The organism is Komagataeibacter xylinus (assembly GCF_004302915.1).
GTDB classification, from domain to species: domain Bacteria; phylum Pseudomonadota; class Alphaproteobacteria; order Acetobacterales; family Acetobacteraceae; genus Komagataeibacter; species Komagataeibacter xylinus_C.
In genome coordinates this window covers 56674-113052 of the sequence record NZ_QQBI01000004.1, presented here as the reverse complement: position 1 = coordinate 113052, position 56379 = coordinate 56674, and the positions used below count along the sequence as shown (strand labels likewise).

The following is a 56379-nucleotide window of genomic DNA, read 5'->3' as shown; positions in this document are numbered from 1 at the left end:
ATGTGGGCAGGGTGGGGGCCAGCTTGCCGCCATAGGCGAACTCGGCCAGCACGATCTTGCCGCGCTCGACAGTCAGCGGGCAGGCGCCATAGCCGTCATAATCGGCCACGGCGGGCTTGTGGTCCAGCGTTGCCAGCACGTTCACGGCCACGACCGGGGCCTGCACGCGCACGGCGGCGGCGGTCTTGGCGTTGGAGGTGCCCGCCACGTCGCCGAGTGCGAACACATTGGCAAATTTTGTGTGGCGCAGGGTCGCGGGGTCAACCGACACCCAGCCTGCATCACCCGCAAGCGCGCTGTTGCGGATCACGTCGGGCGCGCGCTGGGGCGGCACGACATGCAGCATGTCGAATTCCACTTCCGAGGTCGTCTTGCTGCCATCCTGCGCCACGTTCTCGAAGGTGGCGATGCGGCCCTTGCCGTCCACCTTCGTCAGGTTGGACTTGAGGCACAGGTCGATATGGTAGCGGTTGATGTAGTCCATCAGCGGCGGCACGAATTCCTTCACGCCAAACAGCCCCGGCGTTGCGGTGTGGAAGGACACGTTGATGTTGTCGGCCAGGCCCCGCCTGCGCCACGCGTCACACGCCAGGTACATCGCCTTCTGCGGCGCGCCCGCGCACTTGATGGGCATGGGCGGCTGGGTAAAGACGGCATTGCCGCGCCCCAGCGTCTGCACCATCTGCCAGGTATAGGGGGCAAGGTCGTAGCGGTAGTTTGAGGTGACACCATTGCGGCCAAGGGTCTCGCTCAGCCCCTCGATCGCATCCCAGTCCAGCGTCAGGCCGGTGGCCACCACCAGCACCTCGTAGCGGATGGATGACCCGTTGGACAGGTGCACGAGATTGGCTTCCGGCTCGAAGCCCGTGGCTGCGGCCTGCACCCAGTCGGCGCCGGCCGGGATCAGCTTCTTTTCCGACCGGCGGGTCTGTGACTGCTTGAACACGCCGCCGCCCACCAGCGTCCAGCCCGGTTGGTAGAAATGCGAGCCCGACGGCTCGATGATGGCCAGCGTGATGCCGCCACGCCGCTTGAGAATGCTCGCAGCGGTGGACAGGCCGGCCGCACCCCCGCCAACCACGACGACATCATAGGTCAGGCCCCGCGCCGTGCTGGCGAGGTTCGGGGTGGATGGGGGGGTATCGGTCATGAAGGGTCTCCGTATGACTCTTTGTAGATAAGGCTGCGCTGGATGGGCGTCAGGAACGGCTGAGTGGTATCTTGATGTAGCTTACACCATTATCTTCGGGCTCGGGCAAATGGCCGCCACGCATGTTGACCTGCACCGAGGGCATGATCAGGTTGGGCAGCGACAGGGTGGCGTCGCGCGCGGTGCGCATCTGCACGAAGGCATCCTCGTTCACGCCATCATGAACGTGAACATTGTTCTCGCGTTCCGCGCCGATGGTGGTTTCCCATGCAAAGGTGTCGCGGCCGGGGGCCTTGTAGTCGTGGCACAGGAAAACCCGCGTCTCGGCGGGCAGGGCGAGCAGGCGGCGGATGGAATGGTAGAGCATGCGGGCATCCCCGCCGGGAAAATCGGCCCGCGCGGTGCCGTAATCGGGCATGAACAGCGTATCGCCGATAAAGGCGGCCTCACCGATCACATAGGCCATGTCGGCAGGGGTGTGGCCGGGCACGTGCAGCGCGGTCACGGGCAGGGTACCGAGCGTGAACCGTGCCCCGTCCTCGAACAGCGCGTCGAACTGCGAGCCATCGCGCGCGAATTGCGTGCCCGCGTTGAACAGCTTGCCGAAGATGTCCTGCACTTTCAGGATGGCATGGCCAATGCCGAGCCTGCCGCCAAGGCGCTCCTGCAGCCACGGCGCTGCCGAGAGGTGATCGGCATGGACATGGGTTTCAAGCAGCCATTCCACCTCCAGCTTTTCCGCCGTGACGTAGTCCACGATGTCCTGCGCCATGGCGTGGTCGGTCCTGCCTGATGCAGGGTCGTAATCCATCACGCTGTCTATGATGGCGCAGGCGCGGGTGGCGGGGTCGTGCACCACATGGGTGGCGGTGAAGGTGGGCAGGTCGAAAAAGGTCCGGACAACCGGCGCCTGGCCGGTGGCGCGGCATGTCACTACCTGGCTTGCAGCGGCTTCAAGGGCGGGGTCGGACATGAAATGTCATCCATAGTTTATGAATTACATAATAAATGTATGTTATGAGATGGCTTGCGTCAAGGCGCGGCAGATGCAAAAGGGCAGGGCATGAGCACAGAGGCGAGCATATCCGCAAACCATGGCGCGATCGGAACGCGCCCGTTGCGGATCGGGGACGTGGCACCAGACTTTCAGGCCCGGACCACGAAGGGGGAAATGCGCCTGTCGGACTTCCGCGGGCGCTGGCTGCTGTTTTTCTCGCACCCGGCGGATTTCACGCCCGTGTGCACCAGCGAGTTCATGGGGCTGGCCCGCGCGGTCGATCGCTTCGAGCAGCTTGACTGCGCGCTGCTGGGCCTGTCGGTCGACAGCCTGTACGCGCATCTGGCCTGGCTCGAGACGATACAGGAGCGCTTTGGCGTCGAGATTCCGTTCCCGCTGGTGGAAGACCCCTCCATGGCGGTATGCCGCGCCTACGGCATGCTGGACCTGACCGCGCAGAACAGCGCCACCGTGCGCGCCACCTACGTGATCGACCCCGATGGCGTGATCCGCGCGCTGGTGTGGTACCCCATGTCGGTCGGGCGCTCGGTCGAGGAACTGCTGCGCCTGGTCGAGGCCCTGCGCCGCAGCGAGGGCAACGCGGTCATGACGCCGGAGGGCTGGACGCCGGGCTGCGACGTGGTGCGCCCCGTGCCCACCACGCAGGCCGCCCTGCGCAAGGTCGGGGGCAATGGCTGCTGGTTCTACAACCCCGTGCCCGATACGGGCCGCAAGCGCGGGCAGTAACGCCATGTCTGATCCTGCCCAGGGGCTGCGCCTGTCCTATGTGCTCACGCTGTCCTGCCCCAACCGGCCCGGCATCGTGGCGGCCATCAGCCAGGCCCTGTTCGAGCTTGGTGGCGACATTGCGGGCGCCCAGCAGTTCGATGAGCGTGAAAGCCGCATCTTCTTCATGCGCGTGGTGTTCAGCGTGCCCGCAGGCGGGGTGGAGCGCGGCATGCTCGAGCAGGCGCTGGCCGCGCTGGCCGCGCGGTTCGACATGCACTGGTCGCTGCGCGAGAGCCTGCGGCCCACGCGCACCGTCATCATGGTCTCGCGCTTCGATCACTGCCTGGTCGACCTGCTGTACCGCTGGCGCATTGGCGAGCTGGCCATTGCGCCGGTGGCCATCATCGCCAACCACCCACGCGAGACCTATGCCCATATCGACCTTGACGGCATCCCCTTCCATTACCTGCCCGTAACCGCCGCCACCAAGGCTGCGCAGGAGGCCAGGATGGCCGAGATCGTGCGCGGGACAGGGGCCGAGCTGGTGGTGCTGGCGCGGTACATGCAGATCCTGTCCGATTCCATGAGCGCGTGGCTGGCGGGGCGGTGCATCAACATCCACCACTCCTTCCTGCCCGGCTTCAAGGGGGCGAAGCCCTATCACCAGGCGTTTGCGCGCGGCGTGAAGCTGATCGGTGCGACCGCCCATTTCGTGACCCCCGACCTTGATGAAGGTCCGATCATCGAGCAGGATGTCGAGCGCATTACCCATGCCGATACCCCTGATGACCTGATCCGCAAGGGGCGCGATATCGAGCGCCGGGTGCTGGCGCGCGCCGTGCGTTACTTTACCGAGTGCCGCGTCATTCCCAACGGGCGCAAGACCATCGTGTTCAATCCCTGATGCCCGGCCCCGAGCACAGGCCGGCAGCAGCCCCCATGCCCGATGCCGACACGCAGTGCGCGGGCTTCCGCCAGGCGCGGCTGGCGCGCAAGACGGCCCTGATCGAGGATTATGTCGAACTGATCGATGACCTGCTCAATGACGGGCAGGAGGCGCGGCAGGTCGATATCGCTGCCCGGCTTGGCGTATCGCAGCCCACCGTGGCCAAGATGCTGGTCCGCCTCGAGGCGGACGGGCTGGTCACGCGCAGGCCCTATCGCGGCATTTTCCTGACCGGGGCAGGCCAGGAGATGGCGCGGGCCAGCCGGGCGCGCCACCACACGGTCGAGCAGTTCCTGCGCGCCCTTGGGGTGAGCGAAGCGAGTGCCCGCATTGATGCCGAGGGCATGGAACACTATGTGGGGGCGGAAACGCTGCGCGCCTTCCGCCACGCGCTCGAGGCGGGGCTGGCCACCTTCATGGCCAAGGCAGGCAAAAGACACGACGACTGACCCACAAAGGGAAGGGAACGCCCCATGACCCGACGCGCGGGCTCCGCCGACCTGCCGCTGCATACCGGGCGCGTGCCCGCGTGGCTGGGCCAGCGCATGGCGCGGCTGGGGGCGGTCATCACGCAGGCGGTCGTGCATCATTACGGGCGGGACGAATTCCTGCGCAGGCTGGCCCACCCGTTCTGGTTCCAGTCCTTTGGCGCGGTCATGGGCATGGACTGGCATTCCTCCGGCATCACCACCAGCGTGATCGGGGCGCTCAAGCGCGGGCTTGCGCCCCTGCAGGATGATCTGGGCCTGTATGTGTGCGGGGGCCGTGGCCGCCATTCGCGCCGTACGCCTGATGAGCTGCTGGCGGTGGGCGAGGCCACCGGGCTTGACGCCACGCCGCTCGTGGCCACGAGCCGCATGGTGGCCAAGGTAGATAGCGCTGCCGTGCAGGATGGATTCGACCTGTACCTGCATGGTTTCATCGTGGCGGCGGATGGCAAATGGGCCGTGGTGCAGCAGGGCATGCATGCGGGCCAGCGCCTTGCGCGGCGCTATCACTGGCTGTCCGATGACGTGAGCAGTTTTGTCGAGGCGCCGCATGCCGCCATTGATGGCCGCACGACAGGCCGCCCCATCATGAACCTGACCGATCGCCGGGCCGGTGCCTCACGCGCGGGGCAGGTCGAACTGCTCCACGCCATGGGGCCGGACCGGCTGACGCGCGAGCTCATGCGCATCGAGGGCCATGGGCCCCCGCAGCCCCCCGCGCAGGGCGAACTGCCCTATCTGTGCATGCCCGCCCACCATGACGTGCAGCCGCAGGATGTAAACATGCGCCGCCTGCACGGCGCGCTGGCGGCGGCACAGGAGGCGGGACCGCGTGACTTCCCCGACCTGCTGCGCGTGGCCGGCGTGGGGGCGCGCACGGTGCGCGCGCTCGCGCTGGTGGCGGAGGTGGTGCATGGCGCGCCGTGCCGGTTTGATGACCCGGCTCGCTTCTCGCTGGCGCATGGCGGCAAGGACCGCCACCCCTATCCCGTGCCGGTGGCGGTGTATGACCGCACGCTCTCGGTCATGAAGGCGGCAGTGGCTGCTGCGAAACTGGGGCGCGAGGAACGGCTCGATGCCATCCGCCGGCTTGATTCCGCTACCCGCAGGCTGGAGCGCGATGCGCGCGGCCCGTCTTTTTCCGCGATTATGGGCGAGGAACGCGCCCGATCGCATGATTATGGCGGGCGCTCGGTATTTGGTTATGAACCGCCACCGCCCGGCCGGGTTTCAGAAGGGCAGCGGAACGGGATCATGCGCCATGATGGCCAGCCACACGACCAGCAGGGACACGAAGGCGAGGCGTCCCGCAACGCGGGATAGGGGTGCATCTGTCATGCAGGCATGATACCGGGCCAAATGCGGCATAAGTGCGGAGCCTTTCCCCCGCCATGTCCTCAAGGCAGCATCCTCGCATGAACGTGAAAGACTCCGCTCTTCCCCCCGATACGCGCCCCACGCCCGCCCTGGCGCGGTACCGCATGCGCCCGCTGGGGTTCATTTTCCATTACGTGCGGCTGCATGGCCGGTGGCACGCCATCATTGTCGGCGCGATTGCGATTGCGGTGGCGTGCAACGTGGGCATGTCGGCCATCATCCGCCACCTGGTCAATGGCATGACGGAGGGCGGGCGGGGCATGGGGGCTGTCTGGGTGTCCATCTTCCTGTTCTGCGCCACCATCATCTGCGACAACGCGGCCTGGCGGGTGGCGGGGTGGATGGCCTCGGGCGTGTTCGTGCGCGTGGGGGGCGATGTGCGCGGCGACCTGTTCCGCTACCTCAGCGGGCATGACGCGACCTATTTTGCCGACCGGCTTTCCGGCGCGCTCGCGGCCCGCGTTTCGGCGGCGGCAGGGGCGGTGGTGGCGTTGGAGAACATGGCGGCGTGGAACCTGCTGCCTTCGGTGCTGAACCTGTTCCTCGCCATCATCACGCTGGGCACGGTCAGCCCGCTGATGGCACTGGTGCTGGTGGGCATGACGCTGCTGCTGGGGCTGTGCATCTACCTGCTGGCAGGCCACGGGCAGGAGATGCACCTCGCCTACGCGGCGGAAGCGGCGGAGGTGGATGGCGAGATGCTGGACGTGATGCAGAACCTGCCCCTGGTGCGTGCTTACGGTATGATGGGGGTGGAGCATGGCCGCATGGGCCAGCGCATCCGTGGCGAGATCGGGCTGCATACGCGCTCGCTGCGCTACATGGAAAAGCTGCGGATGATCCATTCCGTCGTCACCGCCTTCATGACCACGGGGCTGCTGCTGTGGGCCGTGCTGCTGTGGCGCATGCACCGCGCCACCACGGGCGATGTGGTGATGGTGACCACGCTGGGCTTCCTGATCCTGAACTGCACGCGCGACCTGGCCTTTTCCATGGTGGAGGCGATGAAGCACGTCACCCGCCTGGCCGAGACGCTGGGCCACCTGCTGGTGCCGCATGAAGGCAGCGGTGTAGCCGAGACGGTGGTGCTGCCGCCCGCAATGCTGCGCGGGCATGTGCAGTTGCGTGATGTGAGTTTTGCCTACCCCGGTGGCGCGCCGGTGCTGTCGCATTTCAACCTCGACATTCCCGCGGGCACGCGCGTGGGGCTGGTGGGGGTTTCGGGCTCGGGCAAGAGCACGGTGCTGGCCCTGCTGCAGCGCCAGCGCTTCGTGCAGGCGGGGGCGGTGGAGCTTGATGGCGTCAACATCCTTGAACTCGACGAGGCCAGCCTGCGCGCCGCCATGGCCGTGGTGCCGCAGGAGGTGTACCTGCTGCGCCGCTCGGTAGGCGAGAATATCCGCTATGGCCGCCCTGACGCCACCGATGAGGAGGTAAAGGCTGCGGCTGAAGCGGCGGGCTGCACCCGTTTCATCAACGCCATGCCGCAGGGGTTCGCCACCGTGGTGGGCGAGCGGGGGGTCATGCTCTCGGGCGGGCAGCGCCAGCGCCTGGCCATTGCGCGCGCCTTCCTGCGCAATGCACCCATCCTGATTCTGGATGAAGCGACCAGCGCGCTGGATGGGGAAAGCGAGCGCCATGTCCATGCTGCCCTCGAGCGGCTGATGGTGGGGCGCACGGTCATTGCCGTAGCCCACCGGCTCTCCACCCTGCGCGGGTTTGACCGGATCGTGGTGATGGAGCGCGGCCATATTGCCCAGGCGGGCACCATGGCCGAGCTTGAGGCCGTGCCCGGCCCGTATCGTGACCGGCTGCTGGCAACAGGCGACCTGCTGGCTCCCGTGCCGGGTCTTTCGCCCCTGTCGTGAACAGTGCTCGGAGCAACGCATTGATAAAAATTTTCGGGTGCTGCCTTTTTGAAAAAAGGCGGCGTTCTTCCAGTCTCTCATCAAGCCACAAGGAAAACCCATGCAGGCCCCAACCCACCGCATAGGCCCCGAAGACCTCGTGCCCATGGTGGCCGCCACCCTTGCGGGCGAGACGGATCTGATCGCCAACATGGCGAATATCGCAGCCCTGGTGTTCGAGGCGTTGCCAGACCTCAACTGGGCCGGATTCTATCTGTGGAAGGACGGCATGCTCGTGCTGGGGCCTTTTCAGGGGCGGGTGGCCTGCACGCGTATTGCGCCGGGGCGTGGTGTGTGCGGCACCGTCGCGCGCGAGCGCAGGACGCGCATCGTGCCTGACGTGCATGCCTTTCCCGGCCATATCGCCTGTGACGCGGCCTCTGCCGCCGAGATCGTGGTGCCGGTCCTGCACGGGGAGCGGCTCGTGGGCGTGCTGGACGTTGACAGCCCCCGCCCCAACCGTTTCACCCCATCGGACCAGCACAGGCTCGAACAGGTCGTGGGCCTGCTGGTGGCCCGGATCACGCCCTGATCAGGCAGGCATGCCCTGCGTGCCCACCAGAACATTAAATCTAAGGAAGTTTTTGGTGAAGCTTTTTTCAAAAAGCTTCGAAGAATGCCGCCCTTTTGAAAAAAGGCGGCACCCGAAAATTTTTATCAATGCGTTGTTTCCAGGCGTTCTTTTCAGGTCGCCGGTCACGTTCATTGTTTTCCGTCAGTCCGCAGGGCGGGATGGAGTGCGGGAGCGGGTGGGGCCTGCGTCGGCTCGCCTGGCGTGGAGGGTGCGGGAGGCGTGTCCGTCAATCGGGCAATGGCCGTGCGGGTGGTGAGCATGCCGTGGGCCGCCTGGCCGTGGTCATTGGGCATGTCGGCCTGGGGGGTCATGTACATCATGCCCTGTGGAAAGGCCATGAGCACGCGCCTGCGCTGCAGGAAGTTCATGCCCAGCACGCTGTAGCTGGTTTTTTCCACGTTCACGTCCAGCGGCAGGTCGTGCCACGCGCCAAGGGCAATGCTGTCAAAATGGTGCCTGCGTCCGTTCAGGATCTTTCCGGCATTGGTCCGTACATGAATATCCTCATGCAGGATGGCCGGGGTCAGGCCAAGCGCCCTGGCATCCTTGCGCGAGAGGGAGGACATGTCCGCCCCCGGCTCGATTTCCATGCGCGTGCCCTGCGCGCCCACCTGCATGCGGATGCCGGTCATGCGCCCCCGGCGGTCGGGCTGCAGGGGCAGGGCCGCGCTGTCCGGCCCGAGCCAGTCCTGCAATGGCGGACAGCCGGGGGCCGCGCTGGCGACGAACAGCACCATGACGCGGGCGGGGAAATCAAACAGCACGTCGTAATTGCCCAGGATGTCGTAGCCGATCACGCCGAGCACGGGCTGCTCATTGAGGCGGGGCTGGCGCGTGCCCTCGAGCAGGGCGGGCACGTCATCGGCGTGGCCGTTGCTGATGCGCAGGTCATGCAGCACCGTGGTGTAGGTGGTGTCGACACCTGCGATGGTCTGGATGCTGATGGCTGACAGAACGGGAAAAGCGGTGGGATTGGGCGCGTAAACGCCCACCTGGTCCTGGGTCACGCTGACATAGGCCAGCCCGGTCATGTCATTGAACGTGGCGGGAATGATGGGGCTGCCGCTATTGGTCAGCAGCGGGGCCGCGATGACATGGGTCAGGCAGGCGGCGGGCAGGCCATAGCGCAGCGCGGGCGCGGGAGGCGGGGCGTGCCGGGCGGCATGGGCGGGTGGGCTGCCTGCAAGGGCAAGCAGCGCGGCGCCCGCGCGGGCCAGCCGTGCCGCGCGCGGGTCAGTCCGGCTGGTCCGCGAGGTATTCCGCCACCTCGGCATTTTCATCGAGGGGGGATTCGGTCTGGTCAAAGCGGGTGTAGTCAACGGTGATCCGCCCATCCGGCCCGGCGTTGATGATATCGACGAAGCGGTGATTATACAGCATGCGGTCAAATCCGTAAGCGGAACGCGCGAAAACGGTCTGCCCCGAGGCCTCGTCCGTGCCGGTCAGGCTGACGATGATTTCCGCCTCCTGCGCCGCAAGGTCGTGTTCCGTCAGGCCATAAAGGGGGCTGCGTTCATCAATCACATGGGTGGGCGTGCAGGCAAAGCGCAGCACCGGCACATGCGACTGCTGGAGCGTGAGCGGGTCGAACTGCCGCACCACCCGGCCTGATGGCGTGTGGATGAGGCGGGCAAGCGCAAACTCCACATCCACCGACAGGATGGGGCTGCGGCGGCAGTTGGCAAGGCGGATATCAAGGTGAAGGTGGCCACCTTCCGACAGGATCAGCGCCTTGTCGCTGAACATCACCCGTGCGCGCGGGCGCGAAAACCGCGCGAAGATGAGGCCCGTGGCCAGGGCGTTGATCATCATGCCGCCCAGCACTTCCACGGTGGCGATCATGTTGGCGGTGCGGCTCACGGGCACCATGCCACCATAGCCCACGGTCGAGAGGGTCTGCACGCTGAAGAAGAAGAAATCAGCGAAGCTGTGCGGGTCGGCTCCCTTAACGCCCTGACTATCGGCCATGTACAGCAGCGCGAAAAGGAGATTGACCCCCACGTAAACCAGCAGCGAACTGTAAAAGAACGTGCGCCATGGCGCGGTGAGGGCATGGTGGTAGAAATCGGACCAGATGCGGTCCACCTGCCCCACGCGCACGATTGTATCATGCCCCTGGTCTTCGATCCTGTGAAAGGATTGCGGCCTGTTGCCTGCCGGGGGGCTGGGGCGTGGGGGTGTTTGCGGCCCGGCGTCCTGTGCCATGGCGTGTCCTGCCTGCGCGTGTGGTGTGGGGCCAGGACGGATTGGCCTGACAAACTTTGTAATATGTCAAGCGCCCCGGCGGGGCAACGGCCCACGTGGTAGAGAGGGGCGTGCACCCTTCGCATATCCATGCGCCCCGCCCGGCAGGAGACCCCATGACAGAGCTGACCCCCGACCAGATGGAACACATGGCCACCACGCTGGAAGGAACGGGCCGCTACCGCGTGCTGCGCCCGCTTGCCCCGCGCGTGCTGGCTGAGTACCCGCCCGAGGCGGGCACGCGGCTGGGCATGTTCCTTGACCTCGAGACCACGGGGCTGAGTGCAGTGAAGGACGAGATCATTGAATTCGGCATCGTGCCCTTTGTTTACACGCTGGATGGGCGGATTCTGGGCAGTCTGGAACCGTTCAGCCGCCTGCGCGAGCCCTCACGCCCCATTCCGCCCCAGATCACCGCGCTGACCGGCATTACCCCGGCCATGGTGGCGGGCCAGTCGGTGACGCCTGAGGAAGTGGCCAGTTTTGTGGCACCGGCCTCATTGATTATCGCACATAATGCAGATTTTGACCGCAAGTTTGCCGAGCGTTTTACCCCAGCCTTCACGACCAAGCCCTGGGCCTGCTCCATGAAGGACGTGGACTGGGCGGCGGAAGGTTTTGAAGGGCGCAAGCTGTCCTATCTGGGCATGCAGGCGGGGTTCTGGTTTGACGGGCACCGCGCGGTGGATGACTGCCTGGCGGGCATTGCCATTCTCGACCGGGTGCTGCCGGTGTCAGGCCAGCCTGCCCTTGCGGCGTTGCTGGAAAATGCCCGGCAGGTGCGCTGCCGCATCTGGGCGGAAAATGCGCCCTATGAGTTCAAGGACCAGTTGCGCCAGCGCGGCTACAGGTGGAATGACGGCACGGATGGCAATCCGCGCGCGTGGTCCATCTCGCTGCCCGAGGCGGAGGTGGAGGCGGAACTGGCTTATCTGAAGGCGGAGGTCTTTGCCCGCCCGGTGGACCTGCCGGTGACCCGGATCACGCCGTGGGACCGGTTTTCAACACGCTGCTGATGGGGAATGCAACGGCTTTACCCGTCATGCCTGACATGGCTTTCAATATGGGAGCGGGGCCTTTTCTTGGCTTCGATGTAGATCTTGCCGACATATTCCCCGATAATGCCCAGCGAGAGCATCTGGACGCCGCCCATGAAGAAGATGGAAAGCATGACCGAGGACCACCCCGCGATTGTATGGCCGGTCAGTTTCAGAACGAGAATATAAGCTGTTGCGCCAAGCGACAGGATGGAAATACAGAAGCCGAGATAGGCGATCATGCGCAGGGGGGAAATGGTCATGGAGGTAATACCTTCCACGGCCAGGGCGAGCATCTTGCGTAACGGGTATTTGGATTCCCCCGCCGTGCGGAGGCCGCGCGCGTAATAGACTTCCGTCGAAGGAAAGCCGACCAGCGGGACAAGACCACGGATATAGGCATTGCGTTCGGAATATTCCAGCAATCCACTCAGGGCGCGCTGGCTGAGAAGGCGGAAGTCGGCATGGTTGAAGACCTGCTTCACGCCCATGACACTCATCAGGCGGTAAAATCCTTCGGCGGTCGAGCGCTTGAACCACGTATCCGACTCACGGGAAGCGCGCACGCCGTACACAACGTCATATCCCTCCCGATAGGCCTGCACCATTTTCGGGATGGCGGTTATGTCGTCCTGCAGGTCGGCATCAATGCTGACGATGGCGTCCGCATCAGGCCGGGCGGCCTCAAGTCCTGCCAGAAGGGCTGACTGGTGCCCGACATTACGGGAAAGTTTCAGTCCCTGAACGCAGGGTATCCGTGAACTGGCCGCCGCGATCTGCTCCCATGTGGTGTCCTTGCTGCCATCATCTACAAACAGGAGATAACTGTCAGCCTGGATCAACAGATCTTTTTTCATCTCATCCAGCAGCTTTCCCAGTTCCTGCTGGCAGTATGTAAATACTTCTGCCTCATTGTAGCATGGCACAACAATCGCAAGCCGGGGCGGAGGGTAACGTAATACAGTCATCAGAAAGACACTTTCAGGAAGGCAGGAAGAATTTTATCGCCGATTTTATCATAAAACGCCCGATATTCTAACTGCCAGGGCAGGCACCGTCATGCGGGATATCTTCGGCATCGCGCGGAAGGCGGATGCATCAGGTCTGCCTGCGTTGTTTTCAGTCTAATGCGGTTTTCTCGGGTTTGATTGAGGCATGGTTGGAATGATTGATGCCTGCCGGTATTTTTTTTGAAGGGGATTTTCAAGGATACAAAATTTATTTTATAAAGTATTATACTTTTTTGCTGAGGGCATTGAGATTACATTATGATTTTTCCATTCGAGGCCTCGAAAGGCAATGCCGCATCTTCATGCCTTTTGAATAAAGAATTCACTATACGTTCGTTGTTATTCTTTTTTGTCTTTCTTGTATTTTCCTATCCGATCATTCATGCCAGCGTATATTACGCCGATGATACGCCACATACGTTGTATGGAATACATTGGGAACGCGATGGGCGCCCATTGGGTCAGTTGCTGATCCTGTTGATGGGAAGATTCTCGATTGTTGATTATGCACCTCTTCCCCAACTGTTCGGGTTGCCATTTATTGCCATGGCACTTGCGGCGTTCAGTATCAGATGGGGATATAGTAGAGTATCTTCCATAATATGCCTGTCTTTGATTGTATGTAATCCATTTTTCATGGAGAATATTTCATACCGGTTTGACAGCATCATAATGGAGATGGCAGTTTTTTGTAGTATCATGCCGTTTTCCATAGAATTATTCATGAAAAGATTTGACCGTAAATCAATATATTTATGGAAATTTGCTTCAATTATCGCATGCCTTAATCTGTATCAGTCCGCCATAAATATATACTTGTCTTTAATTTTACTTACGATCGTGTTGTCCTTAATGAAAAAAGAAGATGCAAGTAAGGTTCTTAGAGAAGCTTTTTATAATGTTATTATATTAGGATTTGGATTGTTTGCTTATAAACTGGAGACATGTGTACTGCCAGGCGGTGACCACTATGCAGATGCCCATAAAGAGGTTGTTCATTCTGTTGCCGAGATTTTCAAGAATATACCAGATTTCAGTCTTGTGATTGCCCCGGCCTTGATAAAAGGCGTGCAGAGTATAATTTTCTCGGTCATTCTTGTGCTGGGCTCCATAAGCCTTGTGCTGCGTGTCATAAGAATGCTTCGTAAGGGTGATCTGACGCCAGCTTCTGGCGCCCTTGTCATTTTTTGCCTTGCCGTCCTGCCCTTGTGCATACCCGGCATCCTGCTGCTGCTTGCCCATCCCGTCTATGCTGCGCGGGTCATGACCGGCTTTGGAGCGGTTTGCGCCTGTTTCTTCACGTTTCTCCTGGGGCCTGCGCCTTCTTTCAGGCGGCATGTATCCTACATCCCATGTGTGCTTGTGGGGTTCGGCCTGTGGTCAGAAATGACAATGTCGGCTGCCTATGCCAATGCCCTTGCGGCCCAGTCCCGTTTTCGGGATCAGATGGCACAGGCCATGGTTGATGATGCCGTTCAGTTGGCACGTGAAGCCAATCTACCGGATGGGGAATCCTTTTGGTGGAGTACCCGCGGCAATGAGCCAATCGCTCCACTGGCTCTGCGTACCCTGTTTAAATATCAGGTATTGACGGACATGGTGCTTCCTACCGAGAAGCCTCTTTTGCCATCTCCATGGATGATGCATTCGATCATGTTGGCCCAGGGCTTGCCAAAAAATTTCCCTTCTACGGCCCGTGAGCACGATGAAGGGAAATGGATGTGGGAAGCGCTGGAGACCGACCTCCAGAACTGCGCCATTGATGGAAGCCGCGAGCATGGCCCGTTTATCACTTATCGGATCGGGGCTTTCCTTATCGCCGATTACGACAAGAGCTGTGTCTTACACGGCAATAAATATGAGCATGCTCCCTCTACCCGGACGACCGTTTTCCGGGGCAGGGCAATCGAGTAACTACGCTATCGGGGAAGAAATGCCCCATGTCCGGCTTCCGGGCATGGTGGGGTCTGGTGCGGTGGGTAGGGTGCCATGTCAAAATTGCCCCCTATTGCGGCCTTACCCTTTTTCTGCCGTGTGTCGGTGTGATCAGCACTGGGGCAGGCCAACAGATGCAAAAAAGTTTCAGAGGGTGTCCATTTTTCAATGGACACCCTCTGAAATTTTCAAACTATTTATTGTGTTCTTTGTCATTCTGGATGGAGATCTTTAAATATGTATCCCGGCTCATCGAATGATCAATAAAGTAATGTCGGTACTCCGGAGTGACATGAGGGTGTATACCCACCCAGAAGGAAATTACGTCAAAAACCAAGAGTATGATCGATATATAGGTATATTTTTTCATTTAAACGAACCATATCTTCCCATGGAACCATATTTTTATTGCAACGATATGTAGAACCAACAGAAGTGCTAATATTTTTTTCTGTCGGGCTGGTGGCTGAGAAAGAGTTGATAGCGCAAGAAATTCCATCACCAGAGGGTTCGACAGTGCATATCTTTCAATAGACTGCAACCCGGTCGATGCTGCGATGAACGCGATAAAAGTCATAAAGGAAGCTTCAAAATACCACTTCTTTTTGTACATTTTATAAAGAACGTACATAACAAAAATAGAAAAAACAACAAATGACCTTTGGTTCTTCTCTTTCAGAGCGTGCACAAACTGTACGGGAAGCCAATCAAATTTTCTGAACCAGGCAACCTCTACATGAGAGAATGCAAACCCATCTCCCGTAAGATGAAAAAGATACAGGACATAGAGTGAAAGACCGGCACCCGCCGCTGAAACCAGCAGGGTACTTTCCTGTAGACGGATGAATACGTTTTTCCAGGATAGGGATTGGTTTTTTACGTAAGTTTTAATGAAAAACAGCCATGCTGCTATAAAGGCAACCGATATAAATCCTGTCGGCCTGGATAGGCCAATAAGGAAACAGAAAAAAGCAGCCCATTTAAGATAATTTTTTTGCAGGAGTATCAGTATCAATATCAGCAGCGTGCCATATACGCCTTCTGAATATTCGGACGTGTACCACAAATTAAAGGGGAAAATAACAAAAAATATGGCAAATTTTATTCTATCTAGCGTGATGGATCGATCACGCAGGTGCATATGGCACAGATATATCAGTATTGGCCATAGTATTACATTGACCAGCAGTTCTGCTGCCAGAGGGGGGATGCTTAAAGCACTATGAAAGGCATAGGCAATGGCAGGATAAAGCGGGAAAAAGGCCCAGTTGCCCTCGGCAAGTCGACTTTGATCGTACCAAAATGGCTGCGTGGCATAGCCATTTTTAACGATATCCGTATACCAGAAGCAGTCCCATTGACAGGTTGCATCTGTTATCGAACGGTGATGTGCCAGTAAAACCAGTAGCCCAAAGTTAAGGCAGCATAAAGCACAAATAAAAACAAAGAAGTATAAATTATTGCTCTCTATGTTGCTTTTTAATTTATTATAATCCATAATTCCCTCATCTTTTTACTTCTTATTATACAGAAATCATGAATCTCATAGCGTTACATCAACAAATGTAAGTGTGACGTAACCTCTTACGAGAGAGCAAAAGAACGGCTGTGGGGATTATGAAAAGGGAATGAATCATAACCATTGGGATGCTTCTCGAACCAGTCAAATGCAGTTTCAACAATGGTATCGAGATCGTGGAATTCGCTTTTCCATCCCGTTTTTTTGCGAAGAAGATCCGAACTGGCGACCAGAATAGCAGGGTCACCTTCCCGACGGGGGGCCCAGCGCCAGTCTAACCGCCGCCCGGAAACGCGTTCGACGCTCTGGACGACCTCGAGATTGGAATATCCTTTCCCATTCCCGATATTATAGACCATACTTTCCTGGCCAATCGTGCCCAGGGCGGCAAGATGGGCTTGTGCAAGGTCGGTTACGTGCACATAATCACGAATACAGCTCCCGTCAGGTGTATCGTAATCATTGCCAAAAAGTTCCAGATAGGGCCGTTTGCCCAGCGCGACTTCTATGGCCAGGGGAATGAGATGCGTTTCCGGGCGATGATCTTCTCCCGCGCGGCCTTTTGGGTCGGCTCCCGCAGCATTAAAATAACGCAGGCAGGCGCTACGCAGCCCATGCACGCGCTCTGCCCAGTAAAGGGCGCGCTCGGTCATGAATTTGCTTTCCCCGTAGGGAGAGCAGGGCATGATAGGATAATCTTCGGTAATAATTGAACCGTCTTTGTTATCGAAGAGTGCCGCTGTTGAAGAGAAAATGAAAGCGGGCACTTTATGGCGGACTGCCAGATCGATAAGAGAGAGACTGTCCGAGAAATTCTGTTGCAGGTAGGAAAAAGGTTCAATCATGCTTTCCGCAACGATAGACTTTGCGGCAAAATGCATAATGGCATCCCAGGGGCCATCACTCAGCACGTCATCGATCAGGCTTACGTCGGAAACATCGCCCAAAATAAACGTTGCGGCCGCAGGCACGGCCTGCCTGTGTCCGTTACTGAGATTGTCGAGTACTACAACGTCATGTCCCAAGTCCAGCAGTAGCAGGACAATATGACTCCCGATATAGCCAGCTCCCCCTGTTACAAAAAACCGCATATAAACCTTAGGAAAAATGTATCGTTATGTTACTTTATGTCCAATATCATTGCAGTGATATGCTGTAAAGGCAAAAAAATATTGAGGAACTGATTTCCCGTCTGGGGCTCTCCCCTGAATTCCTCGCCTTATGTCAGCCTTGGATTTTTAAGAAAGTTTTGAAGAGTACTGCTTTTTTAAAAAAAGGCGGAAGCTGGAAGCCTTTATTATGTTTAAGGGCCACCAAAGAATGCATCTCCCATGTAGTCAGGCGGTCCCCCGTCCAGCCCTTCAGCCTCGAAGCCATTATTATACGGGCCGGAATAATATCCCATGCCGTAATCATGTTCATTCCAGTCATTATTCGCAATCATCGGGCCATCCGGGCCGGAAAGCTGGGGGCCCTGAGGCCCCGCGCAGGCGCCCAGGGCCCCCAGCAGCGACAGGAGCAGGCTCAGGCGCAGGGCGGTCTTGCGTGCGGGCATGAAGCGGGGTCCTGTCATTTGGGGGGAAGGGGCTGGCCGGGCAGTGGGCCTGTAACTGGCTGGCCACGATGCCAGACCTGCCGGATCCGGTCCAGCGCGGCAGGCTCCACCGTGGGGTTGCCCTGCACCACCAGCAGGTCGGCCCACTGGCCGGGGGCTATGGTGCCCCGGTCGCTCAGGTGCATGAGGTGTGCGGCATCGCCCGTGGCCAGCGTAATGGCCTGGAGCGGTGTCAGCCCCGCCATGATGGACAGGCGCACTTCCCGATGTTCCGCAAAGCCGGGAATGCGTACCGGCGTGGCCCCTGAATCCGTGCCGAAGCCTGTGGCAATGCCCGCGCGGTACACCGCCATCAGGTTTTGCATGTTCATGGCCAGCGCCCGGTGGGCGGCGGCACTCAGCGGGGCGGTCAGCGTTCTGGCCCGCCAGGCGGGGTCGGCAAATTGCTGGCGCAGCGCGGGCGAGAGGCCGAAGGACAGGAAGGGGTCATCCAGCCATTCCGGGTGCTCGGCAAAGATGTAACCGGCCTCGTCAAGCGAGAGCGTGGCGATATAGCCCGTGCCCTGCGCGTGCATAGCATTGATCAGTGCCGGGTCTAGGGGCCGGTCGCGCACGCCATGGGCCAGAATGTCCACGCCCGCCGCCACCAGCGCGCGGGCATCGGCCAGGTCATGAATATGGGCCGCAACCCGCTTGCCCCGCGCATGGGCCTGCGCAATGGCGGCGCGGTAGATCGCGGGCCGCATCTTGGGCAGGGGGCGCGCGCCGGGCACGCCGTTGCGGAAATCATCCACCCAAAGCTTGATCAGGTCCGTGCCTTCATCAACCATGCGGTTGACGGCGGCGCGCGTCTCGGCAGGCGTGGTGGGGCGAAAGACCTGGTCGGGGCCGATATGGAACATGTTTTCAGGCGGCACGCCATCAGGGGCGCCAATGCCCTGATCCACGCCAAACAGGTCGGCACCGGGGTTGAGGCCTGCATGCTGTTCGCGGCGCAGGTCATCGAACAGCGGCGAGCGGTTCAGCCCGAGTGCGACCACCGTCGTCACGCCGTACCGTTCATACTGCGCAAGTTCGGAGAGGATATTGGCGCGGTTGTAGTTTTCCGCCCCGTTATGGGTGCCGCTGACCTGACCCACATGGCTGTGGTCCGAAATCAGCCCCGGCAGCACGCTTGCGCCCGACAGGTCAAGCACGTGGGTCCGGGCGGGCGGCTTTAGCCCATGCCCCGTGGCGGCGATATGCCCGTTTTCGATCAGGATATCCGTATCGGGCTGCGCAGGCTGGCCCGTGCCGTCAATGACGGTGGCATGGCGCAGCAGCACGGGTTTTGCCGCCTGGGCATGGGCGGTGCCGCACAGGGTGGGCAGGCTGGCCAGGGCGGCCATCAGGGCAGGGCGGATTCGGGGCATGCAGAACCTCCATCAGGCACGGGCAATGATGCAGTGTTGACCATCGGGCGGGGCTGCGTCCATTCACGTCCGTGCCGGTCAGGCGGTTCAGCCGGGCAGGCGCGTAGCACCCCCTTCGATCAGGTCGGCAAAGGCATCCTGCACGTCGCCACTTTCAGGAAAGCAGACAAGAACGTCATCGCTTTCCGCTTTCGCCTCGCGCGCGGGTTTGACCACGCTCTCCCACTGGCGCGAAAGGGATGTGACCGTGCCGATTTCGGGTTCGACAAACTGCCACGACCCACCCTTGGCCGTTGACCCCATGACGGTGGTGAGCAGAAACACGCCCGCCTGGTCCGGCAGGGGCGAGGGCACGCGATGAAACTGGTAGAGCGTGCCGGATTTTCCAAACAGCGTGAATGAATTCCACGGTTCCATAAGCCTGTTACCTCCCTCGGTAGCAGGACGGAGTATGCCATACTTCACCATGATGGTGGAAAGGTGATGCAGGGCCTGCCAGCCATGCGGGCGGGGTGTGAAACGCGATGGAAAACAGAAGTTTCCGAATGCCGCTTGTCGGCCGCAAACCAGCCATCCGCCAATCATCATGCACGCAATACGAGGCTGTTCATGTCTGGAACGGGAAGAGTTCATGAAAGCGGGAGGGCATGAACGCGGCCAGTCTTCACTTCAGGTCAAAAACCGCATTCAGCCACGTTACTGATGGCCGATCTCCCGCCTGGTCTGTCGTGATGGAACAGAGCCGTAGCCTCAATGGGGTGTTCCTGATCGTATTTTGCAGTTTCTCTTCGGTCATATCAAAAAAATAACGACCGTTTTCAACCCTTCCACCTGTTCCTGCCTTGAACGAGGCATAACCCGTCCCTGAGGGTTTCAATGCCTGTGCCAGTCTTGTCAGAGCCGTTTCGATTTCTGTCGGGGGCAGATGCAGGAGAGCGGCACAGGCCCAGAAACCATCGAACCGGTTGGTCCAGTCCAGTTCCGCAAACGTCATGTGATGCACCGAAACCGGATGTCCCGCTGTTCTTTTACGTGCCAGCCTGACCATGGCGGCGCTGCCATCCATGGCGGTAACGCGATGCCCGGCACGGGCAAAGGCCAAGGCATCGCGCCCCACTCCGCAACCGGCGTCCAGAATATGTCCGCCGGGGGAAATATTGAGCAGGAAAAGCCCATGAATCGCCTTCATGTCCACGCTGGCGGTACGCGCCTCAAAACGGCTGGCGTTTTGATCATACCATGCCAGCGTATCGGGAACCTCAGTCATGATGTTTCTCGGCTGGTTCCCATGTATGGATCAGGGCGTCACGGGCGATCTGTTGCCGGGAGCGCAGGAAGCTGCGCCGGGCCTCCTCGCTCTGGCCTGTCTGCAGCATGATGGTTTCACGCAGCGGGTGATGGCTTTCGACCAGCCATGAATTGCGGGCGTGCAGCCGCGCGACAAGCCTGTCGGATGGCACGCTGGCAAACTTGCCGCCTTCGCCCCGGTTGCAGCCCCGGCAGGCCAGGACAAGATTCCATATCCCGTCAGCATCCGGCATCAGGCCGCGTTCCCGCAGCATCCACGGAAAGAAATGGTCCACGTCCGCTGTCGCCAGTGGCATGTCGCACCCGCAATAGAAACAGTGGCCTTTCTGGTAGCCATTCAGCGATGGGCGGACGCGGCTGAGCGAGACCCGCCGCACTTTCTGTACAAACAGTTCCTGCGTTTCGCTGTCCAGTTGCACGGCCACATTGGCGCGCGGCAGGTCGTACTGCCATGCGCCTTCCACCAGTCGCCACCGGGCTTCCGTCTCTTCCGCCAGATCATTGGCCCGGAACCGTTCGCGCAATTCATAGAGTTCATCCGTCAGGCGGATGGCAGGCGGGCCGCCGAGTGTGCGTTCATCCATGAAAAAGCGGTGCGGCACCGGACCCTTGCCGACCATGTGGAAGGCATCGATCACGTTGACAAACCCCAGCTTGGTCGTGGCATCGCGCAGTTGCGTTGCGGTAATTTCGTCGCGGTTGAATGCGCGGCAGGTATCGAGAAACCGACTGGATCGCGATGTGCCCTGCCGGTCCACACGGGCCAGGTGCTGGCACAGATGCCGCGAAAACGGTTCCGCCAGATCACTCAGCAGGACTCTGGTCGTAGGCCGCTCCGCCATTTCCAGCAGGCTTTGCGCGAGCGCGAATTTATAGGACGCGACATTGCGCCCGAACAGCACGACCGCACGCCATGATGTATCCGGTTTCGGGCGATCTGATAGAAAAGGGGTCATGCTGCGCAACCAGACAGGGAAGAGGGCCGGACAGTGCAGGGTTGATGATGGGGCCAGCGCATTGGGCCAGTTTTGCCCGGCCAGTAACCGCCACGCAAGGTGACGGTCATCATCCTGATTGTTCTGATGCGGTCCTGAGTGTGTCTGGTTACGCCATCAGGCATCATGGCGATGGGCCACGATGCCACACACCCTTGGGCAGCGGCCTGCCCGTGGCGGTATCAATATTTGTTTTCTGTGATTCGCGCATGCGAAACCCTGATATCACCGCGCCATTCCTGCCTGACGGAAACCCGTCCGGTTCAGAATTGGCTCAGGGCCCAACAAACTGGAAATCAGGAAAGTGCCTGTAATCAGCCAAGACCCGCAGTAAATTGCGGTAAAGTAGCTGGCGTCCCGTACGGGATTCGAACCCGTGTTGCCGCCGTGAAAGGGCGGTGTCCTAGGCCTCTAGACGAACGGGACTAAAGGCGTGAGCGGTAACTATCCCGCCACGGGGTGCGGGTCAACCCCCCTGATGCAAAAAAGACTGAAATTATTAAGCGATCGCCACGTCGCGGATGAAGAACGTGGCCGATGTCCGCCCGTTCCAGCTCTCGGCCCGCAGCCAGCCCGCAAGGTGTAGCGGGGGTGCGTCACGATCTTCCAGCACCGGGGCGATCGGGCTTTCATTGGCGCGGAATACCAGCGCCTTGAGCCGTGGGCCCCGGCCTTCACCCTGGAGTGTCAGGCGCAGGGTGTTGCCCTCGCGCCCGATCCGCTCGGCATAGGCCACGCGCACGCGGGGCAGGGCGATGAGCGGCTCGTCATTGCCCGCGCCAAAGGGGGCGAGGCGGTCCATGTCGGTTGCAAGCGCCACGTCGGCTGCGGCTACGTTCACCACGGCATCGATGGTCAGGTCGACCGCATCGGGCAGGTCGGCGGCGGAGGCCAGGTACCGGTCGAGAAAGTCGTGCAGTGCGGGAACCCCTTCGGCGGGCAGGCCAAAGCCCGCCGCCATGGCGTGGCCGCCGCCCGATGTCAGCAGCCCTGCCTGGCGCGCGGCAATGATGGCGCCGCCCAGATCCTGCCCCGGCACGGAGCGGGCCGAGCCTTTCACGCTGCCATCATCAAGTTCCGCGCCCACCAGCACGGGGCGGTTGAATTTTTCCTTTATGCGCCCGGCCACGATGCCCACCACGCCGGGATGCCAGTCGCGCCCGCTCAGCACCAGCACGGCATGGCCCTGTTCGCGCTGGGCGGCGGCGAGTTCCATGGCGCGGTCCAGAATGCCCGCCTCCACGCTCTGGCGGTTGTGGTTGACGGAATTGAGCTTGTCGGCCAGCGCCTGTGCCTCGGCCGCATCATCTGACAGCAGCAGGCGCAGCCCCAGCCCGGAATCGGCAATGCGCCCCCCGGCATTGATGCGTGGCCCCAGCGCAAACCCGCAGGTAAAGGCGGAGAGCGGGTCACGCGCGCCCGCGGCCTCCAGCAGGGCGGCAAGCCCCGTGCGCCCGCGCTGCGCCATGATGTTCAGCCCATGAATCACGAAGGCGCGGTTCAGCCCGGTCAGCGGCATCACGTCGCACACGGTGGCCAGCGCCACCAGGTCGAGGCTGTGCTTGAGCTGCGGGTCGGGATGGGTGCCAAACCACCCTTCGCTGCGGAGCAGGCGCGTGGTGGCCCCTGCGGCCAGGAAGGTCACCGCTGCGGCGCAGATGTTGCGCAGGCCGGAGGGGCAGTCAGGCCGGTTGGGGTTGACCGTGGCCAGCACGCGGGGCAGCGCGCCCTGCACCTGGTGGTGGTCGAGCACGATCACATCGCAGCGCTGGCTGACATGCTCGAGCACATCGACCGCCGCCGTGCCGCAGTCGAGGCAGATGATCAGGCTTGCACCCTGCTCCTGCATGGCTTCGATGGCGGGGATGTTGGGGCCGTACCCCTCCGTCATGCGGTCGGGGATGTGGGTGAGCACCGTGCAGCCCTGCGTGCGCAGGAATGTGGTCAGGAGTGCGGTCGAGCACGCGCCATCCACGTCGTAATCGCCAAACAGCCCGACGGTCTCGCCATTGCGGATGGCGCACGCCATCCGCCCGGCGGCCACGTCCATGTCCACCAGCGTCGAGGGGTCGGGCAGCATCTGGCCCATGGCGGGCCTGAGGTAGTCCGCCACCTGTTCGGGGCTGATATGGCGCAGCGCCAGCATGCGGCCCACGATCTCGGGCAGGCCGGTCTGCTGGGCAATGGCCATGCCCATGCGGTCGGCATGGCTGGCCTGGCTGCCCGCGCGCCATGTCCATCGCCGCCCTGTCACGCTGCGGGTGACCCCCAGCACGGCGGGCGTTGCCCCGTTTTTTGCCAGTTGTGTGGCAGGGGCGGGCGATGTCAGGTCGGTAACGGGCACGGGCAGGTCCTTGTGCGGGGGCCGGGGCAGCGACGGGGCGCGGATGGACGGGCGCCCACCCGCGCCGTTCCTAGCCCGCGTCGATGCGGATCAGGGCAGGCTCGTCCAGCACGGCGGTCAGTTCGGCAATGTGATGCAGGGCGTGCTGCATGGCTGCCTCGTCGGTCTTGTGGGTCAGCAGCACCAGCGGCACGGCATGGGTGCCGTCGGGGCGGGTTTCATGCGCATCGGCATGCTGGAGCATGCTGCGCAGCGAAACGCCATTGTCACGCAGCACGGCGGTAATGTCCGCAATCACGCCGGGGCGGTCTTCCACGTTCAGGCGCAGGTAGTATTCGCCCACGAACGATTTGGCGGGCAGGGCCACGGCCTGCGTCAGGCTGTCGGCATCGCAGCCCCATACGGGAATGGCGGCCCCGCGCGCGATGTCGATCAGGTCGGCGCATACGGCGGTGGCCGTTGGCCCTTCGCCTGCGCCCCGGCCCTCAAGCATGAGGCGGCCGACAAACGCGCCTTCCGCCACCACGGCGTTGAATACGCCATTGACCTGCGCGATCGGGGCATCCTGCGGCACGAGGCACGGATGCACGCGGGCCTCGATGCCGTTTTCATGCTGGCGGGCAAGGCCCAGCAGCTTGATGCGGTAGCCCATCTTGCGCGCGAACTGCAGGTCAAGCGCGCCAATGCGGCGGATGCCCTCGATGAAGACGGAGGCGAACACCACCGGCCGCCCGAAGGCCAGCCCCGCCAGGATGGCCAGCTTGTGGGCGGTGTCGATGCCATCGACATCGGTAGAGGGATCGGCCTCGGCGTAGCCCAGCTTCTGGGCATCGGCCAGGATCTCGGCAAAGTCGCGGCCGGTCTCGTGCATCACGCTCAGGATGTAGTTGCACGTGCCGTTGAGGATGCCGCCGATTTTAAGAATGCGGTCCGCCGCCAGCCCCTCGCGCACGGTCTTGATGGCGGGAATGCCACCGGCCACCGCCGCCTCGAACATCAGCGGCACGCCCGCCGCCTGTGCCGTGCAGGCCAGTTCCGCGCCGTGGATGGCGATCAGCGCCTTGTTGGCGGTCACCACCGGCCTGCGGTTTTCCAGTGCGCGGGTCACGGTCAGGCGGGCAGCGCCCTCGGCGCCGCCAATCAGCTCGGCCACCACGTCCACGTCCGGGTGGGCGGCCAGTTCCTCGGGCGTGTCGCACCATGCAATACCCGACAGGTCGACCCCGCGGTCACGCGTGCGGTCGCGCGCGCTCACGGCGGTCACCACCAGTTCGCGCCCCGCGCGGGCGCGGATCAGGGCCGCATTCTCGCGCAGCAGCTTGACAACGCCGGCGCCAACCGTGCCCAGCCCCGCAATGCCGATGCGCAGGGGCGGTTTGGGGGCGGGCGTGCAACAAGGGGTAGAAGTCATCTGTTTTCCGTCAAGCGAAGGGTCAGTCATGAATGGGCGGGCTGTTCATCTGGCAGGGGGGCGGCCTGCTGGCTGGTGGGGGCAAGGCCGCCATGTTCCGTCATGAAATGGCGGATGGAGCGGCAGGCCTGCCGCAGGCGCTGGGTGTTTTCCACCAGGCCGATGCGCACGAAGCCTTCGCCATGCTCGCCAAAGCCAAGGCCCGGCGCCACGGCAACGCCTGCCTCCCTGAGCAGCAGCTTGGAGAAGCCGACGCTGCCGAGTTCGCGGAACCGCTCGGGAATCGGCGCCCAGGCGAACATCGAGCCCTCGGGCGAGGGTACGTCCCACCCTGCCGCGTGCAGGCCCTGGATCAGCACGTCGCGGCGCTTGCGGTAGATGTCGCGGATTTCGGCAACACAGTCCTGCGGGCCGCTCAGGGCCGCCACCGCCGCCACCTGGATGGGGGTGAACGCGCCGTAGTCAAGGTAGGACTTGATGCGCGTCAGCGCCGAGATCAGCTTGGGGTTGCCCGCGGCAAAGCCCATGCGCCAGCCCGCCATGGAATAGGTCTTGGACAGCGAGGTGAACTCGACCGCGATATCCTTCGCTCCCGGCACTTCAAGGATCGAGGGGGGCACGTTGTCGCCAAAATAGATCTCGGCATAGGCCAGGTCGGAAAGGATCCAGATCTCGTGCTTGCGGGCGAATGCCACGAGCTTGCGGTAGAAATCGAGATCAGCCAGGTACGCGGTCGGATTTGACGGAAAATTGACGATCAGCGCCGTGGGCTTGGGCACCGAATGGCGCACCGCGCGGTCGAGGGCCTCGAGCATTTCATCATCCGGCGTGGCCGGAATCGAGCGCACGGAGGCGCCCGCGATGATGAAGCCGAACTGGTGGATGGGGTAGGACGGGTTGGGCACCAGGATGGTGTCGCCCGGGCTGGTAATGGCGGAGGCGAGGTTGGCCAGCCCTTCCTTTGAGCCAAGGGTTGCGATCACCTCGGTCTCGGGGTCGAGCTTCACGTTGAAGCGGCGCTCGTAATACCCCGCCAGCGCCCGGCGCAGGCCGGGAATGCCCCGGCTGACCGAATAGCGGTGCGCGCGCGGGTCCGACACGGTTTCGACCAGCTTCTGCACGATATGCGGCGGCGTGGGCGTGTCGGGATTGCCCATGCCGAGATCGATAATATCCTCCCCCCGCGCTCGGGCGGCGGCCTTGGCCTTGTTGACTTCAGCGAAGACATAGGGCGGCAGGCGGCGGATACGATGGAATTCTTCGGTCATGGGACGCTCTGTTACGGGCACGCGCGAAGGCGCGCCGGGTTGCGAATCAGCTCATGCAGGCCCGCGTGCCGGGCCTGCGGATGGTACTCTAGCGCAGCACGGCAATTCTTGCACCATTGCCAAAGGCATGGGCGCGCACCACGATGTGGCTGGCAGGCACGCCACGCGCCACGAGCATGGTGGTGATGGTGCGGGTGCGCAGGATGGCCAGGTTGAGGGCGGCGGTCTGCCCTTCCGCCGTGGCGCTGGTGGCGTTGCCGTAGCCGTTCACGATTACGAAATTGCCGCCGCGTTCCTTCACGGCGTTGTCCACCACCTCATCCTCGCCATCGGCAATGTGATCCGATCCGGGGAGGAAGTGCACCGTTGGCCCGTCATCGGCGCTGGCAAGGTGGTAGCTTGGCAGGTCCAGCCCGTCACGCGCCGCGTTGTCAGGCAGGCTGATGCCGCCAACCTGGGGCAGGGCGGGCGCTTCCTGGGCTATGGGGGGCAGGTTGGCGGGAATGGCCTCGGGGTGTTCGCTCACCATTGTCGAGACCTCGGGCATGAGCAGCTGGCCGTTGCTGCCATAAAGCGGGCGGCCGTCCGGGCCGGTCTGGGGGGTGGTGCTGTCCGGTGCCTCGGTGGCCGTAGGCGTGGTGCCAGTACCAGTGCCGCTGGCGGCAGGCGTGTCGGGGCTGTCCGCCGCCTTGAGCGAGGCGGACTGCGTGCCGAACTGCGTGCGCGAGGGAATGGGCGGAATATCCGCTATGCTGGGCATGGTGCCCATGATCGCGTCCTGGCGCTCGTTGAGCTCGTGCTGGGCCTCGAGGTCGGCGGTAATGTCCTCGCGCAGGTCGGGTGAGGGGAGTTCAGGCGCCTTGCGCGGGCCAAGCCCGATTTTGGGGTAGGGCTGGTGGGTGCCCGGCGGCGGGGGGCGCTGGTGGCTGATCACGCCACCCTGGTACTGGTGGTACCACTGCGCCACGGTATCGACCGTGTCCTGGTGGTGCACGCAGCCCGCGAGCGCCGCCGCGCACAGGGCCACGATGGCGGGCCGTGCGGCACGCGCGCTGCATGATGGCGGAAAAAAAAATCTTCCGGGACTTGGCGATGGTACCCGCTTTCCCAATCTCTAGCTCCCATGGCCCTTGTGGCCTGCACACGACATGACCGGGGCAAACTAGCCTGCTATGCCGCTCTTAGCGAGAGGGGTTGCGTCACTTGCGTCATGATGCAGGCGCCCTCTCCACCCGATTGCAAGGTCGGGACTTGGCACCGGGCGCAAGGCAGCGCAGGATAAGGGCATGACCAGGACAGTCCCGGAGAAGAGGGAGAACCCGATGAACGGCATGCAGCCGAACTACCGCATCCGCATGGATGATGAAGACCCGAGAGATCCCGATATCCCCGAACCCCAGGGCCCGGAAACCGAGGAGCCCGACAAGAACCGCACGCTGTCCTCGCCCATTGGCGAGCTTGAAAGCCGCCTGTTCGACCAGCGCAAGGTGCTGGTGTTCGGCCCGATCAACGACAAGATCGCCCGTGACGTGACCGGCCGCCTGCTCGCCCTTGCCGGTGCATCCGACAAGCCGATCGATGTGTACGTCAACTCGCCCGGCGGCCATGTGGAGAGCGGCGACACCATTCACGACATGATCCGCTTTGTCGATTCGATGGCGCCGGTGAACATGATCGGCACCGGCTGGGTCGCCTCCGCTGGCGCGCTCATCTTTGCCGCCGGCAACAAGGAACGGCGCTACTGCCTGCCCAACACGCGCTTCCTGCTGCACCAGCCCATGGGCGGCGTGCGCGGGCCTGCAACCGATATCGACATCGAGGCCCGCGAGATCGTCAAGATGCGCGCGCGGCTCAACCACCTGTTCGCCCGCGAGACCGGCCAGCCTTACGAGAAGGTGTGCAAGGACACCGATCGCAACTACTGGATGTCCGCTGACGAAGCGATTGCCTATGGCCTGGTGACGCGCGTGATCGACAAGATCTCGGACCTGCATTGATCTAGGGCAAGGCAAGGTTTCGGGCTCGCCCATAATGCTGGCGTTCCGTTCCGCAGGAGAGGGTAAAAACCTCTTCTGCGGATTTCAGATAACAGTTCTGCACTTTGCATGGACTTATGATATGGGAACCGGCAACGAGGGTGTCAGGCAGTTTGAATGAACGCCTCATCGGCCGGCGTATTCACGCGACACCGTTCCGAACAGCGAGCCGACATGACGAAATCACTTTCCGACATTTATACATCCCTGCCTGAAGCCCGCGACCCGGGTGCCGCCACGCCGGATGCCGTGGCGAAGGCCGATTTCAACGCCCGGCACTGGTCCAGCCCGGTTGCCGGCCCGCTCAAGCCGGGCTCGGCCGCGCACAAGAAGGCCGTGGCGGACATGTTCCGCGAGACCTTCAATCCCTACAAGCCATCCGTCATCGAGTGGCCCGAACTCGATGCCGAGACGCTGCAGCGCGTCACCTCCCTGCCGATCTGGGACATCGCGGTCCAGACCGAAGGCAAGGCCCGCCTGCGCATGGCAGCCTACGCCCGCCTGATCGATGACCCGGACATGAAGGACGCCCTGTCACGCAATGCGTGGGAGGAGAACCGGCACAAGGAAGTGCTGTCCAAGATGGTGGCGGCCTACAACATTCCGCTCGCATCCGAGCCGCCCTACATCGAGCCGCGCGATGTGGAATGGGCCTATATGGTCACCGGGTTTTCGGAATGCGTGGACAGCTTCTTCGCGTTTGGCCTGTTTGCCATTGCCCAGAAATCCGCCTTTTTCCCACCTGCACTGATCGATACGTTCGAGCCGGTGATGCAGGAGGAATGCCGCCACATCCTTTTGTTCGCCAACTGGCTGGCCTGGCACCGCGCCACCATGCCGTGGTGGAAGCGCCCGTGGTTCGAGGCGCGCGTGATCGGCGTATGGTTCTTCCTGCTCTATGAACGGCTGGGCATGGTCACCACCTTTGATGCCGATGGCAACAAGCACGAGCAGGACAACAACTTTACCGTCAACGGCACCAAGGAAGTGGCCGATGTCGATGTGAAGCTGCGCGACATGATCGACATCTGCCTGATCGAGAACGAGCGCCGCTTCTCGGGCTATGACCCGCGCCTTGTGCGGCCGAAGCTTGCGCCCAATCTTGCGCGCATGATTCGCTTCTTCCTGCCGCGCACGCCCAATTCGGCCAGCCTTGAAAGCCAGCCCGGCGCGGCATGACCCGCGCTTGTGGTTTTCCCCGCCCGCAGCAGGCGGGCGGGGAAGGGGGTCAGCCCAACGTGGGCGCGACGGGGCCTGCCCCGAAATCAAGCTGCCCCAGATAGGCCACGCGCTCGCCGGGCACGATATCGCCAATCCGGCCGCCTTCGATGCGCGCATAGGCGAAGACCTTGCTTTCCTCCTCATCCGACGAGCCAATGGCGAGGCCGGTGAAAGGCTTGCCCTGCGCATCCTTGAGCTGCCACACATCGCCGCGCACCACGGCATCGTATTTGTAGCGGAAGCCGGGCACGATTTTCGTCAGGAGCAGCGGCATGGCGGCAGTGACGTCAATGGCCGTCCGCACGAAGGCGGTGCAGGCATCATCTGGCGCAAAGTAGCCGCGGGCATCCGCCGTCATCAGGATCAGGCCCGGCGTTGCGCCATCGGGGCCGACAAGGCGGCTGCGAATGACGATCTTCTGGTCATCGCGCGAAACTTCCGAGGCGAGCATGACGGTGCCAGGCGGCGCGGCCAGCAGGTCAGGCACCACGATGAGGTCTGACAGGGGAAGGGTGGCGAGTCTGGTCATTTTCATTCTCCATCGCGGCAGTTGCCAGGGGATGACGGGGAAGGACTGTGCGCCCCGTTACGTTTCATGACAACCATGCAGCCCTGCGGTTGTTACATGCTACATGGTACGCGCATGCCCCATGCGTGGCACGAATGTTCCGCCGTTCATGCATGCGTGATAAACATTGGTAATATGGGGTCATTGCCCCAATTTGAAAGAGGGCCATGGAAACAGCTCCATGCTCCATAAAGGGAGGGTAACCACATGGCAGGTCATATCACGAAGGGGCTGGCGGTTGCGGCGTTTGGCATGTTGCTGGCCTGCGCACCGGCAGGTGCGGCCCATGCGCGTAGCCACCCGGCAGGTGCCGCTTCAGGCGGGGGCGACTATGCGGCAGGCCAGGATGATGGTGCGGGGGCGGACATGCCGCCTGCCTATAGCGCGCCCGAGACCGGCACCGGCGGTGGCGTGCCGCAGTTCCGCAACGATAATGCGGAATCCGACCAGATGAGCGGCGCGATGATGATGCCCGGCTCCGCATCCGGCAGTGCCGCGCCCGGCATGACCGATGGCAGCTACACCAACATGAACATTGGTGGCGAGGACAGCGCGATTCTGCCAGGCGTCAACTGACGGCGGGCCGGGGTGTAAACCACGGCCTTACTTATAGGTAATTTTGATTAGAGACCGCCGGATGACAGCATCTTCTCTTCCCTCGTCGCCTGCGCATTACAGCTGGGAGACACGGTGGCTGCACTGGCTGACCGCCGTGCTGGTGCTCGAGCAGTTCATTGTGGGGCAGGTCGGCTGGCATCTCATGGCCCGCACGGCGGCATGGCGGCCTTTTCTGGTCGCGACTCATACCTCGCTTGGCGTGGTGCTGGCCACGGTGTTCATCATCCGCGTGGTATGGGCCCTGACCGGCGGCCGGGCCATTCGTTTCCCCATCGTGACAATGCAGGATCGCGTGGCGCGCAGCGTGCATCGCCTGCTCTATATGCTGCTCGGTGGCGAGATCGTGTTTGGCTACATGGCGCGCTGGTCAACCGGGCGGCCCGTCATGGCGTTTGGCGTGCCGATCAACTCCCCCCTGCCCATGCTTATGCGTGGAACGCATTCCTTTTTTTCAGGATTACATCACTGGAATGCATGGTTACTGTTTTGCGTGGCGCTCTTTCATGGCTTTGCAGGGTTTTACCACCTGTTCGTTTATCGTGACCGAATTTTTCAGCGGATGTTACCCTGACGGACATGGGCAAGGATGTTTGTCCTGATGATGTCCGGTAATGGTAGAGATTGTCTCTCTGCAAATAAAAAAATAGGAATATAAGCCTACATTTTCTTATTCTGGAATTCGTCTGTTACGATTTTAAAATATGAAATATCTTTAACTGTCAGGGCTGTGGATGCTCCAAGGTATTCATTAAATTTCCTTAGGATAATTTTTTGTTGCATTATCAATGAATGTTTACTAATATCTGATTAATCTCAGCAAATATAAAAACAAATGGCTGATTTCCCGTTGGATGCCCTTATTGCAAGCGGTTGATGCCAGAAGGTTTCCACAATGCTCCGTGTGGAGCCAGGTGTTTGTTGGAACCTGTTTTCGTAAACGCATGGTATCGGCGCTCAAAAATGGAAGTCATGAGCAATCATATCTATGAACTGAGGGTGTATGATCCCTTCCTGCTCGCTGGTGCGCTGATCGTTTGCGTAACAGGCGCGTGGATTACAATGCGGCTGGTAACGCGGGTGGCGCAGACCCACGGCCGCCAGCGGCTGGGCTGGTACTGCCTTTCCAGCATGGCCGGGGCGAGTTTCGTGTGGTGCACGCATTTTGCCGCCATGCTGGCCTATCACTGCAATGCCCAGGTGCATCTGGACCCGCTGCGCACGGGGCTTTCGCTGCTGGTCGTGCTGGGCGCCATGCCGCTTGCCATGATGCTGGCCGTGCGCCTGTATGGGCGCGGTGGCTGCATGCTGGGTGGTGTCGTGCTCGGGCTGGGCATCGCTGGCATGCACTATATCGGCATGGCCGCCTACCGGCTCGAAGCACCCGTGGCGTGGAGCGGCCTGCTTGTGGCGGTGTCGATCGCAATCGGCATTGCCCTGTCCGCCACCGCCCTGCTGCTGGCGTTGCGGCCGGTCAATCCGCGCCGCGAGGTCGAGACGACGCTGGCTCTGGTGGGCGCGGTTGCCGGGCTGCATTTTACCGGCATGGAGGCCATGCATGTGGTGGCCATGCCGCAGCACATGCTGGCCGCGCATGATAACGGGCAGTTCCTGGTGCTGGGGCTCTCGGTTATCGGGGGCACGATGCTCATGCTCATTGCCGGTATCGCCTCGTTCGTCATTGATGGCAGCGTGCGGCAGGAATCCTATGAGGAACTGCATCGCATGGCCATGTCGGACGGGCTGACCGGCCTGCCCAACCGCATCAGCTTCAACGAGCGGCTGCAAAACGAGGTCAGCCGGGCCAACCGCGATGGCGAGCAGTTTGCCGTCATTGGCATCGACCTGAACAAGTTCAAGGAAATCAACGATACCCGTGGCCATGCCGCAGGCGATATCGTGCTGACCACGCTGGCCGAGCGCTTCAGTGCCCTGCTTGCGGATGGCGAGTTCGTGGCCCGCCTTGGCGGTGACGAGTTCATTGCCATCCACCGCACGTCCGACAGCGCCGAGTTGCACGGTTTTGTCGAGCGGATCCAGCAGGCGCTCAACCAGCCGATCCCCATCGAGGATTACGTGGTGACCAGTGGCGGCAGCATTGGCGTTGCGGTCTACCCCGTGGATGCGAGCGACAGCGAGACCCTGATCTCGCGCGCGGACATGGCCATGTATCGCGCCAAGACCGACCCGCACCACACCATCTGGTATTATGAAAGCACGCTCGACCAGAACATGCGCGAACGCCGTGCGCTGGGCGAGGACCTGAAGACCGCCATGGCCAACGGGGCGCTTTCGCTGTTCTACCAGGTGCAGACCGTGGTGGCCACGGGCGAGATCTCGGGTTACGAGGCGCTGCTGCGCTGGGAGCACCCCGAGCGTGGCGCCATAGCCCCCCGCGAGATCCTGCAGCTTGCCGATGAGAGCGGCCTGATCATCAAGCTCGGCGAATGGGTGTTGCAGACAGCCTGCAAGGCCGCGGCAGGGTGGGATGAAAACATCCGCATCGCGGTCAACATGTCCGCCGCCCAGTTCCTCCAGCCGCGCTTTGTCGTGGCCGTGCAGGAAAACCTTGCCCGTAGCGGGCTGGCGCCTGACCGCCTTGTCATCGAGATCACGGAAGAAACCGTGCAGCGCAATCCCGACCGTGCGCTGGCCATGGCCAACAGCCTGCAGGCCCTTGGGGTGCGCCTCGCCCTTGATGAGTTTGGGGGCGCCCAGTCGGTGCTGCACATGCTGCGTGTGTTCCCCTTCACCAAGCTCAAGATCGATCGTTCGCTCATGCAGCAGGTCGATACCGACCCGGTCGCGGCGCAGCTTGTGCGCTCCATCCTGCTCATGGGCCACGCGCTGCGCATATCGGTTCTGGCACAGGGAATCGAAACCACAGGCCAGTTCAGCATCGCCTCCGCCGAAGGGTGTGACGAAGGCCAGGGCTACCTGATCGGCCACCCCGCGCAGTCGGCCCAGGCAGCAGCCATGACAGGGGCGGGGGCTCCCGCCCGTTCCATACGCGCCGTCTCTTCTCCCGTAGCCAGTCCCTGTATCTGAGAGGCGCGAATTTTCTCATGAAACAGCAAGAGCATGTAATGAACCCTCACGATGCCCCCGCAATGACGTCTGCCCAGACCCCGAAGCACGAACTTGACATGAATGCTGATGTCAGCCTCCAGCTGCTCGAGCAGGCGACCGATGGCGTGGTCATCATCAACGAACGCAACGAGGTGGTCTTTTTCAATCCGGCGGCCGAGAAACTCTGGGGCTATTCCGAGGACGAGGTGCTGGGCCGCAACGTGAGCTGCCTCGTACCTTCGGTCTATCGTGGCGATCATGACAGCTACATTTACAAGAACCGCAAGACGGGCGTGAACCGCATTGTCGGCACCTCGCGCGAGGTGACGTTCGAGAACAAGGCGGGTGACTACATCTCGGGCGAGATGTCGATCTCGACCGCGCTGCTCGGGCCGGAAAAGAAGCGCTATTACATGGCCTTCATGAAAGGCGTGACCGAGGAGAGCCACCGCCGCAAGCTGCTTGACCTGCAGAATACGGTGTTCCAGGCCATCTCCAACGACATGCTGGTCGAAGACGTGGCCGATCTGGTGTGCCGCGAGGTGGAAAGCTTCGTGCCCAACACGGTCTCGGTCATCATCCTGCTTGATGAGAACAACCGCCTGAGCATCCTGTCCGGTCCCGGCCTGCCGCGCCGTTATGCCGCGGCACTCGAGAACATGTCCTTGACCGAAGGCGACCTTGCGGCGCTGGGCAATGACCTGTCGGAAGCCAACAGCATCGTGTGGGACAGCTACCGCTCGCTCGGCATCTCGCTGGGGCTGCACAACTGCTGGGCCTCGGCCATCAAATCGCGCAACGGGCGCATTTCGGGCATTTTCGCGCTGTATTCGCGCAACCAGTACAAGCTGAGCGACTGGCCGCAGAAGATCGTGTCGGGCTGCGTGCCCTTCTGTAGCGTGGTGATCGAGAACTATGAGGCGCAGCAGCATATCGCCCAGCTCGCCAACCATGATTCGCTGACCGGCTTCCATAACCGCACCGCCATCCACACGGTCATCAAGTCGATGATCGACCGCCCGGGTGACAACGAATTCGCGGTGTTCATGATCGATATCGACCGTTTCCGCGATATCAACGACACGCTTGGCCACATGAATGGCGATGCCTTCCTCAAGGCGGTGGCCCAGCGGCTCAAGGAGCTGTCGCGCAGCAATTACATCCTCAGCCGATCGGGCGGGGACGAGTTCGTCATCGTCATGCCCGACAGTGATGAAGCCAAGGCCGTGGCCTTTGCCGAAACGCTGATCAAGGCCATGCAGGAACCCATCGAGATCGCGGGGAACCTGCTCGTCGTCTCCCTTGGCATCGGCATCAGCCTGTTTCCCGAGAACGGGCCGGATAGCGAATCCCTGCTTGGCCATGCCGAGATTGCCATGCGCCGGTGCAAGAAGGAGGCGCGCGGCGGCTACTGCGTGTCCAGCACGGCTGATAACCGCGCCGCCCAGGACCGGCTGCTGCTGGGCTCGGCGCTGCGGGACTCACTGGCCAAGGGCATGCTCAACCTGCATTACCAGCCGCAGGTCGATATCAAGACCGGCAAGCTGTATGGCGTGGAAGCGCTCTCGCGGTGGAAGCATCCGACGCTGGGCAACATCTACCCCTCGCGCTTCATCGCGGTGGCGGAGGATACCGGGCAGATCGAGACGATCGGCACCTGGTCGCTCGAAGAGGCGACAAAACAGATCATCGACTGGGAGCGCGCCGGGCTTTACGTGCCGACCGTTTCGGTCAACCTGTCGGCTGCCCATTTCCGCAATCGCGGGCTGCCCGCGCTGATCGAGCGCATCCTCAAGGAGCGCCAGATCTCGCCGGACCGCCTGTGCGTGGAAATTACGGAAAGCGTGATGATGGACGAGAACGAGGATACGATGGAAGGCCTCGCCGCCATCCGTAACCTTGGCGTTGGCCTGTCGATGGATGATTTCGGCACCGGGTATTCGTCGCTCTCGCGGCTGACGCGCCTGCCGCTGACCGAGATCAAGATCGATCGCAGCTTCATCATGAACCTTGATCATGACCCCAACGCCCAGGCCGTGACCACGGCGGTGATCGGCATCGGCAACCGCCTGGGCATGACCGTCGTGACCGAGGGCGTCGAGACCGAGGCCCAGCTCAAGCTGCTGCAGGACCTGAACTGCGATGTGGTGCAGGGCTATCTGTTCGCACGGCCGATGCCGCCGGCGGAACTGCTTGAATGGTCGCAGGGGCCAGCCAAGACCCTTGCGCTCGAACTGATCGCCTCTGAAGAGTCCGAAAGCAAAACGAAGAAATAGGCTCGCCACAATTTCTGGCTTGTTCGCTGTCTCCATGCCTGGTTGGAAACAGGCCTGCTTAACCTTGGATCCCTATGAAAACGCAGAATCCCACCCCTTCGCCAGCTGTTGTGGCCATTCCTGAGATCAGTTTTGAACTGTTGCATCAGGCGCAAGATGGCATGGTCATCATCGATGACCATAACATGATCCTCTATGCCAACCCGGCAGCCGAGACGTTATGGGGCTATGACCCGGGCCAGCTCACGGGGCGACCCGTGGGGGAGCTCATGGCCGCATCGGTGGAGAATGGGGCGGCACCCTTTGACATCAATGCCTCGATCCAGGCGATTGAGCCGGTGTCGAGGGAGGTCACGTTCGAGAACCGCAGCGGCGACTACATCTCCGCCGAGGTCAGCCTGACCGCGGCGCGCGTGGGGGCCGACGGGCGCCGCTACCGCCTGATGATGGTGCGCGGCATTACCGGCGCGGGCCATCGCAGCCGGGTGGTGGAGCTGCAGAATACGGTGTTCCGCTCGCTGTCGAGCGAGATCCAGATCCAGGACGTGGCCGACATGGTCTGCCGCGAGGTCGAGACGCTGGTGCCCAATACGGTTGCCGTGCTGATCCTGCTCGACGAGCAGAGCCGCCTGCGCATCCTCTCGGGCCCGGGCATGCCGCGCCGCTTTGCCGCGGCCCTGGAAGACATGCGCCTGACCGAGGCCGATATTGCCGCCCTCGCCAATGACCTGAACGAGGCGACGACCATCGTGTGGGACAGCTACCGCTCGGTTGGCATCTCGCTGGGGCTGCACCATTGCTGGGCTTCGGCCATCCGCACGCGCAACGGGCGCATTACCGGCATCTTCGCGCTGTATTCGCGCTCCGAGCGCAACCGGGGCGGCTGGCCCGCGCAGATCGTGAACAGCTGCGTGCCGTTCTGTGGCGTGCTGATCGAGCAGCATGAGGCGCGCCAGCACATCTCGCAGCTGTCGAACTACGATCCGCTGACCGGCTTCCTCAACCGTACGGCGGTGCACAAGGTCATCCGCTCGCTGATCGGCCAGCCGGGTGACAATCATTTCGCGCTGTACATGATCGATATCGACCGCTTCCGCGATATCAACGATGCGCTGGGCCATATCAATGGCGATGGCTTCCTGAAATCCGTTTCCGAGCGGCTCAAGGGTGCTTCGCGCAGCAATTACGTGCTCAGCCGTTCCGGTCCGAACGAGTTCCTGATCATCGTGCCCAACACGCGCCAGGAAGATGCGCTCAAATTTGCCGATATCCTGCATGGCTGCGTCAAGCAGCCCATCGAGATCGGCGGCAACATGATCGTGCCGACGCTGGGCATCGGCATCAGCCTGTTCCCCGAGAACGGGCCGGATGGTGAATCCTTGCTCAGCTATGCCGAGCAGGCCATGCGGCAGGCCAAGCGCTCGGGGCTGGGCATGACCCACCTTGCCCGCTCGGAAGACAACAAGGCCGCGCAGGACCGGCTGCTGCTGGGCTCGGCGCTGCGTGAATCGCTGGCGCAGGGCCTGCTCAACCTGCAGTACCAGCCGCAGGTCGACGTGCGCAACAACACGCTGTATGGCGTGGAGGCGCTGTCGCGGTGGAACCACCCCACGCTGGGCAACATCTACCCCTCGCGCTTCATTGCCGTGGCGGAGGAAACCGGGCAGATCGAGGCCATCGGCACTTGGTCGCTCGAGCGCGCCGTGCGGCAGATACTGGAATGGGATGCCCACGGCATTTACGTGCCCACGGTGGCGGTCAACCTTTCCGCCGGTCATTTCCGCAACCGCAACCTGCCCGGCTTCATTGCCCGCTTGCTCAGTGACAGCAAGCTCGAGCCCCATCGCCTGACGGTCGAGATTACCGAGAGTGTGATGATGACTGAAAACGAGGACACGAACATGGTCCTCCAGTCCATCCGTAACCTTGGCGTGGCGCTGTCGATGGATGATTTCGGCACGGGGTATTCGTCGCTTTCAAGGCTGACGCGCCTGCCGCTGACCGAGATCAAGATCGACCGCAGCTTCATCATGAACCTTGAGCACGATGCCAACGCCCAGGCCGTGACCACGGCGGTGATTGGCATTGGCGGCCGTCTTGGCATGACGGTGGTGACCGAAGGCGTGGAAACCGTGCGCCAGCTTGACCTGCTGTGCCAGCTTGGGTGCGATGTGGTGCAGGGCTATCTGTTCGCCCGCCCCATGACGCCGGAAAAGCTGGAGGAATGGCTGCGTGATGACCGTCTCTCCGCCGTGCTGAAGGAAGCCAAGGAAAACCGCGCCGCCATCAACGAATAAGGCACCCGCCTGCATCGGCATTCATGACCCGCACCCCGGCCCGCAAGGACCGGGGTGTCTTTGTATGGGCGGTTTGCATGACGCCGGACGCATGCCATACAAACACGATCAGCAACCCCTGCGCCCGCCTGCCGCATGCCGCCGGTTGCGGGTTCTGGCCACAGGATAATTCCATGACCCTACCCATTTTTGATCTCTGTCTGAAAAATGGCAGCGTTGTCCTGCCTGACGCCACGGTCGTGACCGATGTTTACGTGCGTGACGGGCGGATTGCCCGCATTGGCGGCCAGGGTGACGCGGGCCGGGTCATTGACTGCACGGGTCTGACCGTGCTGCCGGGCGTGATCGACACGCAGGTCCATTTTCGCGAGCCGGGGCTGACGGCTGCGGAAGACCTTGCCACCGGCAGCCTTGCCGCCGTGATGGGGGGCGTGACTGCCGTGTTTGAAATGCCCAACACCAAGCCGCCCACCGACTGCCCCGAGGCGGTGGTGGCCAAGCTCGAGCACGCGCGCGGGCGCATGTGGTGCGACCATGCCTTTTACGTCGGGGCCACGACCGATAACGCCGATCGCTGCGCCGAGCTGGAAATGCTGCCGGGCACGGCGGGGATCAAGATTTTCATGGGGTCTTCCACCGGCAGCCTGCTGGTGTCCGATGATGCGGTGCTTGAGCGGGTGCTGCGCTCGGGCCGCCGCCGCGTCGCGATTCATGCCGAGGACGAGACCCGCCTGCATGAGCGCCTGAACGAGCGCAAGGCGGGCGACCCGTCGAGCCACCCGGTCTGGCGTGATGAGGAAACGGCCCTGCGCGCCACGCAGCGTATCGTGCAGCTGGCGCGGCGCACGGGGCGGCGCATCCATGTGCTGCATGTGACCACGCCGGCCGAACTCGAGTTCCTGTCCGGCCACAAGGACATTGCCAGTTGCGAGGTAACGCCCCAGCACCTGACGCTGGCAGGCGAGGACGCCTATGCCCGGCTGGGCACGCTGGCGCAGATGAACCCGCCCATCCGTGGCCAGAAATATCGCGACGGGCTGTGGTACTGGATGGGCCAGGGCGTGCCCGACATCATCGGCTCCGATCATGCGCCCCATCCGCTCGCGGCCAAGCAGCGCGCGTATCCCGATACCCCATCAGGCATGCCGGGCGTGCAGACCCTGCTGCCGCTCATGCTCAACCATGTGGCACAGGGCCGGCTGTCGCTGCGCCGTCTGGTGGACATGACATCGGCTGGCCCGCAGCGCCTGTTCGGGCTGGTGCGCAAGGGGCGCATCGCGGTGGGGTACGACGCGGATTTCTCGGTGGTCGATCTTGGCGCGCGCTGGACGGTGCAGCAGGAATGGCTGGCCTCCAAATGTGGCTGGTCGCCGTTTGTGGGCGATGAACTGACCGGTCGCCCCATGGGCACCATCATCCGCGGCAACGTGGTCATGTGGGAAAACCAGATCGCGCCTACCGCGCAGGGTGAGCCGCTATTGTTTGAAGCCACGGACCGCCCGCTCACGGCCTGAGGGCAAAGACTTTTTCCGCCTCTGGCTTCCGCCTGAGGCGGGCAGGGGCATGGCTGTTTCCATACCGGGAAGGGATGCCTTTTATGCAGGGTAGCCCTTTCATATTATCAAATCGAAAATGCCATCGTTACAGCATGCTCGAGCCTGTAGGGGAAACCGGCATTTTATGACCGGCATCTTGAACAGGAATGGATTTTTTATGACCCGACATGCGCCATCAGTGGCCGAACTTCCCGCTTCCATCCGGAAACATACGTTTGATGGCCCTGGGGATATCGGTTCGCCTACCCATCGTTCGTTATGGTTATGTGGCATTGAATATGGGGAAGCACCTGTTCCCGCAGGCTATGAACTCCCTGAGGGAGAGTATCCCGTAGAAGTACAATGGGACCGGTGGACCTATAACAGGAATGCCTTCAAACTGATTTCCGTCATTGAAGGCCAGAATATAGAAACTGCTTATGACTATGCAAAAAAGCAGAAGATATTTGAAAGCAGAACGACGGGTTACTTCCAGACCAATCTTTTCCCTTTTGAATGCCGAACTCTGGAGACATGGTCCACGGATGCACAGTTGCGTAGCGGGTTTCGGGATAAAGAGGATTATATACGCGCTATCAGGGAAGTATGCTTTGCCCGGATGCATGAGGCTGTCGTGCAGCGACGGCCCCGCCTGTTCCTCGGTGTTGGCGTAACGCATGTCCAGGATTTCATGCAGGTGGTATTCGGCGGGGAGGTCGCGCTTGAACGCAGGGAATTCCAGGTAAACGGTCATGGCAAGGTGATCTACCTTCGCCCCGGTCCAATCCCATTTGCTGTTGTCTCCCACCTTTCTGCGCCCAGTGGCCTCAATAGTAATGAAGCCTTGAGCCGGGCGGGTCATATGATCCGTGAAATGATGGAGGCTTCCGCATCGGGACAATGATGCCTGTGCGACAGATCGTGCCCAGCCGGAAGGACTGGCTGGGCCGAGTGGCACAATCATGCAAGTTTTATCAGATAGGTTTTTGCTGATAAAATGGTGCCCAAGACCGGGATCGAACCAGTGACACTGCGATTTTCAGTCGCATGCTCTACCAACTGAGCTACTTGGGCACCGGGCCGTTGGTCCGGCTAGGTCATGGGGCTGGGCCGTCATGACGTTGGACAAGCGTTTACTCCACCTCATCATCGGGATCAACCCGTCTTGTGTATTTTTCATCCATTTCGGAAGGAATTTCAGTCGAGGGCACGCGATACTGTCCCGAGAACCAGCGGCCAAGGTCCACATCCGCGCAACGCCGCGAGCAGAACGGCCGGTAGCGCGGGCTGGCAGGCTGGCCACAGATGGGGCAGGGGGCGGCTTTGGGCGGCGGCTGCGCGGTCATGGTTCAAATCTCCAGCCATGGGCGGGCAGGGCCGGGTCGGCAACGGGGTGGAGCACGCGACCGGTCAGGCGCATGAAGTCCTCCACCCAGCCCGGATGGTCCTGCATCATCTGCACTATGCCACGACCGCAGGCCAGCCGCACGGGCTGCCCGTTGGGCGGCATGCCGCGATAGGCCTGCATCTGCCCGCGCAGGGCATGCAGCATGCGGCCCTCGCGTGAATGAAACAGCTCATGTAGCGGCGGGTGCACGCGCGGGCGCACGATCTCGGCCAGGCCCAGCGCCGTAAAGCCCATAAAGCGCGGGCGCAGCGGGTCATCGCGCAGCACGGTCTCGATCGTATCGCCCAGCGCGCGGCGCTTGCGGATGGCAAGCCCCGCCACGTCAACCACAATCGCCCCCGACAGGTTGCGCAGCCGCAACTGGCGCATCAGGTCGGGCAGGGCATCGCGGTTGGCGGCAAACTGAGCGGTCTGCTTGGGGCGGCGGTCCATGCTGGTGGCAGCCCCGCCATCCATGTCGATCGCAACCAGGGCCGGGGTGGGCGTAATGCTGGCCGACATGCCGCCGGGCAGGGACACGGTGGCCTCCTCCAGCGCATCGGCCTGGGCGCGCAGGTCGCTGTCAAAGGCGGAACTGGCGCGGGACAGGCGCGGGTGCAGGCTGGCAGGCAGAAGCGTGGCAATGGCCGCGTCATCAATGACGATGGGCGCCTCAGGGTAGCGCGCGGCCAGCCGTTCCAGCGGGGTGAGGCCGCGCCGCAGCAGCCGGGGGTCGGCGCCGCCGGGCAGGTCGGGGGGCAGGTTGCGCGCGCCAAGCCGCACGCCCTTGCCGCCCTGTGCGCTGCGGGTGACGGTGACAAGCACCGTCTGTCCCTGGGTCAGTGGACCCAGCCCTTCCGAATCGGGCAGAAAGCCCGCCTGGTCCTGCCCCGGCAGGGTCACGAACGTGCCGCCGAGTGCCGGCGCATGCGCGCTGACGCGGGCACGGTAGATATCGCCTACCCCATCGGGCATGTCTGGCCGCCACAGGGCGAATTCCTGCATCAGGCCATCAAGGGTTACGGCAATGCGGATTTCACCGGGGCTGCTGCTTGCGCAGATGCGCGCGCTCACGAAAGCCAGCTTCCCTTCTGCCCGCGCAGCAGCTGGGCCGTCTCGAACAGGGGCAGGCCCACAATGCCGGTGTAGCTACCTGACATGAAGCGCACGAACGCCGCCGCATGGCCCTGTATGGCGTAGCCGCCCGCCTTGCCCTGCCAGTCGCCTGCGGCAATGAGCGCATCGATCTGTGCAGGGGTCAGGCGCGAGAACGTGACCGTGCTGGCAACAATGCGGTTGCTTGCGCGCCCTTGCGCCCATGCAGGCGTAGGGCGCAGGGCAATGGCGGTAAAGACGGTATGGCGCCGGCCCGAAAGCTGCTCGAGGCAGGCGCGCGCCGTCTGTTCATCTTCCGCCTTGGGCAGGATGCGGCGGCCAAGGGCCACGACCGTATCGGCTGCCAGTATGAGTGCGGGGCCTTCGACCTGGCCTGCCACATGCGCCGCCTTTTCAGCGGCGAGGCGCTCGGCATAGGGGCGGGGCAGTTCATCACGGCCGGGCGTTTCATCGATATTGGCAGGAAGGACCTGACCGGGCACAAGCCCGATCTGGCGCAGCAGGTCAAGCCTGCGGGGTGAAGCCGAGGCAAGGACAAGCCGCACCTCCGCCTCCGCGCCAGCGGGCGCGGTGGTTCCGGTCATGACCGACAAGGGCGGCTTACTTGAAGCGGAAGGTGATGCGACCCTTTGTCAGGTCATAAGGCGTCATTTCCACATTCACGCGGTCACCGGCGAGCACGCGGATGCGGTTCTTGCGCATCTTGCCGCTGGTATGCGCGAGGATGGTGTGCTCGTTGTCCAGTGTAACGCGGAACATGGCATTGGGCAGCAGTTCGGTAACCGTGCCGCTGAATTCGATCATGTCTTCTTTAGACATCGTGTCCTTCAATCATCAAAAGTGCCGTCCTGCCGCGGACCCGCGGCGCAGTACGGTTGGTTTATGTGGGGAGACTCGCCGCCGGGGTCAAGCTCCGTTATCGTGCGCCGTCCAGCTTTGCCAGCCGTACCGCTACACTCAGGGCATGGGCATCAAGCCCTTCGGCCTCGGCAAGGCTGACGGCGGCAGGCCCGATTTCACGCAGCGACTCGGCCTGTGCTTCGATGAACGTGGTGCGCTTGATGAAGTCGAACACCGAAAGCCCCGATGAGAACCGCGCCGTGCGGCTGGTGGGCAGCACATGGTTCGGCCCGCCCACGTAATCGCCGATCGCCTCGGGGCAGTAGCGCCCCACGAAGATCGCGCCCGCATGCCGCACGCGGTCAAACACCGGCTGCGGGTTGTCGATCATGAGTTCCAGATGCTCCGGCGCGATCTCGTTTACAAGGTCAGCCGCTTCATCAAGGTCGCGCACGGTAATGATCGCGCCATGCGCATCCCAGCTGGCGCGGGCGATTGCCGCGCGCGGCAGGGTTTCCAGCTCGGTCGCCACCGCCTGCGCCACCTTGTCCGCCATGCCGGCATCGGGCGTGATCAGGATGGACTGGGCCATGGGGTCGTGCTCGGCCTGGGCCAGCAGGTCAAGGGCGATGGCGCGGGGGTCGTTGTTGCCATCGGCAATCACCACCACTTCCGACGGGCCCGCAATGCTGTCGATGCCCACCGTGCCGAACACCTGCCGCTTGGCTTCGGCCACATAGGCGTTGCCCGGCCCCACCACGCGGTCAACCGGGGCGATGGTGGCGGTGCCGTAGGCCATCGCCCCCACGGCCTGCGCCCCGCCCACGCGGTAGATCTCGGTCACGCCCGCGCGGCGGGCGGCGGCGAGCACGAGCGGGTTGAGCATGCCATCGGGCGTGGGCACGCACATGGCAATGCGCCCGACCCCCGCCACATGGGCGGGGATGGCGTTCATCAGCACGGAGGAAGGATAGGCCGCCTTGCCGCCGGGCACGTACAGCCCCACCGAGTCCAGCGCCGTCCAGCGCATGCCCAGTGTCACGCCCGCAGCATCGACATATTTCATGTCGGTGGGCATTTGCGCCTTGTGGAAGGATTCGATGCGGGTGGCGGCGACTTCCAGCGCCTCGAGCAGGGCGGGGCTGACATCGGCGCAGGCGGCCGCGACCTCTTCGGGCGTGATGCGCAGGGTGGCGGGGGTGACACTGGTGCGGTCGAAGCGGTTGGTGAATTCGCACAGCGCCTCATCCCCGCGCTTGCGCACGGCGGCGAGGATCTCGGTCACGGGGCCATCGACGCGGGCGGTATCGCTGTCACGCTCGGCCAGCAGGCGTTTGAATTCGGCGCGGAAATCCGCCTGGGTGCTTGTAAGGCGCTTCATGCCTCGTGCTCCTTGGCCAGCGCCGTGCGGAAACGGTTGATGATCGCGCTGATGCGCTCGGGCTGGGTTTTCAGCGCCGTGCGGTTGACGATCAGGCGGCTGGTGATGTGGGCGATGGTCTGGGTTTCCTCCAGCCCGTTGGCGCGCAGCGTGGAGCCGGTGTCAACCAGATCGACAATCAGGTGCGACAGATCCAGCACCGGGGCCAGTTCCATTGCGCCATGCAGGTGCACGATGGCGGCATTGATGCCGCGCGCCGCGAAATGCCGCCGCGTGAGCGAGGGATACTTGGTGGCTACCCGCACCTGCGAGAGGCGGTTGGGGTTGTCTTCTTGCCTGCTGCGGTCCTTCGGCTGGGCGATGGAAATGCGGCAGCCGCCAATGCCCAGGTCAAGCGGGGCATAGATTTCGGGGTAGTCGAACTCCATCAGCACATCGGCGCCGCAGATGCCGATCTGCGCTCCGCCAAAGGCCACGAAGGTCGCGACATCGAACGAGCGCACGCGCACCACGTCAATGCCGGGGTCATTGGTTTCAAAACGCAGGAGGCGGCTTTTGTCGTCACTGAAGTCCGGGCCGGGCACGATGCCCGCCATATGCAGAAGCGGCGCCGCGGCTTTGAGGATACGGCCCTTGGGCAGGGCGAGTACCAGCGGGCTATCCGTTTCCGGAATGGCGTTCTGGGCCGGTGACAGGACGGTCAATGCATTCTCCGCGCGTGAAGGCAGGCCGGCCGTGCATGGCACGGGCGGCCCTGAGTGACATGCGCGCATACCACATTCAGCCATCATGCAGGAAGCGCCCTTTTGTCAGGGCAGGGGCCTCAGCCTGAAACGCGCTCGATATGCGCGCCAACCTGCGCAAGCTTGCGCTCGACCGCCTCATAGCCACGGTCAAGGTGATAGACCCGGCTCAGGATCGTCTCGCCATGGGCGGCAAGCCCGGCCAGGATGAGCGAGAACGAGGCCCGCAGGTCGGTTGCCATGACCGGCGCGCCCGAGAGCGAATGCACGCCGCGGATGATGGCCGACGAGCCATGCACGTTGATGCGCGCGCCCATGCGGTTGAGCTCGGGCACATGCATGAAGCGGTTCTCGAAGATGGTCTCGGTCACCATCGACGCCCCTTCCGCCACCGAGAGCAGCGCCATGAACTGCGCCTGCATGTCGGTGGGAAAGCCGGGATAGGGCTCGGTCATGATATCGACCCCGCGTAGCGCCCCGGTGCGCTGCACGCGCACGGCCCCGTCCTCCTGCACCATTTCCACGCCGGCTTCCTCCAACGCGCGCACCACGGCGCCGAGATGCTCGACCTGGCCGCCCACAAGGCGCAGCTCGCCCCCGGTAATGGCGGCCGCACAGGCATAGGTGCCGCATTCGATGCGGTCGGGCATGACGCGGTAGCGCGCACCATGCAGCCCGTCCACCCCGTCAATCACCAGCTTGCCGGTGCCAGTGCCGGTAATGCGGGCACCCATGGCGTTGAGGCAGCCGACCAGATCGCCAATCTCGGGCTCGCGGGCCGCGTTGATGATCTCGGTGCGGCCCTTGGCAAGCGAGGCTGCCATGAGCAGGTTCTCGGTCGCCCCCACCGAGGCAAACGGCAGGATGACCCGCTCGCCCTTCAGCCCGTTCGGGGCCTCGGCATGGATGTAGCCGTTCTCGAGCGTGATCTTCGCGCCCAGCGTTTCCAGCGCCTTGAGGTGCAGGTCAACGGGGCGGGTGCCGATGGCGCAGCCGCCGGGCAGCGACACGCGGGCCTCGCCACAGCGCGCCAGCAGCGGGCCGAGCACCAGGATCGAGGCGCGCATCATGGAGACGATGTCGTACGGCGCTTCCGTATTGGTGATCTCGCCGCCGACCGAAAGCGTGCCGCCATCGCCGCTCACGTCTTCCACGTTCAGGCCATGCTGCTCGAGCAGGCGGCGCATGGTGCGGATATCGGCAATGCGGGGCACGTTTTCCAGCACCAGCTTCTCGGGCGTGAGCAGCCCCGCCACCAGCAGCTTGAGGGCGGAGTTCTTGGCCCCGCCAATAACGATGTCGCCACGCAGCGGGTGGCCGCCGTGGATGATGAAACGGTCCATAGGCTTGCGGTTCCTGCTTACATGCGCGGTGGGGCGACGCCGACCTGCCCCATGTATTTGCCCTTGCGGTCGGCGTAGCTGACCTCGCACGGGCTGGCCCCCTGAAAGAACAGGAACTGGCAGATGCCCTCATTGGCATAGATGCGCGCGGGCAGCGGCGTGGTGTTGCTGATCTCGATCGTGACCTGCCCTTCCCATTCCGGCTCCAGCGGGGTCACGTTGACGATGATGCCGCAGCGCGCATAGGTGGACTTGCCCAGGCACACCACCAGCGTATCGCGTGGTATGCGGAAATATTCGACCGTATGCGCCAGCACGAAGCTGTGGGGCGGAATGGTGCAGCAGTCGCCATGGCGGGTGACGAAGCTGTTCTCGGCAAAGTTCTTGGGGTCGACCACCGCGTTGTCCACGTCGGTGAAAATCTTGAATTCATTGGCGATGCGGGCATCGTAGCCATAGGAGGACAGGCCGAAGGAAATCACGCCCTCACGGCTCTGTTTTTCCACGAAAGGCTCGATCATGCCGTGTTCCGTGGCCATGCGGCGAATCCACGTATCAGGCATTATGGGCATGGTGTCCGTTCCTCAGGCATGGATTGCGCGCAGGGCGTGCCCTGCAGCTTGCGCGACCACTAACGAAGTGATCGGCCAACCGCAACCGGCAAAATCACGCTTCGTTGCCGGATGTGTCCTGCGGCGCGGCCGCGGGCGGCGTGGTGCGCGCACGGCTCTGCTGCTTGCGCCGCCGCAGGTTGGCGCGCAGGGCTTCGGCCTCGCGCTCGAGGCGGGCAAGGCGGGCGGCTTCCGCCCGGTCGGTCAGGCGGGGGGTGTCGGGCCGGTCGGTCATGGCGGTGTTTCGTTCAGGAGCAGGGCCATCCGCCCCGGCACAGGGCGGATGGCGGGGCACTCAGGCCGTGGTTTCGGGTTCGGCGGCGCAGGCGGCAGGCGGGGCCACTGGCGCGACTTCACCGGGCTGCGTGGCATCCTGCGGGATGCCGCAGCGCGTGAGCAGCTCGCGCAGCGCCTTGACCACGGGGAAGATCTCGACATTGCGGTCGTAGCCAACCTCGTTCCAGGCCGCCTGCTCCAGTTCCACAATTTCCTTGTCTTCAAGGAAGATGCGGTTGGTGAACCAGCCCAGCGCGGGCCAGATCAGGTCGATCAGCAGCGGGGTCTGTGGGCGCAGGATGGACAGCAGCCCGAAGGACTGCGTAATGCGCTCGTCCTTGTCCACCGGCACGTAGGCCGTCCACAGGTCCATGATCAGGTCACCGTCCTTGTCGGTGATGCGCAGGGTCTGGTACGGGTATTCGGTGCGGATGGTCACCACTTCCTCAACGGGCTGTTCGCGGCCGTTGAGGTCCTTGTGCTTGCCAAAGATCAGGCGCTCGGCCAGGGGCTGCTGGCCTGCGCAGCGCATGAAGCTGTAGCGGGCCTCGATGAAGTCCTCGCCCTTGTCCTGGCCAAGGAAACGCGCCTTGATCTGGCCCATCTGGCGGCGGTGCAGGAACTGATGGTTCATGTCCATCAGGTTCTCGTGCATGAAGGTGTAGTGGCAGTTCACGCGCGGGCTGAAATGCTTGGTCTTGTATTTGGGGTTGTCGGTCTGCGCGAGCTTGGGGAAAGGCGTGCTCTCGGCCTTGGCCGCATCGCCGGGAAAGACGAAGATCAGCCCGCCCGCCTCGCGCACGGGGAAGGTGCGCACGCCGTTGGGCATCTTGCCCTTGCCCAGATAGGGCACGTCGATGCAGCGGCCCGAGCGGCCAAACGCCCAGCCATGATAGCAGCAGCGTACGGTCTGGCCATTGACGGTGCCCTTGCTCAGCGGCACCTGGCGGTGGGGGCAGCGGTCGAACAGCGCGAAGACGGTGCCTTCCTCGGGGCGGACGAGCACCATGGGAATGCCCGCGAAGCTTACGGCCAGCGTCTTGTTTTTGCGCAGGTCGGCCGACCACGCCACCGGATACCAGAAATCCGGGTTGGAATTGACCCGCCGCAGGTCGTGCTGGCCGGGCGTGGCGGCGGTGTCTGTCTGGACGGGGGAAATCTGGTTCATGTGGTGCAGTCCCGAAGTGTTCACGTTAAACGGCGGTCAGCGGGCATCCCCGTCCGCCAGGAATCAGAATGTGCCATGGGTGAAGAATTTCAGCCGGGTTGTCGACCGTAAAACAGCCCCTTGCATATGGCCCATGCTCCGGGCTGGATGCTCGGCCACCGTTTTCGGGTGGCCATGAGGCAGATCAAGGCATTGTTGCACCGTATATGACATAATTACGGCGCAGTGCCCCTCAGCCCGCCTGGGGCAGGGCTTCCTCATCCCATTCCGCGCCGCCCATGGTGGCGTGATAGAATGTGTCCGCAAGCCGGGTGTGCAGGAGTTCATCATAAACGCACAGGGTCGCGTACTGCATGGCCTGGGTGGAATAATGCAGCAGCACGTTTTCGCGTGCACACACGGCCAGCTCCGCGCGTTCGTCTGCCGACAGCCCGGCCACGTGGCGGATGCACGCGGCCAGCGCCTGCGTGTCATCGGGGGGGAAGGCAAAGCCGGTCACGCCATTCTCCACCGTTTCCAGCGCCGCGCCATGGGCGGCCACGATCACGGGGCGGCCCATGGCCTGGGCCTCCACCACCACGCGGCCAAACGGCTCGGGCCTGCGTGAGGGCACCACGATCATGTCGGCCAGCATCATGGCGGCGGGCATGTCGGCGCAGTGGCCGGCAAAGCGCAGATGGGCTGCAATGCCGCTGCGCTCGGCCTGGGCCACGAGCGCGCGGCCTTCCTTCGCGTTGGCCTCGCCTACGAAAATGCACACCCAGTCGCGGCTGAAGCCTTCCGTGCGGGTGAGGTGGGCCAGCGCCTCGATCAGCACGGCATGGCCTTTCCACGCGGTCACGCGCGCGGGCAGCATGATGACCGTGGCCCCATCGGGGATCTGCCATAGCCCCAGCAGCTTCTGCACGCGGTTGCCGCGCACGTTATGCGGGTCGAAACGCAGCATGTCAGCCCCGCGCGGGATCAGGCGCAGGCGGTCGTCGCCCACCTTGTATTCATCGCGCAGGCGGGTGGCGATGTACTGGCTGATGGCAATGACCCGCGCGCCCGAGGCCAGCACGCTGTTATAGCGTTTCTTGCCCGGCAGGTTGGCCGCATGCACCCCATGCCACGTGGTGACCAGCGGCACGCCCGCCCGGCGGCATGCAAGCGAGGCCGCCCAGGCAGGCGCGCGCGAGCGGGCATGCACCAGGTTGACGCCATGCTCGGCCATGACATGGCGCAGCCTGCTGGCATTGCGCATGATGGAGAAGGGGTTCTTGGCCCCGAGTTCGAGTGCGATGGGGGTTGCGCCGATATATTTCAGGCGTGGCACAAGGCGCCCGCCCGCACTGGCCACCAGCGCCGTGCCGCCAGCCTGTACGATGGCCTGCGCCATTTCGAGCGTGCCATGTTCTATCCCGCCGGATTCGAGCGCAGGCAGCACCTGCAGGATGACGGGTCGGTCAGTAACAATTTGCATCACATTTCACCATACCACGAACGCAATGGAACTGCACGGTCTGTGGATCAATGGGGCTTTGGCCTTGACCTTGGCTGCAGGCAGGGCGACGAATGCGCTAATGAGATCTTCTGCCCAGCCATTCTTTTGCGCGCCTGCCGCATGGCGCAGGCCCGCCGCAAGGCCGGTGCCGGTGTTTTCCTGTTCCCGGCGCACGGGTTTCATGGCTTTTGGCCTCGTGCTGGCCGCGGGCCTTGCGTGCGGGCGCGTCCGGGCTGATGAACCGGCCCCGGCAAAGGAGGCACCGCCGCCCATCGGCACGCCCTCATCCACCGCGCCCGCTGCACCGCAGGGCTGGGATTTCAGCCACTGCACCGCCACCCTGGCCGATGACCCCGATGGCGCCCGCGATTATGCCGAGGACTGGCGCAGCCATGGCGGCGGGCTCGAGGCCGAGCAATGCGCCGCCCTGGCCCAGATGGAACTTGGCGATGTCGCCACCGCCGCCACGGCGCTCGACCGCCTGGCACGCGTGCCCGACTGGCCGGCTGGCCCGCCCGCAGGCCGGCGCGGCGGCAGGGAGAGCGTGGCCGAAACACCCGCCTCCCGCCTGCGCCGCGCCAGCGTGGCGGAGGCGGCGGCCCGCGCCTGGCAGGCTGATGACAGCCCGAAACAGGCATTTGACAGCGCCACCTATGGCCTGACACTGGCCCCTGATGATCCGGCGCTGAAGCTGGTCTATGCGCGGGTGGCGGTGGAGCTTGGCCAGCCCCAGCGCGCCATCGACATGCTTACGCCGCTGCCATCCACGCCTGCCGCGCGTGATGAGGCGCTGGTGGCGCGCGCGGGGGCGTGGCGCAAGCTCGGGCGCATCGATCAGGGCATGGCCGACATCAATGCCGCCCTGCATGACATGCCCCATAACGGCGCGGCCCTGCTCGAGCGTGGCATCCTGTACCAGCGCCAGGGCCAGATGGAACAGGCCCGCGCCGACTGGCTCGATGTCGTGAAGCAGGCCCCGGACTCGGATGAGGCCGACCTTGCCCGTCAGGACCTTGCCCTGCTGGAAACCGACCCCGAGGCACCCTGACCGATGGCCCGCATTCTTGTCATCCGCCTGGGGGCCCTGGGCGATTTCGTGCAGTCCTTTGCCCCTTTCGCCGCCATCCGCGCCCATCATGCCCATGATGAGGTGGACCTGCTGACCCAGCCCCCCCTTGCCGAGCTCGGGCGTGCCTGCCCGTGGTTCGACCATGTGCTGCTCGACCACAGGCCGCCGTGGCGCGATATTGCCGCCATCATGGCGCTGCGGCGCATGCTGCGCGGGTATGACTTCATCTACGACCTGCAGACCTCGGGGCGCAGCACGCGCTATTTTCACCTCTCGGGGCACAGGGCGTGGTCGGGAATCGGGCGTGGCGCGCAGGCGGTTCATGACAACCCCCAGCGGCGCTTCATGCACACCCGCACGCGCCAGCGCGACCAGCTCAGGCGGGCGGGACTCGACCACCTGCCCGTGCCCGACCTGTCATGGCTGGCCCGTGGCGGCCCCGTGCTGCCAGCGCCCTATGCGGTGCTCGTGCCCGGTGCCGCGGCCCACCGCCCGGCCAAGCGCTGGCCGGTGGAGCGCTACGCGGCCCTTGCCGTGCGCCTGCACGCTCAGGGGCTGCTGCCCGTGATCGTGGGCGGGAAGGGCGAGACCGGGCTGGCCCGCACCATCCGCAACACCTGTCCTGATGCGGTGGACCTGACCGGGCGCACCACCTTGCTCGAACTCGGCGGCGTGCTGGCGCGCGCGGCCTGGGCCGTGGGCAATGATACCGGCCCCATGCACATGGCCGCCGCCCTCGGGGTCGCGTGCACCGTGCTGTTTTCTGCTGACAGCAACCCCGCGCTGACTGCCCCGGTAGGGGTGCGGGCAGGGCAGGTACAGGTGATTTATGTGCGTGATCTGGCCACCGTGCGCGTTGACAGGGTTGCGGCAACGCGCGCGTGACGCCATTACAGCGCAGTATCTTCTTACCGGAGCAATGAAACCATGCCTGCCATAACCCTGCCTGACGGATCCGTTCGCCGCTTTGACGGGGCAGTGACGGGCACTACCGTGGCGCAGTCCATCGGCGCCGGTCTCGCGCGCGCCGCCCTTGCCATGGAAGTGGATGGCAAGCTCATGGATATCGGCCGCGAGATCGACCATGACGCCAGCCTGCGCTTCATCACGCGCAAGGACCCCGAGGCGCTGGAAATGATCCGCCACGACGCCGCCCACGTTCTGGCCGAGGCCGTGCAGTCGCTCTTTCCCGGCACGCAGGTCACCATTGGCCCGTCGATCGAGAATGGCTTCTATTACGATTTCTACCGCAACGAGCCGTTCAGCCCGGAGGATTTCGCCGCCATCGAAAAGCGCATGGGCGAGATCGTGGCCGCCAACGAGCCCTTCGTGCGCGAGGCCTGGCCGCGGGAAAAGGCCATCGAATTCTTCGAGAACAGGGGCGAGCGCTTCAAGGCCGAGCTGATCCGCGACCTGCCGGCGGATGAGGAAATCTCGATCTACCGCCAGGGCGAATGGCTGGACCTGTGCCGTGGCCCGCATTTGCGCGGCACGGCCGATGTGGGCCATGCCTTCAAGCTGATGAAGGTGGCGGGCGCCTACTGGCGCGGCGACCACCGCAACCCCATGCTCACGCGCATCTACGGCACCGCCTGGCGCGACCGCAAGGAGCTTGAGGCCCACCTGCACCAGCTTGAGGAAGCCGAGCGCCGCGACCACCGCCGTATCGGCCGCGAGATGGACCTGTTCCACATTCAGGAAGAAGCCGTGGGCCAGATCTTCTGGCACCCCAAGGGCTGGCGTCTTTACACCGTGCTGCAGGACTACATGCGCCGCGCGCAGGACGGCAACGGCTACCAGGAAGTCCGCACCCCCCAGCTCGTTGACCGCGCCCTGTGGGAGGCATCCGGCCACTGGGACAAATACCGCGAGCACATGTTCATCGCCACCGTGGAGGACGAGGACAAGACCCTTGCCCTCAAGCCGATGAACTGCCCGTGCCATGTGCAGATCTTCCGCCACGGGCTGCGCTCGTATCGTGAACTGCCGCTGCGCATGGCGGAATTCGGGGCCTGCCACCGTTATGAGCCCTCGGGTGCGCTGCACGGCATCATGCGCGTGCGCGGCTTTACGCAGGATGACGCGCATATCTTCTGCACCGAGGACCAGATCGCCGATGAGACCGCGCGTTTCGTGCGGATGCTGGCCGATGTGTACCAGGACCTTGGATTCGAGCATTTCCGGGTCAAATTCGCCGATCGCCCCGAGCAGCGCGCGGGCGATGACGCGACATGGGACCGTGCCGAGAATGCCCTGAAAGTGGCCTGCGACATGGCGGGCGTCACCTACGAGCACAATCCGGGCGAAGGGGCCTTCTATGGCCCCAAGCTGGAATTCGTGCTGCGTGACGCCATTGGCCGTGACTGGCAGTGCGGCACGCTGCAGGTCGATTACGTGCTGCCCGAGCGGCTCGATGCCTCCTATGTGGGCGAGGACAGCGCGCGCCATCGCCCTGTCATGCTGCACCGGGCCATCCTTGGCTCGTTCGAGCGATTCCTTGGCATCCTGATCGAGCAGCATGCCGGGCGCTTCCCGCTTTGGCTGGCGCCGACCCAGGTGGTCGTGGCCTCGATCGTGACCGATGCGGCCGATTATGCCCAGCACGTGACCGACAGCCTGCGGGCGGCGGGGCTGGTGGTGGAAGCCGACCTGCGCAACGAGAAGATCAACGCCAAGATTCGCGAGCACAGCCTGGCGCGCGTGCCGGTCATCCTGGTGGTGGGCCGCAAGGAGGCGGAGGAAAACACCGTGGCCATGCGCCGCCTTGGCGGCAAGACGCAGGAGGTGCTGCCGCTGGAAGAAGCGGTCTCGGCCCTTGCATATGAGGCCCTGCCACCCGATATCCGTCGCAAGCGCGGCTGATTATCCCTGTCCCGTGCCGGAACTGCATGGCTGTTTTCGCGGGCACGGGACAAGACAGTACTTGATCTGGGGCGCGTCTTTGCGTCACATATCTTTCCATAATGTAAGGTCATTCCTTGCCCGCGTGTTTTTTCGTGGCTTTGCCCACGGCGCGTAGGCAGCGGGAATGGCCTTGCCTGCCGTTTGAATGCAACAGTTACAGGAGCTGACCATAGCCAGACCCCCGATGCCCACTCCGCCAAATCGAGAGGGCCCCCGCGTCAATGAAGAGATCCGCGTGCCGCAGGTGCGTCTGATCGATGAAGAGGGCGAGATGCTCGGCATCATGTCCACGCGTGATGCGCTGGCACGCGCCTATGCCGCCGGTCTTGACCTGCTTGAAATCAGCCCGAACGCCGAGCCGCCGGTGGCCAAGGTGCTCGATTACGGCAAGTTCAAATACGAGCAGCAGAAGAAGCGCAACGAAGCGCGCAAGAAGCAGAAAGTCATTGAAATCAAGGAAGTCAAGGTTCGCCCGAACATTGATGAAAATGACTATCAGGTGAAAATGCGCGCGATGAAGACCTTCATCGGCGAGGGCGACAAGGTGAAGGTGACCCTTCGCTTCCGTGGCCGCGAAATGGCGCATCAGGATCTGGGTGTGAAGGTTCTCGAACGTATCCGCGCCGAGATGGATGAACTGGCCAAGGTTGAGCATATGCCCAAGCTTGAAAACCGCCAGATGATTATGGTGCTGGCACCGCGTTGATCCCCCTTCAGGGGTGCAGGACGCAAAAGCCCGGAGGGATCACCCTCCGGGCTTTTTTTATGGATAAAAGCTTCAGAAGAATGCCGCCTTCTTGAAAAAAGGGCGGCACCCAAAACTTTTCAGGGCTTCAGGATCACCGTCGCCCGCACTGTCGCGGTGACATCCTGCTGGCCGGTGGGGGCTTCGGGGGCGGCTGCATCGGCCGGGGCCATGCGGGCCATCATCATCATGGGCATGGGGCGGGGGAAGTTCTGCTCCTCCAGCGCGACCGAACGGATGGAGGCCACTCTGAGCTTCAGCGTCGCCGCAGCCGCCTGCGCGCGGGCCTGCATGTCTTCCAGCGCCAGCGTTTCGGCCTTGCGGGTCAGTTCCGCGCGCCTGGTGCGTGAAAGCGACCAGTCCAGCCGGGTCAGCGCCAGGTTTTCGGCCTGGATGCGGCCCACGAGCGGCAGCAGCACCTTGCCGTCGGCTGCCGTCAGGCGCAGGCCCTGCCGCGCCACCCATTGCGGCTTGCGGTTCTGGTGCACATCGCCTTCATCATGATGCACGAAATAGGATTCGGCATTGATCACCAGCCCGTCCGTATGGGCAGTGGCGGCGATGGCCTTGCTGATGAGCGCATTGAGCTGCGCCTGGGCAGCGGCGGCGGTATCGGCCTGCGCCTCGGCGGTGAAGGTGGCGGTCAGTTCATCAGGCGGGGCCTGCACGGTGCCGGAGGCACTCAGTTCGAGCTCGGTGCCATCGGGGCGGGTGGAGTCGGGGGTCTGGGCCATGCCTGCTGTCGGGTGCAGCCCTGCCACCGCGAGCAGGCCGCACAGCGCCACCCTCTGGCTGGCGCGGGCGGGAAATGAAAAACGCGATCTGATCATGAATGCGTGGTCTCCTTGAGTTCAACCAACGCGCGACGCAGCCGTACGATGCCCGAGCGGATATGCCCCTCGCGGCACATGTCAGCGCCCTGCATGCGCAGGCTATCCACATCCTGCGGCAGGGCGGGGCCATAGGCATCGATGATGTTGAGCAGCCGGGTGCAATAGGCCTTGGTGTCGCTGGTAATGATCACCGGCTTGTCGCTTCCGCCATCACGCGCGGTCATGATCTGGGGCGTGCCCTCCGGCGGCGCGATCGGCGCGGGTGCTGCGCCGCACAGACAGAAACTCATCACGACGATGGCGGGCGTCACGGAGGATTGCAGGCTCATCGTGTTACTCTACGCTACTGTTCGTGTCGTGCTGATGGGGTAAAGGTGACGTTTGAGTCATGTCTGGTATGTGCGTCGATGAGGACGGGTCCTCCTCCGCTTTGGCCAGGGCGCTCGCGGCCACGGGCAGGGCGAGTGAAACCGTCAGCCCCGGCGCATGTGAGGAGAGATGCATCTGCCCCCCATGCAGCTGCACGATGGCCCTTACCATGGAAAGCCCCAGCCCCGAGCCGGGCGTGTGGCGGGCCTTCTCCGCGCGGAAGAAGCGCTCGGTCGCGCGCGCCATGTCCGCCTCGCTCATGCCGATGCCCTCGTCACTGACCGAAAG

General features: G+C 62.9%; 54 protein-coding genes and 2 tRNA genes (2 of these 56 cut by a window edge). 21 read left to right on the top strand and 35 right to left on the bottom strand.

The genetic code is table 11. The annotated features are described in order from the left end of the window. Window positions 1-1150 carry the 5' portion of an NAD(P)/FAD-dependent oxidoreductase gene (locus tag DV027_RS04320; protein ID WP_130730695.1) on the bottom strand. The gene continues 137 nt to the left of window position 1, outside the view, so the window shows 1150 of its 1287 coding nt (coding positions 1-1150); its start codon is at window positions 1148-1150; the stop codon falls past the left edge of the window. A gap of 49 nt (window positions 1151-1199) precedes the next feature. Further along, window positions 1200-2123 carry an MBL fold metallo-hydrolase gene (locus DV027_RS04315; protein WP_130730694.1) on the bottom strand — a complete coding sequence of 308 codons (924 nt, stop codon included), beginning with the start codon at window positions 2121-2123 and terminating at the stop codon, window positions 1200-1202. A 90-nt stretch (window positions 2124-2213) separates the two neighbouring features. Here DV027_RS04315 and DV027_RS04310 point away from each other — a divergent pair, with 90 nt between their 5' ends. From DV027_RS04310 to DV027_RS04285, 6 genes are all read left to right on the top strand, one after another. Beyond that, window positions 2214-2894, top strand: coding sequence for a peroxiredoxin (locus DV027_RS04310; RefSeq protein ID WP_130730693.1), 681 nt, complete (start codon window positions 2214-2216; stop codon window positions 2892-2894). A 4-nt stretch (window positions 2895-2898) separates the two neighbouring features. Next, window positions 2899-3780: a formyltetrahydrofolate deformylase gene (gene purU, locus DV027_RS04305; RefSeq protein ID WP_130730692.1), complete on the top strand. Its 882-nt coding sequence runs from the start codon at window positions 2899-2901 to the stop codon at window positions 3778-3780. Further along, on the top strand, window positions 3780-4271 hold the full coding sequence (gene mntR, locus DV027_RS04300; protein WP_130730691.1) for a manganese-binding transcriptional regulator MntR: 492 nt from the start codon (window positions 3780-3782) through the stop codon (window positions 4269-4271). The genes purU and mntR overlap by 1 nt, the downstream gene beginning before the upstream one ends. A 24-nt stretch (window positions 4272-4295) precedes the next feature. Beyond that, window positions 4296-5633: a DUF763 domain-containing protein gene (locus DV027_RS04295; protein WP_130730690.1), complete on the top strand. Its 1338-nt coding sequence runs from the start codon at window positions 4296-4298 to the stop codon at window positions 5631-5633. Between the two features lie 92 nt (window positions 5634-5725). Then, on the top strand, window positions 5726-7555 hold the full coding sequence (locus DV027_RS04290) for an ABC transporter ATP-binding protein (protein ID WP_130730689.1): 1830 nt from the start codon (window positions 5726-5728) through the stop codon (window positions 7553-7555). Window positions 7556-7655: 100 nt separating this feature from the next. Further along, entirely contained in the window at window positions 7656-8126 is a 471-nt protein-coding gene (locus DV027_RS04285) for a GAF domain-containing protein (RefSeq protein WP_130730688.1), read from the top strand. Here DV027_RS04285 and DV027_RS17380 read toward each other — a convergent pair whose 3' ends face one another. Genes DV027_RS17380 through DV027_RS04275 form a run of 3 tightly spaced genes read right to left on the bottom strand, consistent with a single transcriptional unit; the run spans window position 8127 to window position 10373 of the window. Next, window positions 8127-8294 carry a hypothetical protein gene (locus DV027_RS17380; protein ID WP_165399102.1) on the bottom strand — a complete coding sequence of 56 codons (168 nt, stop codon included), beginning with the start codon at window positions 8292-8294 and terminating at the stop codon, window positions 8127-8129. It lies immediately after the preceding gene. A 2-nt stretch (window positions 8295-8296) separates the two neighbouring features. Further along, window positions 8297-9448, bottom strand: a complete 1152-nt coding sequence (locus DV027_RS04280; RefSeq protein ID WP_242621719.1) for a retropepsin-like aspartic protease — start codon at window positions 9446-9448, stop codon at window positions 8297-8299. Further along, complete coding sequence (locus DV027_RS04275) at window positions 9402-10373, bottom strand: ion channel (RefSeq protein ID WP_130730686.1); 972 nt, start codon at window positions 10371-10373, stop codon at window positions 9402-9404. Before DV027_RS04275 ends, DV027_RS04280 begins: the two co-directional genes overlap by 47 nt. A gap of 155 nt (window positions 10374-10528) precedes the next feature. Here DV027_RS04275 and DV027_RS04270 point away from each other — a divergent pair, with 155 nt between their 5' ends. After that, the gene (locus DV027_RS04270) at window positions 10529-11428 is read left to right on the top strand and encodes a 3'-5' exonuclease (RefSeq protein ID WP_130730685.1); all 900 of its coding nucleotides are present in this window, start codon (window positions 10529-10531) and stop codon (window positions 11426-11428) included. Between the two features lie 17 nt (window positions 11429-11445). Here the strand turns inward: DV027_RS04270 and DV027_RS04265 are convergent, their stop codons facing one another. After that, complete coding sequence (locus DV027_RS04265; RefSeq protein ID WP_130730684.1) at window positions 11446-12417, bottom strand: glycosyltransferase family 2 protein; 972 nt, start codon at window positions 12415-12417, stop codon at window positions 11446-11448. 300 nt (window positions 12418-12717) lie between these two features. On the opposite strand from DV027_RS04265, the gene DV027_RS04260 reads away from it, so the two are divergent. Further along, window positions 12718-14373 (top strand): glucosyltransferase domain-containing protein, encoded by a 1656-nt coding sequence (locus DV027_RS04260; RefSeq protein WP_130730683.1) that lies wholly within the window; start codon window positions 12718-12720, stop codon window positions 14371-14373. A 391-nt stretch (window positions 14374-14764) separates the two neighbouring features. Here the strand turns inward: DV027_RS04260 and DV027_RS04255 are convergent, their stop codons facing one another. The 12 genes from DV027_RS04255 to DV027_RS04200 form a co-directional block, all read right to left on the bottom strand. Then, on the bottom strand, window positions 14765-15892 hold the full coding sequence (locus DV027_RS04255) for a hypothetical protein (RefSeq protein ID WP_130730682.1): 1128 nt from the start codon (window positions 15890-15892) through the stop codon (window positions 14765-14767). 86 nt (window positions 15893-15978) lie between these two features. Further along, on the bottom strand, window positions 15979-17004 hold the full coding sequence (gene galE / locus DV027_RS04250; RefSeq protein ID WP_130730681.1) for a UDP-glucose 4-epimerase GalE: 1026 nt from the start codon (window positions 17002-17004) through the stop codon (window positions 15979-15981). A gap of 212 nt (window positions 17005-17216) precedes the next feature. Beyond that, window positions 17217-17468, bottom strand: a complete 252-nt coding sequence (locus DV027_RS04245; RefSeq protein WP_130730680.1) for a hypothetical protein — start codon at window positions 17466-17468, stop codon at window positions 17217-17219. Between the two features lie 14 nt (window positions 17469-17482). After that, the gene (locus tag DV027_RS04240; protein WP_130730679.1) at window positions 17483-18880 is read right to left on the bottom strand and encodes an amidohydrolase family protein; all 1398 of its coding nucleotides are present in this window, start codon (window positions 18878-18880) and stop codon (window positions 17483-17485) included. Between the two features lie 87 nt (window positions 18881-18967). Further along, window positions 18968-19297 carry a hypothetical protein gene (locus DV027_RS04235; protein WP_130730678.1) on the bottom strand — a complete coding sequence of 110 codons (330 nt, stop codon included), beginning with the start codon at window positions 19295-19297 and terminating at the stop codon, window positions 18968-18970. Window positions 19298-19544: 247 nt separating this feature from the next. Beyond that, window positions 19545-20147 carry a class I SAM-dependent methyltransferase gene (locus DV027_RS04230; protein WP_130730677.1) on the bottom strand — a complete coding sequence of 201 codons (603 nt, stop codon included), beginning with the start codon at window positions 20145-20147 and terminating at the stop codon, window positions 19545-19547. Then, entirely contained in the window at window positions 20140-21144 is a 1005-nt protein-coding gene (locus DV027_RS04225) for an HNH endonuclease family protein (protein WP_130730676.1), read from the bottom strand. Before DV027_RS04225 ends, DV027_RS04230 begins: the two co-directional genes overlap by 8 nt. A 389-nt stretch (window positions 21145-21533) precedes the next feature. Continuing rightward, window positions 21534-21609: transfer RNA gene (locus DV027_RS04220), tRNA-Glu, on the bottom strand. 73 nt (window positions 21610-21682) lie between these two features. After that, a complete protein-coding gene (gene recJ / locus DV027_RS04215; RefSeq protein WP_408884449.1) occupies window positions 21683-23533 on the bottom strand; it encodes a single-stranded-DNA-specific exonuclease RecJ in 1851 nt (616 codons plus the stop codon). A gap of 64 nt (window positions 23534-23597) precedes the next feature. Then, a complete protein-coding gene (locus DV027_RS04210) occupies window positions 23598-24938 on the bottom strand; it encodes a homoserine dehydrogenase (protein WP_130730674.1) in 1341 nt (446 codons plus the stop codon). Window positions 24939-24964: 26 nt separating this feature from the next. After that, a complete protein-coding gene (locus tag DV027_RS04205; protein ID WP_130730673.1) occupies window positions 24965-26206 on the bottom strand; it encodes an LL-diaminopimelate aminotransferase in 1242 nt (413 codons plus the stop codon). An 88-nt stretch (window positions 26207-26294) separates the two neighbouring features. Then, window positions 26295-27317: an OmpA family protein gene (locus DV027_RS04200; RefSeq protein ID WP_130730672.1), complete on the bottom strand. Its 1023-nt coding sequence runs from the start codon at window positions 27315-27317 to the stop codon at window positions 26295-26297. 211 nt (window positions 27318-27528) lie between these two features. Here DV027_RS04200 and DV027_RS04195 point away from each other — a divergent pair, with 211 nt between their 5' ends. Both DV027_RS04195 and DV027_RS04190 read left to right on the top strand, forming a co-directional pair. After that, window positions 27529-28203 carry an ATP-dependent Clp protease proteolytic subunit gene (locus DV027_RS04195; protein WP_130730752.1) on the top strand — a complete coding sequence of 225 codons (675 nt, stop codon included), beginning with the start codon at window positions 27529-27531 and terminating at the stop codon, window positions 28201-28203. Between the two features lie 213 nt (window positions 28204-28416). Continuing rightward, window positions 28417-29421 (top strand): ferritin-like domain-containing protein, encoded by a 1005-nt coding sequence (locus tag DV027_RS04190; RefSeq protein WP_130730671.1) that lies wholly within the window; start codon window positions 28417-28419, stop codon window positions 29419-29421. Window positions 29422-29470: 49 nt separating this feature from the next. On the opposite strand, the gene DV027_RS04185 is transcribed toward DV027_RS04190, so the two are convergent. Continuing rightward, entirely contained in the window at window positions 29471-29992 is a 522-nt protein-coding gene (locus tag DV027_RS04185; RefSeq protein WP_130730670.1) for a hypothetical protein, read from the bottom strand. Window positions 29993-30238: 246 nt separating this feature from the next. Between DV027_RS04185 and DV027_RS04180 the strand changes: the two genes are divergently transcribed. The 7 genes from DV027_RS04180 to DV027_RS04150 all read left to right on the top strand — a co-directional run bounded on the left by DV027_RS04180 (window position 30239) and on the right by DV027_RS04150 (window position 40727). Beyond that, window positions 30239-30607, top strand: a complete 369-nt coding sequence (locus DV027_RS04180; RefSeq protein WP_130730669.1) for a hypothetical protein — start codon at window positions 30239-30241, stop codon at window positions 30605-30607. 61 nt (window positions 30608-30668) lie between these two features. After that, complete coding sequence (locus tag DV027_RS04175) at window positions 30669-31220, top strand: cytochrome b (RefSeq protein ID WP_130730668.1); 552 nt, start codon at window positions 30669-30671, stop codon at window positions 31218-31220. Between the two features lie 398 nt (window positions 31221-31618). After that, window positions 31619-33694, top strand: coding sequence for a putative bifunctional diguanylate cyclase/phosphodiesterase (locus DV027_RS04170; protein ID WP_242621717.1), 2076 nt, complete (start codon window positions 31619-31621; stop codon window positions 33692-33694). A gap of 38 nt (window positions 33695-33732) precedes the next feature. After that, window positions 33733-35991, top strand: a complete 2259-nt coding sequence (locus tag DV027_RS04165; RefSeq protein ID WP_130730666.1) for a sensor domain-containing protein — start codon at window positions 33733-33735, stop codon at window positions 35989-35991. 74 nt (window positions 35992-36065) lie between these two features. Further along, window positions 36066-38288: a sensor domain-containing protein gene (locus DV027_RS04160; protein WP_130730665.1), complete on the top strand. Its 2223-nt coding sequence runs from the start codon at window positions 36066-36068 to the stop codon at window positions 38286-38288. 173 nt (window positions 38289-38461) lie between these two features. Continuing rightward, on the top strand, window positions 38462-39802 hold the full coding sequence (locus DV027_RS04155; RefSeq protein ID WP_130730664.1) for a dihydroorotase: 1341 nt from the start codon (window positions 38462-38464) through the stop codon (window positions 39800-39802). A gap of 166 nt (window positions 39803-39968) precedes the next feature. Beyond that, window positions 39969-40727, top strand: coding sequence for a hypothetical protein (locus DV027_RS04150; RefSeq protein WP_165399101.1), 759 nt, complete (start codon window positions 39969-39971; stop codon window positions 40725-40727). Window positions 40728-40821: 94 nt separating this feature from the next. Here the strand turns inward: DV027_RS04150 and DV027_RS04145 are convergent. The 13 genes from DV027_RS04145 to DV027_RS04085 all read right to left on the bottom strand — a co-directional run bounded on the left by DV027_RS04145 (window position 40822) and on the right by DV027_RS04085 (window position 50354). Beyond that, window positions 40822-40897: transfer RNA gene (locus DV027_RS04145), tRNA-Phe, on the bottom strand. Between the two features lie 59 nt (window positions 40898-40956). Then, window positions 40957-41169 (bottom strand): DNA gyrase inhibitor YacG, encoded by a 213-nt coding sequence (locus tag DV027_RS04140; protein ID WP_130730662.1) that lies wholly within the window; start codon window positions 41167-41169, stop codon window positions 40957-40959. Beyond that, complete coding sequence (locus DV027_RS04135) at window positions 41166-42284, bottom strand: ribonuclease E/G (RefSeq protein ID WP_207303409.1); 1119 nt, start codon at window positions 42282-42284, stop codon at window positions 41166-41168. Before DV027_RS04135 ends, DV027_RS04140 begins: the two co-directional genes overlap by 4 nt. Beyond that, window positions 42281-42910, bottom strand: a complete 630-nt coding sequence (locus tag DV027_RS04130; protein WP_130730660.1) for a Maf family protein — start codon at window positions 42908-42910, stop codon at window positions 42281-42283. Before DV027_RS04130 ends, DV027_RS04135 begins: the two co-directional genes overlap by 4 nt. A 16-nt stretch (window positions 42911-42926) precedes the next feature. After that, window positions 42927-43145, bottom strand: coding sequence for a translation initiation factor IF-1 (gene infA, locus DV027_RS04125; protein ID WP_010508114.1), 219 nt, complete (start codon window positions 43143-43145; stop codon window positions 42927-42929). A 97-nt stretch (window positions 43146-43242) separates the two neighbouring features. After that, window positions 43243-44547, bottom strand: coding sequence for a histidinol dehydrogenase (gene hisD / locus DV027_RS04120; protein WP_130730659.1), 1305 nt, complete (start codon window positions 44545-44547; stop codon window positions 43243-43245). Beyond that, on the bottom strand, window positions 44544-45251 hold the full coding sequence (hisG, locus tag DV027_RS04115) for an ATP phosphoribosyltransferase (protein ID WP_207303408.1): 708 nt from the start codon (window positions 45249-45251) through the stop codon (window positions 44544-44546). The genes hisD and hisG overlap by 4 nt, the downstream gene beginning before the upstream one ends. 119 nt (window positions 45252-45370) lie before the next feature. Beyond that, a complete protein-coding gene (gene murA, locus DV027_RS04110) occupies window positions 45371-46633 on the bottom strand; it encodes a UDP-N-acetylglucosamine 1-carboxyvinyltransferase (RefSeq protein WP_130730658.1) in 1263 nt (420 codons plus the stop codon). 17 nt (window positions 46634-46650) lie between these two features. Then, the gene (dcd, locus tag DV027_RS04105; RefSeq protein ID WP_061273403.1) at window positions 46651-47205 is read right to left on the bottom strand and encodes a dCTP deaminase; all 555 of its coding nucleotides are present in this window, start codon (window positions 47203-47205) and stop codon (window positions 46651-46653) included. Between the two features lie 94 nt (window positions 47206-47299). Continuing rightward, the gene (locus DV027_RS04100; protein ID WP_130730657.1) at window positions 47300-47479 is read right to left on the bottom strand and encodes a hypothetical protein; all 180 of its coding nucleotides are present in this window, start codon (window positions 47477-47479) and stop codon (window positions 47300-47302) included. Between the two features lie 60 nt (window positions 47480-47539). Beyond that, window positions 47540-48688, bottom strand: coding sequence for an aromatic ring-hydroxylating oxygenase subunit alpha (locus DV027_RS04095; RefSeq protein ID WP_130730656.1), 1149 nt, complete (start codon window positions 48686-48688; stop codon window positions 47540-47542). Window positions 48689-48920: 232 nt separating this feature from the next. After that, window positions 48921-50150: a glycosyltransferase family 4 protein gene (locus DV027_RS04090; protein WP_130730655.1), complete on the bottom strand. Its 1230-nt coding sequence runs from the start codon at window positions 50148-50150 to the stop codon at window positions 48921-48923. Between the two features lie 6 nt (window positions 50151-50156). Continuing rightward, on the bottom strand, window positions 50157-50354 hold the full coding sequence (locus DV027_RS04085; RefSeq protein ID WP_130730654.1) for a hypothetical protein: 198 nt from the start codon (window positions 50352-50354) through the stop codon (window positions 50157-50159). Here DV027_RS04085 and DV027_RS04080 point away from each other — a divergent pair. The 4 genes from DV027_RS04080 to infC all read left to right on the top strand — a co-directional run bounded on the left by DV027_RS04080 (window position 50353) and on the right by infC (window position 54850). After that, a complete protein-coding gene (locus DV027_RS04080) occupies window positions 50353-51219 on the top strand; it encodes a tetratricopeptide repeat protein (RefSeq protein ID WP_130730653.1) in 867 nt (288 codons plus the stop codon). The genes DV027_RS04085 and DV027_RS04080 overlap by 2 nt on opposite strands. A 3-nt stretch (window positions 51220-51222) precedes the next feature. Next, window positions 51223-52125: a glycosyltransferase family 9 protein gene (locus DV027_RS04075; protein WP_130730652.1), complete on the top strand. Its 903-nt coding sequence runs from the start codon at window positions 51223-51225 to the stop codon at window positions 52123-52125. A gap of 42 nt (window positions 52126-52167) precedes the next feature. Further along, complete coding sequence (thrS, locus tag DV027_RS04070; RefSeq protein ID WP_130730651.1) at window positions 52168-54102, top strand: threonine--tRNA ligase; 1935 nt, start codon at window positions 52168-52170, stop codon at window positions 54100-54102. Window positions 54103-54328: 226 nt separating this feature from the next. Next, on the top strand, window positions 54329-54850 hold the full coding sequence (infC, locus tag DV027_RS04065; protein ID WP_061273391.1) for a translation initiation factor IF-3: 522 nt from the start codon (window positions 54329-54331) through the stop codon (window positions 54848-54850). A 119-nt stretch (window positions 54851-54969) separates the two neighbouring features. Here infC and DV027_RS04060 read toward each other — a convergent pair whose 3' ends face one another. The 3 genes in view from DV027_RS04060 to DV027_RS04050 are tightly spaced (at most 4 nt apart) and all read right to left on the bottom strand, a layout consistent with a single transcriptional unit that may run on beyond the window. Then, the gene (locus tag DV027_RS04060) at window positions 54970-55719 is read right to left on the bottom strand and encodes an SIMPL domain-containing protein (protein ID WP_130730650.1); all 750 of its coding nucleotides are present in this window, start codon (window positions 55717-55719) and stop codon (window positions 54970-54972) included. Continuing rightward, a complete protein-coding gene (locus tag DV027_RS04055; protein ID WP_130730649.1) occupies window positions 55716-56051 on the bottom strand; it encodes a hypothetical protein in 336 nt (111 codons plus the stop codon). The genes DV027_RS04060 and DV027_RS04055 overlap by 4 nt, the downstream gene beginning before the upstream one ends. A gap of 4 nt (window positions 56052-56055) precedes the next feature. Continuing rightward, on the bottom strand, window positions 56056-56379 hold the final stretch of the coding sequence (locus tag DV027_RS04050; protein ID WP_130730750.1) for a sensor histidine kinase. The gene runs 1260 nt beyond the window's last position; 324 of the gene's 1584 nt are visible here — the last part of the coding sequence; its start codon lies off the right edge, out of view — the gene reads right to left on this strand; its stop codon occupies window positions 56056-56058.

Bases quoted from the DNA above. Each gene is read 5' to 3' on its own strand.
- DV027_RS04315 (WP_130730694.1), bottom strand. From the start codon at position 2,123: ATGTCCGACCCCGCCCTTGAAGCCGCTGCAAGCCAGGTAGTGACATGC.
- DV027_RS04310 (WP_130730693.1), top strand. From the start codon at position 2,214: ATGAGCACAGAGGCGAGCATATCCGCAAACCATGGCGCGATCGGAACG.
- purU (WP_130730692.1), top strand. From the start codon at position 2,899: ATGTCTGATCCTGCCCAGGGGCTGCGCCTGTCCTATGTGCTCACGCTG.
- mntR (WP_130730691.1), top strand. From the start codon at position 3,780: ATGCCCGGCCCCGAGCACAGGCCGGCAGCAGCCCCCATGCCCGATGCC.
- DV027_RS04295 (WP_130730690.1), top strand. From the start codon at position 4,296: ATGACCCGACGCGCGGGCTCCGCCGACCTGCCGCTGCATACCGGGCGC.
- DV027_RS04290 (WP_130730689.1), top strand. From the start codon at position 5,726: ATGAACGTGAAAGACTCCGCTCTTCCCCCCGATACGCGCCCCACGCCC.
- DV027_RS04285 (WP_130730688.1), top strand. From the start codon at position 7,656: ATGCAGGCCCCAACCCACCGCATAGGCCCCGAAGACCTCGTGCCCATG.
- DV027_RS04280 (WP_242621719.1), bottom strand. From the start codon at position 9,448: ATGAAAATGCCGAGGTGGCGGAATACCTCGCGGACCAGCCGGACTGAC.
- DV027_RS04275 (WP_130730686.1), bottom strand. From the start codon at position 10,373: ATGGCACAGGACGCCGGGCCGCAAACACCCCCACGCCCCAGCCCCCCG.
- DV027_RS04270 (WP_130730685.1), top strand. From the start codon at position 10,529: ATGACAGAGCTGACCCCCGACCAGATGGAACACATGGCCACCACGCTG.
- DV027_RS04265 (WP_130730684.1), bottom strand. From the start codon at position 12,417: ATGACTGTATTACGTTACCCTCCGCCCCGGCTTGCGATTGTTGTGCCA.
- DV027_RS04260 (WP_130730683.1), top strand. From the start codon at position 12,718: ATGATTTTTCCATTCGAGGCCTCGAAAGGCAATGCCGCATCTTCATGC.
- DV027_RS04255 (WP_130730682.1), bottom strand. From the start codon at position 15,892: ATGGATTATAATAAATTAAAAAGCAACATAGAGAGCAATAATTTATAC.
- galE (WP_130730681.1), bottom strand. From the start codon at position 17,004: ATGCGGTTTTTTGTAACAGGGGGAGCTGGCTATATCGGGAGTCATATT.
- DV027_RS04245 (WP_130730680.1), bottom strand. From the start codon at position 17,468: ATGCCCGCACGCAAGACCGCCCTGCGCCTGAGCCTGCTCCTGTCGCTG.
- DV027_RS04240 (WP_130730679.1), bottom strand. From the start codon at position 18,880: ATGCCCCGAATCCGCCCTGCCCTGATGGCCGCCCTGGCCAGCCTGCCC.
- DV027_RS04235 (WP_130730678.1), bottom strand. From the start codon at position 19,297: ATGGAACCGTGGAATTCATTCACGCTGTTTGGAAAATCCGGCACGCTC.
- DV027_RS04230 (WP_130730677.1), bottom strand. From the start codon at position 20,147: ATGACTGAGGTTCCCGATACGCTGGCATGGTATGATCAAAACGCCAGC.
- DV027_RS04225 (WP_130730676.1), bottom strand. From the start codon at position 21,144: ATGACCCCTTTTCTATCAGATCGCCCGAAACCGGATACATCATGGCGT.
- DV027_RS04210 (WP_130730674.1), bottom strand. From the start codon at position 24,938: ATGACTTCTACCCCTTGTTGCACGCCCGCCCCCAAACCGCCCCTGCGC.
- DV027_RS04205 (WP_130730673.1), bottom strand. From the start codon at position 26,206: ATGACCGAAGAATTCCATCGTATCCGCCGCCTGCCGCCCTATGTCTTC.
- DV027_RS04195 (WP_130730752.1), top strand. From the start codon at position 27,529: ATGAACGGCATGCAGCCGAACTACCGCATCCGCATGGATGATGAAGAC.
- DV027_RS04190 (WP_130730671.1), top strand. From the start codon at position 28,417: ATGACGAAATCACTTTCCGACATTTATACATCCCTGCCTGAAGCCCGC.
- DV027_RS04185 (WP_130730670.1), bottom strand. From the start codon at position 29,992: ATGACCAGACTCGCCACCCTTCCCCTGTCAGACCTCATCGTGGTGCCT.
- DV027_RS04180 (WP_130730669.1), top strand. From the start codon at position 30,239: ATGGCAGGTCATATCACGAAGGGGCTGGCGGTTGCGGCGTTTGGCATG.
- DV027_RS04175 (WP_130730668.1), top strand. From the start codon at position 30,669: ATGACAGCATCTTCTCTTCCCTCGTCGCCTGCGCATTACAGCTGGGAG.
- DV027_RS04170 (WP_242621717.1), top strand. From the start codon at position 31,619: ATGAGCAATCATATCTATGAACTGAGGGTGTATGATCCCTTCCTGCTC.
- DV027_RS04165 (WP_130730666.1), top strand. From the start codon at position 33,733: ATGAACCCTCACGATGCCCCCGCAATGACGTCTGCCCAGACCCCGAAG.
- DV027_RS04160 (WP_130730665.1), top strand. From the start codon at position 36,066: ATGAAAACGCAGAATCCCACCCCTTCGCCAGCTGTTGTGGCCATTCCT.
- DV027_RS04155 (WP_130730664.1), top strand. From the start codon at position 38,462: ATGACCCTACCCATTTTTGATCTCTGTCTGAAAAATGGCAGCGTTGTC.
- DV027_RS04150 (WP_165399101.1), top strand. From the start codon at position 39,969: ATGACCGGCATCTTGAACAGGAATGGATTTTTTATGACCCGACATGCG.
- DV027_RS04140 (WP_130730662.1), bottom strand. From the start codon at position 41,169: ATGACCGCGCAGCCGCCGCCCAAAGCCGCCCCCTGCCCCATCTGTGGC.
- DV027_RS04130 (WP_130730660.1), bottom strand. From the start codon at position 42,910: ATGACCGGAACCACCGCGCCCGCTGGCGCGGAGGCGGAGGTGCGGCTT.
- infA (WP_010508114.1), bottom strand. From the start codon at position 43,145: ATGTCTAAAGAAGACATGATCGAATTCAGCGGCACGGTTACCGAACTG.
- hisD (WP_130730659.1), bottom strand. From the start codon at position 44,547: ATGAAGCGCCTTACAAGCACCCAGGCGGATTTCCGCGCCGAATTCAAA.
- murA (WP_130730658.1), bottom strand. From the start codon at position 46,633: ATGGACCGTTTCATCATCCACGGCGGCCACCCGCTGCGTGGCGACATC.
- dcd (WP_061273403.1), bottom strand. From the start codon at position 47,205: ATGCCCATAATGCCTGATACGTGGATTCGCCGCATGGCCACGGAACAC.
- DV027_RS04100 (WP_130730657.1), bottom strand. From the start codon at position 47,479: ATGACCGACCGGCCCGACACCCCCCGCCTGACCGACCGGGCGGAAGCC.
- DV027_RS04095 (WP_130730656.1), bottom strand. From the start codon at position 48,688: ATGAACCAGATTTCCCCCGTCCAGACAGACACCGCCGCCACGCCCGGC.
- DV027_RS04090 (WP_130730655.1), bottom strand. From the start codon at position 50,150: ATGCAAATTGTTACTGACCGACCCGTCATCCTGCAGGTGCTGCCTGCG.
- DV027_RS04080 (WP_130730653.1), top strand. From the start codon at position 50,353: ATGGCTTTTGGCCTCGTGCTGGCCGCGGGCCTTGCGTGCGGGCGCGTC.
- DV027_RS04085 (WP_130730654.1), bottom strand. From the start codon at position 50,354: ATGAAACCCGTGCGCCGGGAACAGGAAAACACCGGCACCGGCCTTGCG.
- DV027_RS04075 (WP_130730652.1), top strand. From the start codon at position 51,223: ATGGCCCGCATTCTTGTCATCCGCCTGGGGGCCCTGGGCGATTTCGTG.
- thrS (WP_130730651.1), top strand. From the start codon at position 52,168: ATGCCTGCCATAACCCTGCCTGACGGATCCGTTCGCCGCTTTGACGGG.
- infC (WP_061273391.1), top strand. From the start codon at position 54,329: ATGCCCACTCCGCCAAATCGAGAGGGCCCCCGCGTCAATGAAGAGATC.
- DV027_RS04060 (WP_130730650.1), bottom strand. From the start codon at position 55,719: ATGATCAGATCGCGTTTTTCATTTCCCGCCCGCGCCAGCCAGAGGGTG.
- DV027_RS04055 (WP_130730649.1), bottom strand. From the start codon at position 56,051: ATGAGCCTGCAATCCTCCGTGACGCCCGCCATCGTCGTGATGAGTTTC.